The 57,671-nt window shown below is 64.7% G+C and carries 47 protein-coding genes and 1 tRNA gene (2 of these 48 only partly in view); 12 read left to right on the forward strand and 36 right to left on the reverse strand.

The genetic code is table 11. The features are described from left to right. On the forward strand, nucleotides 1-492 hold the 3' end of the coding sequence (katG, locus tag AC1POX_RS15600; RefSeq protein WP_372356365.1) for a catalase/peroxidase HPI. The gene continues 1,755 nt to the left of window position 1, outside the view; 492 of the gene's 2,247 nt are visible here — the last part of the coding sequence; its start codon lies beyond the left edge, outside the window; the stop codon is at nucleotides 490-492. Nucleotides 493-615: 123 nt separating this feature from the next. Here katG and AC1POX_RS15605 read toward each other — a convergent pair whose 3' ends face one another. The 3 genes from AC1POX_RS15605 to AC1POX_RS15615 all read right to left on the reverse strand — a co-directional run bounded on the left by AC1POX_RS15605 (nucleotide 616) and on the right by AC1POX_RS15615 (nucleotide 2,658). Next, nucleotides 616-1,023 carry an RNA-binding S4 domain-containing protein gene (locus AC1POX_RS15605; RefSeq protein WP_127167941.1) on the reverse strand — a complete coding sequence of 136 codons (408 nt, stop codon included), beginning with the start codon at nucleotides 1,021-1,023 and terminating at the stop codon, nucleotides 616-618. Nucleotides 1,024-1,247: 224 nt separating this feature from the next. Next, nucleotides 1,248-1,904, reverse strand: a complete 657-nt coding sequence (locus tag AC1POX_RS15610; protein ID WP_031421634.1) for a glutathione S-transferase family protein — start codon at nucleotides 1,902-1,904, stop codon at nucleotides 1,248-1,250. A 58-nt stretch (nucleotides 1,905-1,962) separates the two neighbouring features. Continuing rightward, a complete protein-coding gene (locus tag AC1POX_RS15615) occupies nucleotides 1,963-2,658 on the reverse strand; it encodes a helix-turn-helix transcriptional regulator (RefSeq protein ID WP_031421633.1) in 696 nt (231 codons plus the stop codon). A 398-nt stretch (nucleotides 2,659-3,056) separates the two neighbouring features. On the opposite strand from AC1POX_RS15615, the gene AC1POX_RS15620 reads away from it, so the two are divergent. Further along, a complete protein-coding gene (locus AC1POX_RS15620) occupies nucleotides 3,057-4,550 on the forward strand; it encodes an MATE family efflux transporter (RefSeq protein ID WP_029818941.1) in 1,494 nt (497 codons plus the stop codon). Between the two features lie 268 nt (nucleotides 4,551-4,818). Here the strand turns inward: AC1POX_RS15620 and rplS are convergent, their stop codons facing one another. From rplS to ffh, 8 genes are all read right to left on the reverse strand, one after another. Next, nucleotides 4,819-5,226, reverse strand: a complete 408-nt coding sequence (rplS, locus tag AC1POX_RS15625; RefSeq protein ID WP_338334557.1) for a 50S ribosomal protein L19 — start codon at nucleotides 5,224-5,226, stop codon at nucleotides 4,819-4,821. A gap of 145 nt (nucleotides 5,227-5,371) precedes the next feature. Next, complete coding sequence (gene trmD / locus AC1POX_RS15630; protein ID WP_136733446.1) at nucleotides 5,372-6,130, reverse strand: tRNA (guanosine(37)-N1)-methyltransferase TrmD; 759 nt, start codon at nucleotides 6,128-6,130, stop codon at nucleotides 5,372-5,374. Between the two features lie 65 nt (nucleotides 6,131-6,195). Further along, the gene (gene rimM / locus AC1POX_RS15635) at nucleotides 6,196-6,708 is read right to left on the reverse strand and encodes a ribosome maturation factor RimM (protein WP_008571121.1); all 513 of its coding nucleotides are present in this window, start codon (nucleotides 6,706-6,708) and stop codon (nucleotides 6,196-6,198) included. Nucleotides 6,709-6,751: 43 nt separating this feature from the next. Beyond that, complete coding sequence (gene rpsP / locus AC1POX_RS15640) at nucleotides 6,752-7,009, reverse strand: 30S ribosomal protein S16 (RefSeq protein ID WP_003484223.1); 258 nt, start codon at nucleotides 7,007-7,009, stop codon at nucleotides 6,752-6,754. A gap of 97 nt (nucleotides 7,010-7,106) precedes the next feature. Next, complete coding sequence (locus AC1POX_RS15645; RefSeq protein WP_277574933.1) at nucleotides 7,107-7,904, reverse strand: aminotransferase class IV family protein; 798 nt, start codon at nucleotides 7,902-7,904, stop codon at nucleotides 7,107-7,109. Next, nucleotides 7,895-8,971, reverse strand: coding sequence for an NAD(P)H-dependent flavin oxidoreductase (locus AC1POX_RS15650; RefSeq protein ID WP_277574932.1), 1,077 nt, complete (start codon nucleotides 8,969-8,971; stop codon nucleotides 7,895-7,897). The genes AC1POX_RS15645 and AC1POX_RS15650 overlap by 10 nt, the downstream gene beginning before the upstream one ends. A gap of 252 nt (nucleotides 8,972-9,223) precedes the next feature. Next, the gene (locus AC1POX_RS15655; RefSeq protein ID WP_218195473.1) at nucleotides 9,224-10,120 is read right to left on the reverse strand and encodes a hypothetical protein; all 897 of its coding nucleotides are present in this window, start codon (nucleotides 10,118-10,120) and stop codon (nucleotides 9,224-9,226) included. 134 nt (nucleotides 10,121-10,254) lie between these two features. Further along, complete coding sequence (gene ffh, locus AC1POX_RS15660) at nucleotides 10,255-11,631, reverse strand: signal recognition particle protein (protein ID WP_136733444.1); 1,377 nt, start codon at nucleotides 11,629-11,631, stop codon at nucleotides 10,255-10,257. Between the two features lie 346 nt (nucleotides 11,632-11,977). On the opposite strand from ffh, the gene AC1POX_RS15665 reads away from it, so the two are divergent. Beyond that, nucleotides 11,978-12,769 (forward strand): cytochrome C assembly family protein, encoded by a 792-nt coding sequence (locus tag AC1POX_RS15665; RefSeq protein ID WP_008571117.1) that lies wholly within the window; start codon nucleotides 11,978-11,980, stop codon nucleotides 12,767-12,769. 264 nt (nucleotides 12,770-13,033) lie between these two features. Here the strand turns inward: AC1POX_RS15665 and AC1POX_RS15670 are convergent, their stop codons facing one another. Further along, nucleotides 13,034-14,083 carry an aldose epimerase family protein gene (locus AC1POX_RS15670; RefSeq protein WP_372356366.1) on the reverse strand — a complete coding sequence of 350 codons (1,050 nt, stop codon included), beginning with the start codon at nucleotides 14,081-14,083 and terminating at the stop codon, nucleotides 13,034-13,036. 237 nt (nucleotides 14,084-14,320) lie between these two features. On the opposite strand from AC1POX_RS15670, the gene AC1POX_RS15675 reads away from it, so the two are divergent. After that, nucleotides 14,321-15,904 carry an alpha-N-arabinofuranosidase gene (locus AC1POX_RS15675; RefSeq protein WP_122272229.1) on the forward strand — a complete coding sequence of 528 codons (1,584 nt, stop codon included), beginning with the start codon at nucleotides 14,321-14,323 and terminating at the stop codon, nucleotides 15,902-15,904. A 227-nt stretch (nucleotides 15,905-16,131) separates the two neighbouring features. On the opposite strand, the gene AC1POX_RS15680 is transcribed toward AC1POX_RS15675, so the two are convergent. After that, on the reverse strand, nucleotides 16,132-16,500 hold the full coding sequence (locus tag AC1POX_RS15680; protein ID WP_007967477.1) for a response regulator: 369 nt from the start codon (nucleotides 16,498-16,500) through the stop codon (nucleotides 16,132-16,134). After that, the gene (locus AC1POX_RS15685; RefSeq protein WP_218489293.1) at nucleotides 16,493-17,656 is read right to left on the reverse strand and encodes a PAS domain-containing sensor histidine kinase; all 1,164 of its coding nucleotides are present in this window, start codon (nucleotides 17,654-17,656) and stop codon (nucleotides 16,493-16,495) included. Before AC1POX_RS15685 ends, AC1POX_RS15680 begins: the two co-directional genes overlap by 8 nt. A 159-nt stretch (nucleotides 17,657-17,815) precedes the next feature. Here AC1POX_RS15685 and AC1POX_RS15690 point away from each other — a divergent pair, with 159 nt between their 5' ends. The 6 genes from AC1POX_RS15690 to trxC all read left to right on the forward strand — a co-directional run bounded on the left by AC1POX_RS15690 (nucleotide 17,816) and on the right by trxC (nucleotide 24,872). Further along, a complete protein-coding gene (locus AC1POX_RS15690) occupies nucleotides 17,816-20,995 on the forward strand; it encodes a response regulator (RefSeq protein ID WP_372356367.1) in 3,180 nt (1,059 codons plus the stop codon). Next, nucleotides 20,968-21,816 carry a CheR family methyltransferase gene (locus AC1POX_RS15695; protein WP_008571108.1) on the forward strand — a complete coding sequence of 283 codons (849 nt, stop codon included), beginning with the start codon at nucleotides 20,968-20,970 and terminating at the stop codon, nucleotides 21,814-21,816. The genes AC1POX_RS15690 and AC1POX_RS15695 overlap by 28 nt, the downstream gene beginning before the upstream one ends. Then, a complete protein-coding gene (locus AC1POX_RS15700) occupies nucleotides 21,813-22,397 on the forward strand; it encodes a chemotaxis protein CheB (RefSeq protein ID WP_011346781.1) in 585 nt (194 codons plus the stop codon). The genes AC1POX_RS15695 and AC1POX_RS15700 overlap by 4 nt, the downstream gene beginning before the upstream one ends. Then, complete coding sequence (locus AC1POX_RS15705) at nucleotides 22,394-23,524, forward strand: hybrid sensor histidine kinase/response regulator (protein WP_008571106.1); 1,131 nt, start codon at nucleotides 22,394-22,396, stop codon at nucleotides 23,522-23,524. Before AC1POX_RS15700 ends, AC1POX_RS15705 begins: the two co-directional genes overlap by 4 nt. Before the next feature lie 362 nt (nucleotides 23,525-23,886). Beyond that, a complete protein-coding gene (locus AC1POX_RS15710; RefSeq protein ID WP_008571105.1) occupies nucleotides 23,887-24,252 on the forward strand; it encodes a DUF1428 domain-containing protein in 366 nt (121 codons plus the stop codon). A 173-nt stretch (nucleotides 24,253-24,425) separates the two neighbouring features. Further along, complete coding sequence (gene trxC / locus AC1POX_RS15715; protein WP_218491040.1) at nucleotides 24,426-24,872, forward strand: thioredoxin TrxC; 447 nt, start codon at nucleotides 24,426-24,428, stop codon at nucleotides 24,870-24,872. Between the two features lie 117 nt (nucleotides 24,873-24,989). Here trxC and AC1POX_RS15720 read toward each other — a convergent pair whose 3' ends face one another. Then, the gene (locus AC1POX_RS15720; RefSeq protein WP_372356368.1) at nucleotides 24,990-27,359 is read right to left on the reverse strand and encodes a TonB-dependent receptor; all 2,370 of its coding nucleotides are present in this window, start codon (nucleotides 27,357-27,359) and stop codon (nucleotides 24,990-24,992) included. Nucleotides 27,360-27,616: 257 nt separating this feature from the next. Here AC1POX_RS15720 and AC1POX_RS15725 point away from each other — a divergent pair, with 257 nt between their 5' ends. Beyond that, complete coding sequence (locus AC1POX_RS15725) at nucleotides 27,617-29,302, forward strand: glycoside hydrolase family 43 protein (RefSeq protein ID WP_372356369.1); 1,686 nt, start codon at nucleotides 27,617-27,619, stop codon at nucleotides 29,300-29,302. Nucleotides 29,303-29,394: 92 nt separating this feature from the next. On the opposite strand, the gene AC1POX_RS15730 is transcribed toward AC1POX_RS15725, so the two are convergent. From AC1POX_RS15730 to AC1POX_RS15770, 9 genes are all read right to left on the reverse strand, one after another. Next, nucleotides 29,395-31,350, reverse strand: a complete 1,956-nt coding sequence (locus AC1POX_RS15730; protein WP_372356370.1) for a response regulator — start codon at nucleotides 31,348-31,350, stop codon at nucleotides 29,395-29,397. Next, a complete protein-coding gene (locus AC1POX_RS15735; RefSeq protein WP_014089646.1) occupies nucleotides 31,340-32,215 on the reverse strand; it encodes a sensor histidine kinase in 876 nt (291 codons plus the stop codon). Before AC1POX_RS15735 ends, AC1POX_RS15730 begins: the two co-directional genes overlap by 11 nt. Continuing rightward, the gene (locus AC1POX_RS15740) at nucleotides 32,212-33,210 is read right to left on the reverse strand and encodes an ATP-binding protein (protein WP_303400998.1); all 999 of its coding nucleotides are present in this window, start codon (nucleotides 33,208-33,210) and stop codon (nucleotides 32,212-32,214) included. Before AC1POX_RS15740 ends, AC1POX_RS15735 begins: the two co-directional genes overlap by 4 nt. Nucleotides 33,211-33,212: 2 nt before the next feature. Next, nucleotides 33,213-33,608 (reverse strand): ATP-binding protein, encoded by a 396-nt coding sequence (locus AC1POX_RS15745; protein WP_008571097.1) that lies wholly within the window; start codon nucleotides 33,606-33,608, stop codon nucleotides 33,213-33,215. Next, complete coding sequence (locus tag AC1POX_RS15750; RefSeq protein ID WP_003484273.1) at nucleotides 33,605-33,967, reverse strand: STAS domain-containing protein; 363 nt, start codon at nucleotides 33,965-33,967, stop codon at nucleotides 33,605-33,607. The genes AC1POX_RS15745 and AC1POX_RS15750 overlap by 4 nt, the downstream gene beginning before the upstream one ends. A 1-nt stretch (nucleotide 33,968) precedes the next feature. Next, nucleotides 33,969-34,811 (reverse strand): STAS domain-containing protein, encoded by an 843-nt coding sequence (locus AC1POX_RS15755; protein ID WP_218491046.1) that lies wholly within the window; start codon nucleotides 34,809-34,811, stop codon nucleotides 33,969-33,971. A 660-nt stretch (nucleotides 34,812-35,471) separates the two neighbouring features. After that, entirely contained in the window at nucleotides 35,472-37,796 is a 2,325-nt protein-coding gene (locus tag AC1POX_RS15760; protein ID WP_277572838.1) for a tetratricopeptide repeat protein, read from the reverse strand. 25 nt (nucleotides 37,797-37,821) lie between these two features. Beyond that, nucleotides 37,822-39,690, reverse strand: a complete 1,869-nt coding sequence (locus AC1POX_RS15765) for an ATP-binding protein (RefSeq protein ID WP_039416608.1) — start codon at nucleotides 39,688-39,690, stop codon at nucleotides 37,822-37,824. Nucleotides 39,691-39,901: 211 nt separating this feature from the next. Then, a complete protein-coding gene (locus AC1POX_RS15770; RefSeq protein ID WP_372356371.1) occupies nucleotides 39,902-41,257 on the reverse strand; it encodes a helix-turn-helix transcriptional regulator in 1,356 nt (451 codons plus the stop codon). A gap of 904 nt (nucleotides 41,258-42,161) precedes the next feature. Between AC1POX_RS15770 and AC1POX_RS15775 the strand changes: the two genes are divergently transcribed. Then, entirely contained in the window at nucleotides 42,162-42,953 is a 792-nt protein-coding gene (locus tag AC1POX_RS15775; RefSeq protein WP_011346768.1) for a response regulator transcription factor, read from the forward strand. Nucleotides 42,954-43,484: 531 nt separating this feature from the next. Here AC1POX_RS15775 and AC1POX_RS15780 read toward each other — a convergent pair. The 12 genes from AC1POX_RS15780 to AC1POX_RS15835 form a co-directional block, all read right to left on the reverse strand. Further along, nucleotides 43,485-43,871, reverse strand: coding sequence for a DUF805 domain-containing protein (locus AC1POX_RS15780; protein WP_008571090.1), 387 nt, complete (start codon nucleotides 43,869-43,871; stop codon nucleotides 43,485-43,487). 410 nt (nucleotides 43,872-44,281) lie between these two features. After that, the gene (gene radA / locus AC1POX_RS15785; RefSeq protein ID WP_008571089.1) at nucleotides 44,282-45,673 is read right to left on the reverse strand and encodes a DNA repair protein RadA; all 1,392 of its coding nucleotides are present in this window, start codon (nucleotides 45,671-45,673) and stop codon (nucleotides 44,282-44,284) included. A 241-nt stretch (nucleotides 45,674-45,914) separates the two neighbouring features. After that, nucleotides 45,915-47,795, reverse strand: a complete 1,881-nt coding sequence (locus tag AC1POX_RS15790; RefSeq protein ID WP_029818923.1) for a M61 family metallopeptidase — start codon at nucleotides 47,793-47,795, stop codon at nucleotides 45,915-45,917. Between the two features lie 168 nt (nucleotides 47,796-47,963). Next, a complete protein-coding gene (gene cyoD, locus AC1POX_RS15795; RefSeq protein WP_005989936.1) occupies nucleotides 47,964-48,299 on the reverse strand; it encodes a cytochrome o ubiquinol oxidase subunit IV in 336 nt (111 codons plus the stop codon). Beyond that, nucleotides 48,299-48,931 carry a cytochrome o ubiquinol oxidase subunit III gene (gene cyoC / locus AC1POX_RS15800; RefSeq protein WP_181112921.1) on the reverse strand — a complete coding sequence of 211 codons (633 nt, stop codon included), beginning with the start codon at nucleotides 48,929-48,931 and terminating at the stop codon, nucleotides 48,299-48,301. The genes cyoD and cyoC overlap by 1 nt, the downstream gene beginning before the upstream one ends. Next, nucleotides 48,928-50,928 carry a cytochrome o ubiquinol oxidase subunit I gene (gene cyoB / locus AC1POX_RS15805; protein ID WP_209260901.1) on the reverse strand — a complete coding sequence of 667 codons (2,001 nt, stop codon included), beginning with the start codon at nucleotides 50,926-50,928 and terminating at the stop codon, nucleotides 48,928-48,930. The genes cyoC and cyoB overlap by 4 nt, the downstream gene beginning before the upstream one ends. Next, a complete protein-coding gene (cyoA, locus tag AC1POX_RS15810) occupies nucleotides 50,928-51,863 on the reverse strand; it encodes a ubiquinol oxidase subunit II (protein WP_011346764.1) in 936 nt (311 codons plus the stop codon). Before cyoA ends, cyoB begins: the two co-directional genes overlap by 1 nt. A gap of 360 nt (nucleotides 51,864-52,223) precedes the next feature. Then, nucleotides 52,224-52,299: transfer RNA gene (locus tag AC1POX_RS15815), tRNA-Thr, on the reverse strand. A gap of 90 nt (nucleotides 52,300-52,389) precedes the next feature. Beyond that, a complete protein-coding gene (gene ispH / locus AC1POX_RS15820) occupies nucleotides 52,390-53,340 on the reverse strand; it encodes a 4-hydroxy-3-methylbut-2-enyl diphosphate reductase (RefSeq protein ID WP_014089639.1) in 951 nt (316 codons plus the stop codon). Between the two features lie 66 nt (nucleotides 53,341-53,406). After that, nucleotides 53,407-53,925, reverse strand: coding sequence for a signal peptidase II (lspA, locus tag AC1POX_RS15825; protein ID WP_008577115.1), 519 nt, complete (start codon nucleotides 53,923-53,925; stop codon nucleotides 53,407-53,409). Nucleotides 53,926-54,241: 316 nt separating this feature from the next. After that, nucleotides 54,242-57,073, reverse strand: a complete 2,832-nt coding sequence (gene ileS / locus AC1POX_RS15830; protein WP_033479258.1) for an isoleucine--tRNA ligase — start codon at nucleotides 57,071-57,073, stop codon at nucleotides 54,242-54,244. A 6-nt stretch (nucleotides 57,074-57,079) separates the two neighbouring features. Continuing rightward, nucleotides 57,080-57,671: the 3' portion of a bifunctional riboflavin kinase/FAD synthetase gene (locus AC1POX_RS15835; RefSeq protein WP_372356372.1), read on the reverse strand. Its footprint extends 461 nt past the window's final position; only the last 592 of its 1,053 coding nucleotides appear in the window; its start codon lies beyond the right edge, outside the window — the gene reads right to left on this strand; it ends in the stop codon at nucleotides 57,080-57,082.

The following is a 57,671-nucleotide window of genomic DNA, read 5'->3' on the forward strand; positions in this document are numbered from 1 at the left end:
ACCGATGTGGAATCCTTCGCCGTGCTCGAACCGGTGGCCGATGGCTTCCGCAACTTCGCCAAGCGTCGCTACGCAGTGCCGGCCGAAGCGCTGTTGATCGACAAGGCCCAGCTGCTTACCCTCACCGCGCCGGAGCTGACCGTGCTGGTCGGCGGCCTGCGCGTGCTGGGCGCCAATGTCGGCGACTCGAAGCATGGTGTGTTCACCAGCCGTCCCGGTGTGTTGAGCAATGACTTCTTCGCCAACCTGCTCGACATGCGCACCGAGTGGAAGGCCACCTCGGAGGCGAAGGACGAGTACGAAGGCCGCGACCGCAGCACCGGCGAACTTCGCTGGACCGGCACGCGCGTGGACCTGGTGTTCGGCTCCAACTCCATCCTGCGTGCGGTGGCCGAGGTCTACGCCAGCGCCGATGCGCAGGAGAAGTTCGTGCACGACTTCGTTGCCGCCTGGACCAAGGTGATGCAGCTGGATCGTTTCGATCTGGCCTAAGCGTGCTCACTCACACGCACCTGCCAACACCCAGGTGCGTGTTCCACCTAATGCAAACGCCCCGAATCGCCGGGGCGTTTGCATTTGCGGGTCGATTGCATGACAGCCTGCGCCGACAGCGCGCTACAACGCGTCGATATCGCCCAATGCCGTGATCAGGCGGCGCGCACGCTTGTCCGGTTTACCCTCGGGCGCACGGTAACCGGTGCGCTCGGCCGCGCGCTGCAGGCGCCATTGCGCGCGGGCCTCGCGCGAACTGTCGGTTTCGATGTAAAGCGCCTGTGCGACCGGGGCCGGGCCGCGCACATCGCTGAGCGCGGCAACGGTGATCTCGAAGATTTCGCCGCCGCGGTCGATACGCAGTTGTTCGCCGCTGCGCAGCGCACGCGACGGCTTGGGACGCTGGCCGGCCACGTCGACCTTGCCGGTCTCCACTGCATTCTTGGCCAGGCTGCGCGTCTTGAAAAAGCGCGCTGCCCACAGCCAGACATCCAGCCTGACCGTCATCGCCTGTTCCAGCTCTAGATTCATTCGTCTCGCGGTCTCGTGTCGTGCGTTGGCTCGCGCAGCACGCCTTGCATGCGTGCAAGCGCTGCGATCTTGCGCAAACGCCGGCTCGCTTGCCGGCGCCTTCGGCGACGATGGCGTGCGCCACACCCGATGTTTGGGCAACGACTGCGGAACTCAAGCGGGCAGAACCAGGTGCGGCCTGGTCCGCACCGCAGGGCAGCACCGCCAGCGGACCGTCGCCGCCGCTAGGTGTTCGTCGTGTCCACGGTGCGCGGCATGTCCGGGTTCGGATGCGCCGCAATCAACGCATCGTCGGCAGCGTTGGCACGCAGTGCCGCAGGTCGGGCGGCATGCCGTTGCGCGAAGGCAGTAAACGCAGGCCGCGGCTCCAGCATGCCGGTACGCGTGTAGAAACCCACCACCGCCGCCATGTACAGGTCGGCCGCGCTGAAGCACGCGCCGGCCAGGTATTCGCGGCCCGCGATGGCCTGTTCCAGGGTCTGCAGAAGGTCCGCTTCGTGGCCGTAGCCGGCGCTGCGTGCCGGTGCCAGCACGCCGCTTTCCTTCGCGGTCAGCAGCGCCTCCACTGGGCCGGCCAGGAAAAACAGCCAGCGGTAATAATCGGCGCGCGCCGGCGATCCCGGCGGCGGCGCCAGATGCCGCTCCGGCACCAGGTCGGCCAGGTAGGCACAGATCGCCGCGTTTTCGGTGACGACCGTCTCGCCATGGCGCAGCGCCGGCACCTTGCCCATCGGGTTGATCGCCAGATAGTCCGGCGCCTTCATCGTGGTGCCGTAGTCGAGGATGACCGTCTGGTACGGCAGGCCGGTCTCCTCCAGCATCCAGCGGGCGACACGGCCGCGTGACAACGGGTGGGTGTAGAGCACGATCTCGGTGGACATGGGCAGACTTTCCTGGTGGACAGCCTGCAGTCTGGTCGTGCCCTGCTGACAGGTGCTGTCAGCAGTCGGCTCCGTAGCCGGTCGCCGCGCGCCAGCGCTTGATCAGCAGATGCCGGCGCGAGGGATAGCGTTCGCCATCGTCGGCCAGGGCCAGCACCCGGTCGGCGCGGAAATGGCGGAAATCGCCGCGCAGTTCGCACCACGCGGCGATCATGCCGTAGCCGCCAAGAAAGGCCATCGCGAACGGCCAGACCCGCCGTTGCGAGGCAGCGCCTTCGGCATCGGCATAGTCCATCCGCAGCACGTGTTCGAGCCGGATGCCGCGACGCAGGATCGGCAGCCACGGTGCGGGCGGTTGCGCGGCATCGGCCGCAGGCACCAGCAGCCCGCTGGTCTCGATCGATGCGCGCAGGTTGCCGGGCAGCGTGGCGGTGATGCGCGCTACCGCACGCTGCGCCGCCTGCGCCAGTTCCGGATCGGCCTGGCGCGCCACCCAGCGCGCGCCCAGGGTCAAGGCCTCCAGTTCGTCCTCGGTGAAATTCAGTGCCGGCAGCAGGAAGCCTGGACGCAACACATAGCCGACGCCGGGATCGCCGAGGATGTCGGCGCCCTGCGCGCGCAAGGTGGCGATATCGCGATACAGCGTACGCAGGCTGACGCCCAGCGCAGTGGCGAGCTGCGCACCGGCCACGGGCCGACGCCGTCCGCGCAGGGCGTCGAGCAGATGCAGCAAACGGGTCGCACGGATCACCATCGCGACAGCATAGTGGGCTTTGCGTCCTCGCTGCCTTGGGCCGCACAGCGATCCTGCATTCGGGTCTTAGACGAACGCGCGCACCAATAGGAATCCAATCGCGATGCAGCGATCGATCGGCGCATCAGCAGGCCAACTGTCGAACACGTCCGACCTGGCTGCGCCCCAGCCGACGCGCACTCCCCCATCCTCGCCAGGCTGCACCTGCCGCGTTGCCTATGCGGGCGCAAGCCTGCGGCAACTTCGCATGCCGCCGCCAGACAAAATGCGCAGCGTGCTCCACGATCAGCGCGCCCCACGCCGCCTCGCCGCCTCGCCGCCTCGCCGCAAGTGCGCTGCATCCGGGCTCACCTAGGCAATGCTAGTGTGCGCACCTTCTGCGCGACGATACGACTGCGATGCCCAAATCCGCTGTCCTGACCGAAGGCCCGATCGGCAAGAACCTGCTGTTGTTCGCGCTGCCGATCATGGCCGGCAACATCGCCCAGTCGCTCAACGGCTCGATCAACGCGATCTGGATCGGCCGCTATCTCGGCGAAGAAGCGCTGACCGCGGCGGCCAATGCCAACAGCATCATGTTCTTCCTGATCGGCTCGGTGTTCGGCATCGGCATGGCCTCGACCATCCTGATCGGCCAGGCGATGGGCGCACGCGATATCGCCCAAGCGCGCAAAGTGATGGGCACCAGCGCAAGCTTCTTCGGCGGGCTGTCGGCCGTGATTGCCGTGCTCGGCTGGTACCTGGCGCCGCATCTGCTGACCGCCATGGGCACGCCCGCCGCCTCGCAAACGCTGGCCGAAGACTATCTGCGGGTGATCTTCCTGGCGATGCCCACGCTGTATCTGTTCGCCTTCCTGTCGGCGGCCTTGCGCGGCACCGGCGATGCGCGCACGCCGTTCCGTTTCCTGTTGCTGTCGGTGCTGCTGGATATCGTGTTCAACCCGCTGCTGTTGTTCGGCATCGGCCCGTTTCCGGCATTGGGCATTGCCGGTGCGGCCTGGGCCACATTGATCGCGCAGGTCGTCGCACTGGCCGGGTTGCTGGTGTATCTGCGCAACAAACGCCATGTCTTGTGGCTGGGCCGGAGCGACTTGCGCCTGTTTCGCATCGACCCAGCCATCCTGCGCGCGTTGATCGTCAAAGGCGTGCCGATGGGCCTGCAGATGGTGATGATCTCGCTGTCGATGATCGCCATGTTGTCGCTGGTCAATGGCTTCGGCACCGAAACCGCTGCGGCATTCGGCGCAGGATTGCAGCTATGGAACTATGTGCAGATGCCGGCCATGGCGGTGGGCGCCGCTTGTTCGTCGATGGCCGCGCAGAATGTGGGCGCCGGCCTGTGGCCACGCGTGGATGCGGTCGCACGTACCGGCATCGCCGCCAATTTCCTGATGACGGGCCTGCTGATCGTGCTGCTGATCCTGTTCGATCGCTGGACCCTGGCCCTGTTCCTGCCCGAAGGCAGCGCCACGCTGGAGGTTGCGCGACACCTCAACCACATCGCGATCTGGTCGTTCCTGCTGTTCGGTGTCAGCTTCGTGGTCTCGGGCGTGGTACGCGCCACCGGTGCGGTGATTCCGCCGTTGTTGATCCTGGCGTTTTCGCTGTGGGGCGTGCGCGTGCCGTTGGCCAACGCGCTGTTGCCGCATCTGGGCGCCGATGCGGTGTGGTGGAGCTTTCCGATCAGTTCGGCCTGTTCGATGCTGCTGTCGCTGGCGTATTACCGCTGGGGCGGCTGGCGCAAGGCGCGCATGCTGACCGCACCCGCGCATCCGTCGGAGCTTGCGGCTGCAGCGGAAGTGCCCGCGCATCCGGCCTCACCGGTCGCCGACCCGGCCCCGCTCACCGACGCACCAGGCGCGCAGCAAGTACCGCGGACACCGCAGCGTTAGTTACGTTGGCGGCAGGCGTGCCGCCGGCTCCGTAGCCATCCCGGGCGCATGCGCTTGGAACCGTCATGGGATCGGGGTAGCCAGCCTCCGTATCTCGACCACCCGCGATCGAGAACACGGGGTTGCTGAAGAATTCCCGCAAGGCGCAGTGTGCATCATGCGTGGATGCCGCAACCGGACAGGCATTCCCAAAAACCATTCCCACAAACGCAAACAGCCGCCCGAAGGCGGCTGTTTGGCAGTGGCGGGACAGGCCCGCCAATGTGGCTCACTCGGACTTGGCAGCAGCCTGGCGAGCGGCCTTGGCCTGCGCAGCGGCGGCCAGATCTTCCTTGATGCGGGCAGCCTTGCCTTCCAGACCACGCAGGTAGTACAGCTTACCGGCGCGCACCTTACCGCGACGCTTCACTTCGACCGAGTCGATGATGGCGCTGTGGGTCTGGAACACGCGCTCGACGCCGAAGCCGTGCGAGATCTTGCGCACGGTGAAGGAGGAGTTCAGGCCGGCATTCTTGGTCCCGATCACCACGCCCTCATAGGCCTGCACGCGCTCGCGGTTGCCTTCCTTCACCTTGACGTTCACCACAACGGTGTCGCCCTGGTTGAATTCCGGCAGCTTGCGCTGGATCTGGGCGGCTTCGAAGTCAGCCAGGATGGTCTTGTTGAGTTTGCTCATGGTGGGCACCGCGTGTCTGGTGATATTGGACCGGCAGTCGCCGCACGGCGATTGCTCGAGGTTCGTAAGAGGGCCAGACGCAAGGCTGGCCAGCAAGCCGCATATTGTACCCCAATCAATCTTGCAAGAGCTAGGGGTGAGCCCTTTATTTCTCGTCGTCCGGGGCGAGTTCGCGGCGAAACTCGTCCAGCAGACGGCGATCGTTCTTCTCCAGCCCCGCCTCGTCGAGCAGGTCCGGGCGGCGCAGCCAGGTCCGGCCCAGCGATTGCTTCCGGCGCCAGCGCGCAATTGCCGCATGGTTGCCCGAACGCAATACATCGGGCACATCGCCCCATGCATGGGTCGCCGGATGGCTGTAATGGGGGCAATCGAGCAGGCCTTGCGGGCCTTCGAAACTGTCCTGGGCGGCAGATTCGGCATCGTTCAATACGCCGTCCTGCAACCGCGCCACCACGTCCACGACAACCGCTGCACCCAATTCACCGCCGGACAATACGTAATCGCCGATGGAGATTTCCATCTCCACCGCCTGCGCCAGAAAGCGCTCGTCCACGCCTTCATAGCGGCCGCACAACAACACCATGCGCGGCAACTGCGCCAACTCGCGTGCGAGCGCCTGCGTGAGCGGACGCCCCTGCGGACTGAGGTAGATCACGGGCGCTGGCCGCGCATCTGCGGCCTGCACCGTATCCAGACAGGCCCGCAACGGCTCGATCAGCATCACCATGCCAGGCCCACCACCGAACGGACGGTCGTCCACGCGGCGATAGTTGCCCTGCGCATGCTCGCGCGGATTCCAGCCCTGCAATTCCAGCAAGCCGCGCTCCTGCGCCCGCCCGACCACGCCGAACGCCGCGCATTGCGCGATGAACTCGGGGAACAGGCTGATGACGTCGATGCGCACTGGAGAATCGGGAGTCGAATTGGGGAATGGGTAGAGTCAAGCGCAGCGCCGAAGCACCGCTTTGATCAGAAATCCGGATCCCAGTCCACCACGATCAGGTTGGCGTCGAAGTCGACCGACTTGACGAAATCCGGGAACACGAACGGAATCATCCGCTCGCGATCGCCACGCACCACCACCACGTCGTTGGAGCCGGTGGAGAACAGGTGCGACACCGTGCCCAGCTTGACGCCTTCGACGGTTTCCACCTGCAACTCTTCCAGGTCCACCCAGTAATATTCGTCGGGCTTGGGCGGCGGCAACGCACTGCGCGCGACGTAGATTTCAGTCCCGTGCATGGCTTCGACCGTGTCACGGTCGGTGACGCCGGGGAACACCGCAATCAGATTCTTGCCCTGATCGCGCCCACGCACGCCGCTGACCACCGACTCCTGTCCGGATGGCGCGCGCACGATCCACGGCTGGTACCGAAAGATGGCGGTTCGTGGCTCGGTCCAGGATTCGAGCTTCAGCTCACCCTTGACACCAAAAGCGCCGACAATCCTGCCTAACAGGATGCGGCGCTCGGTCTGCTTCATCTGCGTCGACTCTGGGCCAGGTGGCGACACCCGGCCCTCAAGATCAGGCCGCAGCGGCCTGAGACTTGGCTTCGCGATACAGGTTACGCACCTTGTCGGTCAGCTGCGCGCCGTTGCCGACCCAATGGTCCACGCGTGCGACGTCCAGCACGATGCGCGGTTCTGCGCCCTGGGCAACCGGGTTGTAGTAACCCAGGCGCTCGATGTTGCGGCCGTCGCGCGCGCTGCGCACGTCGGTCACGATGATGTGGTAGAACGGACGCTTCTTGGCGCCGCCGCGGGTCAGTCGGATCTTGACCATGGTGTTGTTTTCCTGAGTTGCCCAGTCGCCAGAGTGGCGCGGTAAGCCGGCGATTATAGCGGGCTCCGGCGGCGAAGCCAAGTCACCCCTGAACCGCTCAGATCGCTTGCCAGGTCTGGCTTTGTAGGGCCTGCTCCAGAATTGCCAGCTGGGCGGCGGCGTCCGGCCACTGCACAGACCCGACCGCCGCCAACGCCTGTTGCCCACGCGCATTGCAGCTGAAGCCGCCATCGAATCCGTGGAGTTCGTCCAGCGTGACGGGGCGCGTGTCCTGCTCGATGCCAATCGCTTGCAGCCCGGCCTGCAGCAGCCGCTGCCGGGTGCCGGGCAAGGCCGGCCCCCGTGGCCACACGACCCTGCCCTGCTGCCACAGGCCCAGATTCCAGAATGCCCCCTCCACGAGCCGGCCTTGCGGATCGATCAGCAGCGCGTCGTCGAACCCGGCAAGCATTGCCTGACGGCGCAGTTGCAGCAGCGCAAAGGTGCCGACGTGCTTTAACAGCGGCTGCTCGCGCACGTAGCAGGCCGGCTGCGCGCGCACCGCAGTCGCTGGCATCTGCGCGGCGGGCGAGAGCGCGATCAACACATCCAGTGCGACGACGCGCGCTGGATCGCGCAGGTCGAAATCCTGCGAAAACACCGTGATGCGCACGCTCGCATCGGCACTGCCGGCAACCGACAATGCGGCCCGCAACTGCGCGCGAATGGCCTCAATATCGACGGCAGCACCAAACAGGGCTGCGCTGTCGTGCTGCAGACGTTGCAGATGCAGGTCCAGCCCAAGCGCAGCGTTGTTGCGCACCTGCAGCGTGGTGAAGTGGCCGTAATTGTTCAACGCCGCGGCACTGAGCTGCTGCGCGGTGGCGGCCATGCCATTGCAGAAGATCAACGGCACAACAGCGCCTGCGCCTGTTCCCACCACTGCGTCACGACATGCGCAGCCGGCTGTGCAGGCGCCATCCAGGCGGATTGGCCGGCCCAGGCCTGCATCGCATCCAGACGGTTATCGCGCGCGGCCGCCTGGCGCATCGGCGCGGTGAGCCCGCGCTGCACCGGGTACGGCGCGGGTGGCGGTGCGTCTGCAGCGCTTGCTGCACTGACATACGCTGTGGTCAGCGCGCGCCCCAACCGGCCCGAGAATGCACGGGTTGGCTGGGTGTGCTCCGGCTCTGCCTGAGATAACGCGTCGGCCCAGGCGCTCGGCAATGCAGCTTCGGGCGTGCGTAGCAAGCCGGTGCCGATCTGTACCGCGCTTGCGCCCAAGGTCAGCGCTGCCGCGATGCCGCGCGCATCGGCGATGCCGCCGGCCGCGATGACCGGGACATCGAGACGATCGACCAGACGCGGCAACAGCGCCAATAGCCCGGTCATCTGCTGCGCTGCGCGGCCGGCCTCGAACGCACCGCGATGACCACCGGCCTCGGCCCCTTGCGCAACCACTGCATCGGCGCCTGCTGCCTGCGCCGCAAGTGCTTCGTTCAAGGTGGTCGCGCAGGCGAACCAGGCGATCCCGGCATTCTTGAGACGTTCGACCTGATCGGGCCGAAAGACACCCATGATCGATGAGGCAACTGCTGGCCGCGCAGCGAGCAAGGCATCCAATTGCGCATCGAAATCGGCAGGTGTCGCATCGCCCGCTGTCTCCGCCACCGGTGGCCCCCACTGCGCAAGAAACGCGCGCAGCCGCGCCTCGGTGGCCGCATCGCGTGCAGGTGTCGGGTCGGGAATCCACAGATTGATTTGCGCAGGCCCTGCACTGGCCTCACGGAATGCCGCCATCCACGCCACGATGTCGTGCGGCTGCGATAACACCGCACCCAGCGCGCCCATGCCACCGGCGTTGGCAACCGCCGCCGACAACGGCACCGGACAGGCGCCGGCCATGGGACTGAGCAGGATCGGAGTCCGCACCCCGAAACGCTCGCAAAAAGCGGCACCGTGACTTGAGTACGAACGATTCATCGTCACCCTGAAACATTACGACCGAGTCCCAGTATGCCTTGAGACATCAAACCATGCACACCGTCTTCGTCACGCTCAGGTTTCACCCCAATGATTGGTTATTCAACTTACCAAGCAGCGAGACGACGATACGCCCAACAACCCATGCTTGACACACCAATTAAAATTACGCATTGAAAGATCAAGAATGACGCATTGAAAGACGAGACAGACTCACGGGTTGGCCCGCGTGTCACGGGCCAACCTTGCTGACTAGATACCGAAGCGAATCGTTCCACGTAACGGCGCAGTCCCACAATACTGCTCAAACTCAGCATGCAACTTGACTACATTACCCTCGACATCTTTTTCGATAGCACGCACATTCAGCGTGCCACTATTTTCGTTGCATCCTCGTCCATTGCCGGCGAAATCCAAGCCAGCATGAGTACGATCCCCAAAACGATTTGTAGAATAACGACCAGGCACCAACGCCTTCCCCACTGGCGCGACTATGCTTGCAGACCAGTCATCACGCTGGCCTGACGCGTAATATTGAAGGCGCGAAGTTGTTCCGCTAAGCGCGAAGATGCTGGTGTCGTTGTAATACATCTTCCCGATGCCACCACCAATGTAATCACCAACACCACTCGTAAGCTTCAAAGATAATGGCGGAGCATTGTAGCTAATGACACCAGCGAGCGCCGGCGCCTTACTACCATCGCATCGTTGCAAGAACGTCGCCTCTAATTTATCCACATTCCCAGCGGCATCGAACGAAATCTGCCTAATCGTGAATTTCCCCCACACCTCATTGCATCCCCGCCCGGTGCTGGATGCATCAAGGCCAGGCGAACGTCCCGTCTTAAATGCTGACCGCTCTGCGCTCCCATATATTCCCGGAGCCAGAACGCCACCGACCGGAGCACTCATCCGTATAAACCAAGATTCACCCGAAGTGGCATTCACAGTAAATGTAAGCCGGTCTTTTGTACCTCGCAGACCGAAGGCCGCGTTGGCATCCGTCAAAACGGCGGACTTGCCTTGGCCAATGAAATCATTTGCGTTACTGGAATAAGAAAATATGGATGCCGCGTTACAGCTAACCACTAGCCCAATACCAGCAAGACCGATCGCAAACTTGCAAAAAAATCCCTTAAGTCCTTGCATGAATCCTCCGATGATTAGGTTGCTCTTCCGCGAGCAATCGCACCCGTACGTGGGCCGCCGAAGCCTAACATCAAAGTGATTTCAAGAATCGGCGGCTGACGCGGCCTAACGGGCGCGTCAGCACGCAATTGGACTCAGCGGAACGGCATGCCGCCGCGGCTGCCCATGGCGCCCATCATGCCTTTCATGTTGCGCATCAGGCCCTTCATGCCGCCTCCGGCCAGCTTGCCCATCATCTTTTCCATCTGCTGATACTGCTTCATCAGCTTGTTGACGTCGGCCGGCTGCATGCCCGAGCCGCGTGCGATGCGGGCGCGGCGCGAGCCGTTGAGCAGCGCGGGGTTGCGGCGCTCCTTCTTGGTCATCGAATTGATGATGGCGATCATGCGCGGCACTTCCTTGCCGGTGACCTGCTGCTTGACGTTGTCCGGGATCTGGCCCATGCCCGGCAGCTTGTCCATCAGCCCATGGATGCCGCCCATGTTCTGCATCTGCTCGAGCTGTTCCTTCATGTCGTTGAGGTCGAACTTCTTGCCCTTGGCGACCTTGGCGGCCAGTTTGGCGGCCTTTTCCTGATCGACGCTGTGCTCGACCTGCTCCACCAGCGACAGCACGTCGCCCATGTCCAAGATGCGGCTGGCGACGCGATCGGGATGGAACACGTCCAGGCCGTCGGTCTTTTCGCCGGTACCGACGAACTTGATCGGCTTGCCGGTGATGTAGCGCACGCTCAGTGCCGCGCCGCCGCGCGCGTCGCCGTCGGTCTTGGTCAGCACCACGCCGGTCAGCGGCAGCGCCTCACCGAACGCCTTGGCGGTGTTGGCCGCGTCCTGGCCGGTCATCGCATCGACCACGAACAGGGTTTCGGTGGGGTTGACCGCGGCGTGCAGCGCCTTGATCTCGTCCATCATCGCCTGATCGATCGCCAGGCGGCCGGCGGTATCGACCAGCAACACGTCGACGAACGACTTCTTCGCATCGGAGATGGCCGCGCGCACGATGTCCACCGGCTTCTGCGAGGCGTCGGAGGCGAAGAACAGCACGCCCACCTGTTCGGCCAGGGTCTTGAGCTGCTCGATCGCGGCCGGGCGGTAGACGTCGGCCGAGACCACCATGACCTTCTTCTTGCGCTTTTCCTTCAGGTGCTTGGCGAGCTTGCCGACCGTGGTGGTCTTGCCTGCGCCCTGCAGACCGGCCATCAGCACGATCGCCGGCGCCGGCACGTTGAGGTTGAGGTCGGTGGCGGCCGCGCCCATGACGGCGGTGAGCTCGTCGCGCACCACCTTGATCAGCGCCTGGCCCGGGGTCAGCGACTTGAGCACTTCCTGACCGACTGCGCGCACCTTGATGCGCTCGATCAGCGCCTGCACCACCGGCAGCGCCACGTCGGCCTCGAGCAGCGCGATGCGCACTTCGCGGGTGGCTTCGCGGATGTTCTCCTCGGTCAGGCGGCCGCGGCCGCGCAGGCGCTCCATGGTGCCGGAGAGACGTTGGGTAAGGGACTCGAACATGCGCAAAGGACCGCGGAGAGGAAACGGGTGCCGATTATAGCGGCACCGGCTGGCGGCCGGCCCCGGCCGGCCCCAGCCCCGGAAACGTGACCTTTAAGGAACTCTTCGACCGCACTGCGCGGCGGGCAATCCGCCGGGGACCGGGACTGCGACGAGCAGAACGGCAGCAAGGCCGGTAATAGACGCTCTACTGCGTACCCGGCGCACCCCACTTCATGCGAGGTACCGCCCGCCCCTGCCGGCCAGCAAAACCCCAGCGACCCATTGCCAGGCTTCCCCGATTCCCGATTCCCGATTCCCCAATCCCCAATCCCCAATCCCGGCCCCACCATGCGAAACTTCCACGATGACAATCGTTCTCATCGCGTTCGCCCTGTATCTGCTTGCCACGGCACTGCTCACCCGGGCGGTGTTGCGCGATGGCAACCAATCGCCTGCGCACTGGCTGGCGCCCGCATTGGCTGCAGTGGCCTTGCACGCCGGTTACCACGTGCTGGTGGCCGTGCGCACCGCCGGCGGGCCGGACATGCACTTCTTCGCGGCCTTGTCGTTGTGCGGGCTGGGTATGGCTGCGCTGACGGCGGTGTTCGGCGGCCGCGGGCGGATGGCGGCGGTGGGTGTGGTGGTGTTCCCGCTGTCGGCGATCCTGCTGGCCAGCTACCACGCCTACGGCCATGAGCCCAGTTCGGATCTGGGCTGGCGACTCGAATTGCACGCGTGGCTGGCCTTGCTGGCCTACGCCACGCTGGGCATCGCGGCGCTGCTGGCAATCATGCTGTGGCTGCAGGAGCGCGCGTTGCGGCGGCGCGATTTCCATAGCTGGCTGCGCGCACTGCCACCGCTGACCGAGCTGGAAACGCTGCTGTTCCGCACGATCACGGTGGGTTTTGTGCTGTTGAGCCTGACCCTGCTGACCGGCCTGTTGTTCGTGCAGGACTTCCTGGCGCAGCGGCTGTTGCAAAAGACCGTGCTGAGCATCCTGTCGTGGATCGTGTTCGGTGCGCTGCTGATCGGCCGCTGGCGCAATGGCTGGCGCGGCACCAAGGCGGTGCACTGGACGCTGACCGCGATGGCGCTGCTGGTGCTGTCGTTCTTCGGCAGCAAGTTCGTCATCGAGCTGGTGCTGGGGCCGCGTTGAGCGCGGTTGGCCTAGCCCAGCGTCTCTGATGTGAAATCGAACACGGCGAAGTGCGATCGCCTGGATTGCACATCCTGGCCGGTGCGCTGGCCGCGCGCATGGATCGAACTTCTGCGGCCTGCTACGGGCAGGCACACCAGAGCATTGGCAACCCAGGCTTGCGGCAACTGAAGGTCTTGCAACTTCAGAGTGGGCACTGCGATCAGCGGTGCCGGGTCGCGCCCGCACGACGCAGCTCAGCCAACCCCCAAGCGCTGAAATCTCTCACGCATCCAGCGCGGCGCGCACGGCGTCCCAGGGCTGGTCCGGCCCCGCCTTGGCAAAGCGATAGCTGATACTGCGGCGGTAGGTCTCGCCCGGCCGCAGGATGGTCGAAGGGAAGTGGGGGTGGTTGGGAGCGTCCGGATAGTCCTGCGGCTCCAGGCATACGCCACGACCCAGTCCGGGATGATGGGCGTCCAGATGCTGGCCTTCGTACACCTGCACCGCCGGGGCATCGCTGCTGATGCGCAGCGCCACGCCACTGTGCGGGGAGTACAGCTCGGCAACGCAGTCCGCGTCGGCGGCCAGCACCAGACATTGGTCATAGCCCTTGCCGAGGATGATCTGGGGATGCGCCGGCTGAGTGTTGTCGGCCAGCGCAGCAGGCTGGCGGAAATCGAATGGCGTACCGGTCACCGATGCGATCTCGCCCGTGGGGATCGACTCGGCATCCACCGGCAGGTAGCGATCGGCCGGCACGCGCAGCACCTGCGCTGCGGCCCACAGCTGCGGATCGCCGGACAGATTGAAATACGGGTGGTGGGTAAGGTTCAACGCAGTCGCGGCATCGCAGTGCGCTTGGAAGTTCAGCTGCAGGCTCAGCCCGTGAAGCTGCAGGTGCGCGCGCACATGCAGATTGCCGGGGTAGCCCTCTTCGCCATCGGGTGAGTCGTAGCCCAACAGCACCTGGTCCGGCGCCTGCTCCAGCACGCTCCACACCCGTCGCCCGAAACCGCGCAGCCCGCCGTGCAACTGGTTACGCCCCTCATTGGCGGCCAGCACGTGGGTGACGCCCTCCAGGGTGTAACGCGCACCGGCGATGCGGTTGCCGAAGCGGCCCACCAGAATGTTGAGGCTGTCGCCATCGGCAGCATAGGCGGCTAGATCCGGCAGGTTCAGCACTAGCGGCACGACACCCTGTGCGGTGGTCAACTGCAGCGTATGCAGGATGCCGCCGTAGGTGAGCACCTCCGCCTGCAGACCAGCCTGGCTGCGTAGCGTGAGCGCATGGATTTCGACACCGTCTGGCAACTGCCCGAACACTCGCTGCATGGATCGTCCTGCCGATGAGGTAGCCCGCGAGCATAGCCGCATGCGATGGCTGCCGACCATGCCGCCGCGCACATCCTGGCCGGCGAGGCGATTGCAGTGGCGAAGCGACTGCCGCGCTCGCCTGCAGCGGCCGCGCTGCAGCAATACAAAGGGCGGCCACCGGCACTACGCTAGCCGCGCACTTCCCATCGCAGCAGCACCCACCCGACCATCGACCAGCACAGGAGCACCGACCCGATGCAGTGGATTTCCCCCGCGTTGCAGGCATCGCGCAGGCAGCTGTTGAACGCCGTTTTCGTCGCCGCCGCGCTTGCCAGCGTGCCGGCCAGCTTCGCTGCCGAGGTCAAGGTCAGCGGCACCTTGCGCGTGGACCAGCCCGGCGCGCAGGTGTCACGGCAACTGTTCGGCCAATTCGCCGAGCATCTGGGCACCGGCATCTATGGTGGCGTGTGGGTGGGCGAGGAATCGTCGATCCCCAATACGCGCGGCTATCGCAACGACGTGGTCGCCGCGCTGAAAGCCATTGCCGTGCCCAACATCCGCTGGCCTGGAGGTTGCTTCGCCGACGAATACCACTGGCGCGATGGCGTCGGCACGCCGGGCAAGCGCCCGATCCGGGTCAACACGCACTGGGGCGGTGTGGAAGAGTCCAACCGTTTCGGCACGCACGAGTTCATGGACTTCACCGAATTGCTCGGCACCCAGGCCTATGTCGCCGGGAATGTGGGCGATGCTGCGCCGGAGGAGATTGCGCAGTGGACCGAATACATGACCGCGCCGACACGCTCGAGCCTGGCCAACGAGCGCCGCGCCAATGGCCGCGATGCGCCCTGGCAGGTTCCCTACTTCGGTGTGGGCAACGAGCTGTGGGGCTGCGGCGGCAATATGCGCGTGGAGTACGCAGCCGATGTGTTTCGCCGCTACCAGACCTTCGTCAAGTCGCCGGCCAACCAGAAGATTTTCAAGATCGCGCCCGGCCCAAGCGACGACGACTATCACTGGACCGAGGTGATGATGCGCGAGGCCACCAAGTTCATGGATGGGCTGAGCATGCACTACTACACCATTCCCGGTGGCTGGCCGCCGCGCGCGTCTTCGACCACGTTCGACGAAACCGCGTGGATCCAGACGTTGTCACGCACGCTGGTGATGGACGAGCTGATCACCAAGCACAGCGCGATCATGGACAAGTACGACCCGGCAAGGAAAGTGTCCCTGGTCGTGGACGAATGGGGCACCTGGTATGCGCCATTGCCAGGCACCAATCCCGGCTTCCTGCAGCAGCAAAACAGCCTGCGTGACGCGCTGGTGGCGTCGCTCAACTTCGACATCTTCAGCCAGCATGCCGAGCGTGTGCGCATGGCCAACATCGCGCAGATGGTCAATGTGCTGCAGGCGATGATCCTCACCGATGGCGAGAAGATGGTGCTGACGCCGACCTATCACGTGTTTGCGCTTTACAAGCCCTACCAGGACGCCACACACCTGCCGCTGCAATTGCAGACACCTGCGTATCGTCATGGCGACACGCAGGTGCCGGCCGTGCACGGCTCGGCGGTCAAGGCGAAGGACGGCCATGTGTATCTCGCGCTGACCAACCTGGACGCGACTGCGGCGGCGGCTGTGAGCGTGCAGGTGGAAGGGCTGCCGCTGCGTGCGGTGGAGGGACAGATCCTGACCGCACCGGCGATCACCACGTACAACACCTATGCGCAGCCACAGGCCGTTGCGCCGGCGGCATTCAAAGGCGCACGTGTCCAAGGCAAGGCAGTGAACGTGGCGCTGCCGGCGCATTCGATCGTGATGCTCAAGTTGCGATGAGCGATCGGATGCAATGCACAGGGCCTGCCCAGGCGCATGACGTGTCGGGCACCGCCAGCCGTGTGGCGCCGCGTTGCCGCGCGCGGGCGCGCCTTCGAACCGGGCGCGATCGTTGCATCTGGTGTGCCTGGTGGTCACGTCGCCGTGCCGGCGTGACACGTCGGGTTGAAGGCGCCATCGACAAGGCGCACTAGCAGCGCCGTCGATGCCGCACGCCCAGCCAACGTCTACGCGTTGGCGGGAGTGCTCTTGAGCATGTCGATGAGCTGGCGCAGGCGGTAGGGTTTGGGCAGGAAATCGACCTGAGCCGGCAACGGCGGCAACTGCGCCTTGGCAAATCCCGAGGCCAGAATCACGCGTGCCTGCGGCAGCAGTTGCGCCACCTGCTCGCTCAGCTCAATGCCCGACATGCCGTTGGGCATGCGGATATCACTGAACACCACATCGTACGGGCCGCTGTCGCGCACCATGCGCAACGCGCTGTGACCATCATCGGCGGTGTCGACGCTGATGCCGGCATCGCGCAGCGCTTCGCCGATCAGTTCGCGCAGTTCTTCTTGGTCTTCCACCATCAGTAGGCGAAGGGATTCAGTCATGCTCGGCCTCCTCGACGGCCGGGAGAAACACGGTGACGGTGGTGCCGCGTCCGGGTGCGGTCTCAAGCTCGACGAAGCCACCGGACTGGGATGCGAAGCCATAGACCTGGCTCAAGCCCAGGCCGGAGCCCTTGCCGACATCTTTGGTGGTGAAAAAAGGTTCGCTGGCGCGCTGTGCAACGTGCGCGGACATCCCCGGACCATCGTCGCGTAACGCAAGGGCGACGTACGGGCGAAGGACGCCTTGGTGGCCTGAGGGTTCGGGTCGTTGCGCAGCAGAAGTCAGCAACACGATGCTGCCGCCAGCGGGCATCGCATCGCAACTATTGAAGACCAGGTTGAGCAGCGCCGCCTCCAGCTGGCCAGGGTCGACGCGCACATGCGGCAGTGCGTCGGCGAACTGCAACGCCAAGCTCACACCCGGCGGGCAAGCACGCCGTAACAGTTCCAACGAACGGGTCACGATGTCGTTGACGGGGTGGCGTTCGGGGTTCAGCTGTTGCCCGCGCGCGAAAGCAAGCAGTTGCCGCGTCAACAAGGTGCCGCGATCCACCGCAGTTTGCGCCACTTCGATCAACATGCGGGTGCGCGCATCCTCGCCGGCGCGCAGCGCTATCAGGTCCAGGCTGGTCACCATCACCGTGAGCAGGTTGTTGAAATCGTGGGCCATGCCCAGCGTCAACCGGCCCAAGGCTTCGACCTTCTGCGATTGCAGCAACGCCTGCTGCGCCTGTTGCAGCAACTGCTGCGCTTCATGGCGCTCGGTCAGATCGCGGGTGACTTTTGCAAACCCGACCAGCACGCCGAATTCCAGCACCGGTTCGATCACCACGCTGGCCCAGAACCGGCTGCCGTCCTTGCGCAGGCGCCACCCTTCGGCAGCGAAGCGCCCTGCTTGCTTGGCAATTTCCAGATTGCGGCTGGGTTCGTCGCGTTGCGCATCCTCGGGCAGGTAGAACCGCGAGAAATGCGTGCCCAGGACCTCGCTTGCGCTGTAGCCCTTGATGCGCTCGCCGCCGGGGTTCCAGCTGCGAATATGCCCACCGATATCGAGCATATAGATCGCGTAATCGGACACGCTCTGTACCAACAGCTGACACTGCCGGCTGTCGTAAGAAAGCGGCCCTGCGCTGTCGACGGCCGTTTCCGCATCCATCGCGCGATGATTCTCCGGAAAAGCGCGGGACCATATTGATAGCGACGTGAAGGCTGCGTGCAAGCCAACCCGGCAGCAAAAAGCGTCAATTTCCCGGCGATTTGTGCGTGAAAGTTATCGGCTACCATGACCGCCCTTCCAGTTCGGTCCACGCACCTTATGCACACCATCTCGACCACACGCGACCGCTGGGTGTGGGTCATCGCGGGGGCCTTGATGGCTGGAACGCTGGGCATGGAACTGGTGACCCCGCTCGGTTATGCAGTGTGGCTGACCTACTTCGTGGCAGTGGGCGTAACGGTGTTTCAGAACCGCCCGCAGGTGCCACTCATCGTCGGCGTGCTGTCGTGTGTCCTGCTGGCGATCGGTTTTCAGCTCGCGCCACCAAGCACGAATTCGAGCTTTTCCTCGGTCAATCGCAGCATTGGCGGCGTGTCGTTCCTGGCAATGGCGTTGGTGGTGATGCAAGCGATCCGCGCACGCCGCCAGGCCGAATTCGCACTGTGGCTGCAGCAGGCAGAAAACACGGTCGAAGCCAGTTTGCGCGGCGATCAGGCACCGCAGGAGCTGGCCGACGCCGCGGTGCGCGCACTGTGCCAGACACTGGATGCGCAGGTCGGCGCGCTGTATCGCATCGAGGGCGACCGTCTGCGACTCACCGGTGGTGCGGCGTTGCCGCCGGATCTGCCGCAGACGCTGCCCACCGCGGCCGGCCAGCTCGGCGAAGTGCTGCAACATGGCACGGTGCGTCGCATCCGTGGCATGGACGCCGGGCATCTGCAGATTGCCTCCGGACTGGGCCAGAGCAGCTGCCAGGAGCTGCTGCTGGCGCCGATCACCGCCGACGACCGGGTGATCGGCGTCATCGAGCTCGGGCGCGTGACCGACCCACGCACCGCCGGCTCGCGCGAAGAAGAACTGCTGGCACGCTGCGGCGAGAACATCGGCCTGGCACTGCGCACCGCATTGCTGCGCGCGCAGCTGGTGGCGTTGCTGGAAGAAACCCAGCGACAGAGCGAGGAACTGCAGACCCAGCAGGAAGAACTGCGCGTGGCCAACGAGGAACTCGAAGAACAGAGCCGTAGCCTGCAGCAATCGCAAAGCGACCTGGAAGTGCAGCAGGCAGAACTGGAACAGACCAACGTGCAGCTGGAAGAGCGCACGCAGGCGCTTGAGGCGCAAAAGCAGGCCTTGTTGATCGCGCAGAATCAGCTGGTGCGCAATAGCAACGACTTGTCCACTGCATCGCGCTACAAGTCGGAATTCCTGGCCAACATGTCGCACGAGTTGCGCACGCCGCTCAACAGCGCCTTGATCCTGGCCAAGTTGCTGGCCGACAACAAGGACGGCACGCTCAGCGCCGAGCAGGTGAAATATGCGCAGGCGATCCTGTCGTCCAACAACGACCTGCTGGCGCTGATCAACGACATCCTGGACCTGTCCAAGATCGAAGCCGGACACGTGGAGCTGGCGGACGAAACGGTCGTCACCGATTCGGTGCTGCAACGCCTGCGCGAAACCTTCGAACCGCTGGCGCGACAGAAGGGCCTGGCATTGGAGATCGCGGCAGCTGCCGGCGCGCCGGCACAGTTGGTCGTCGACAACCAGCGCCTGCAGCAGATCCTGAAGAACCTGTTGGCCAACGCCATCAAGTTCACCGAACACGGCAAGGTCAGCTTGACGGTCCAGGCGCATGCGCCCGGCCGTGTGCACTTTGCGGTGACCGATACCGGCATCGGCATCGCGCGCGAACAGAGCGAAGTGATCTTCGAAGCGTTCCGTCAGGCCGACGGCAGCACGCGCCGCCGTTATGGCGGTACCGGGTTGGGTCTGTCGATTTCGCGCGACCTGGCCCAACGCATGGGCGGCAGCATCAGTGTGGACAGCGAGCCCGGGCGCGGTAGCTGCTTTACGCTGGAATTGCCGACCGATGGCGCACCTGCGGAGGTGACCGGCCCTGCCGATACAGCTACGAACGCCGCCGCGGTCGCAGGCCCGGCGTCTGCTGCCCATGTGCAACAACGCAACGGCAGCGCGATGGGTGCGCAATCCGGCGCGACTGGTGGTGCGGTGGCCCACACGGTGCCGGTGCCGGTGCCGATCGCATCGCCCAACGCTACACCGATCCAACGGGCCGACGACGATCGCGACCAACGCAGCCGCCCCGGCCGGCTGATCCTGGCGGTGGAAGACGACACCCGCTTTGCGCAAGCACTGGTGGAACTGGCCCACGAACTGGATTTCGATTGCGTGGTGGCCCCCAACGCAGAAGAGGCCCTGCGCCTGGCCGCCGAGATGCGCCCGAGCGGCATCCTGCTGGACATCGGCCTGCCGGATGCGTCCGGTCTGAGCGTGCTCGAACGCCTCAAGCGCGATCCGGCCACTCGCCATGTGCCTGTCCACGTGGTGTCCGCGCTGGAACGCAGCCAGATTGCGCTGGAGCTTGGTGCGGTTGGCTACCTGATCAAGCCGGCCACGCGCGAACTGCTGGCCGGTGCGATCCGCCAGCTGGAAGAAACCAATGCACGCGCAGTGCGTCGTTTGTTGATCGTCGAAGACGACAGCGCATTGCGCGCGAACCTACAATTGCTGCTGGCGCGCGACCAGCTGGACATCGTCGCGGTCGGCAGCATTGCCGAGGCGATGGATCAGCTGGCAGGCTCCACCTTCGATTGCATGGTTACCGATCTGGCCTTGCCCGACGGCAGCGGCTACGACCTGCTCGAACGCATGGCCGGCAACGATGCGGTCGCCTTCCCTCCCGTGATCGTCTACACCGGGCGCGCCCTGACCCGCGACGAAGAACAAGGCCTGCGCCGGTATTCCAAGAGCATCATCATCAAGGGCGTGCGCTCGCCGGAACGCCTGCTCGACGAGGTGACGCTGTTCCTGCACAGCGTGGAAGCCTCGTTGCCCAGCGATCAGCAGCGCCTGCTGCGCGAAGCACGCCGCCGCGACGCGGTGCTGGACGGCGCCACCGTGTTGCTGGCCGAAGACGATGTGCGCAACATCTTTGCGCTCTCCAGCGTGCTCGAACCGCTGGGCGTCACGCTGCAGATCGCACGCAATGGCCGCGAGGCGCTGGAGCACCTGGCCAAGCACGAGGTGGACCTGGTCCTGATGGACATCATGATGCCGGAGATGGATGGCATCACCGCGATGCGGCAGATCCGTGCGAACCGTCAATGGCAGGATCTGCCCATCATCGCGCTGACTGCCAAGGCCATGGCCGACGACCGCGAACGCTGCCTGGAAGCCGGCGCCAACGACTACATCGCCAAGCCCATCGACGTGGACAAGCTGGTCTCGCTGTGCCGCGTGTGGTGCTCGCGGCAATGAACGCGGTAGAGCTGTTCGACCTGGAACTGCGCGTGCTGCTGGAAGCGGTATTCCAGCGCTATCACTACGACTTCCGCGACTATGCGGTGTCGTCGTTGCGACGGCGCATGCGCCACGCGATGGCGCGTTTCGACTGCGCGCGCGTGGCCGATCTGCAGCACCGTCTGCTGCACGAGCCGGACACCTTCGCGCAGGCGATGCAGTTCTTCACCGTGCAGGTCTCGGAGATGTTCCGCGACCCGGCATATTTCCGCGTCCTGCGCGAGCATGCGGTGCCGGTCTTGCGTACCTATCCCTCGATCAAGCTCTGGGTGGCAGGCTGCAGTACCGGTGAAGAAGTCTGGTCCCTGGCCATCCTGCTGCACGAAGAAGGCCTGTTGGAAAAGGCGGTGATCTACGCCACCGACATCAACCCCGAAGCGCTGGGCATGGCCGAAGCCGGCGCCTATGGCATCGATCGTATCGCGCAGTTCAGCCGCAATTATCTGGACGCCGGTGGCCGCACCTCGCTGTCGGACTACTACACCACCGCTTACGACGGTGCGGTGTTCGACCGGCGCCTGAAACGCAATATCGTGTTCGCCGATCACAGCCTGGCCACCGACACGGTGTTTTCCGAAGTCCACCTGGTGTCGTGCCGCAACGTGCTGATCTATTTCAACCGCAGCTTGCAGGATCGCGCAGTGGGGCTGTTCTACGACGCATTGGTGCATCGCGGATTTCTCGGATTGGGCAGCAAGGAGTCGCTGCAGTTCGGCGCGCACGCGCAGGCCTTCGAAGCCTGCGCGCGCGAGCAGCGGCTGTATCGGAAGGCCGCATGAGCCGCGCGTCTGCAGCCCAGTGTTTCGATGCGATCGTGATCGGTGCCTCCGCCGGTGGCGTGATGGCCCTGCAGGCGTTGTTGTCCGGGCTGCCGGCGGATTTGCCGATGCCGGTGTTGGTCGTGCTGCATCTGCCGCGCGACCGCCCCAGCCACATCGCCGAGCTGCTGGATGCGCGCTGCGCGTTGCCGGTGCGCGAGGCCGACGACAAGCAACCGCTGCTGCCCGGCACCGTCACCATCGCCCCGCCCGACTACCACCTGCTGGTGGAAACCCGCCACAGCCTGGCGTTGTCGATGGATGCGCCGGTGTTGTTTTCGCGCCCGGCGATCGACCTGCTGTTCGAATCGGCTGCCGATGTCTTCGGCGAACGCCTGCTGGCGATCCTGCTCACCGGTGCCAGCAGCGACGGCAGCGCCGGGGTGGCCGCGGTGCGTGCGGTGGGCGGTACCGCCTGGATCCAACGCCCCGATGACGCTGCCGCCTCGTTGATGCCCGCCTCCGCTCTCGCCCACGCCGGCGCCGATGCGGTGCTGACCTTGCAAGCCATCTGCACCCGACTGGAAGCTTTTCACGCATGAACCTCACCGCGACCGGCCTGGCTGCAAGCAGCGACGACACCGAATCGACCAAGATCCTGATCGTGGACGATGTGCCGCAGAACCTGGTGGCCATGGAAGCGCTGCTGCAACGCGACGGCATCCGCGTGCTATGCGCCGCCTCCGGTGCGCAGGCGCTGGAACTGCTGCTCGAACACGACGTGGCATTGGCGCTGCTGGACGTGCACATGCCGGAAATGGACGGCTTTTCACTGGCGGAATTGATGCGCGGTTCGCAGCGCACCCGGCATGTGCCGATCATTTTCCTGACCGCCTCGCCAAACGATCCGATGCGCGCTTTCCAGGGTTATGAAACCGGCGCCGTGGATTTTCTGCACAAGCCGATCGAGCCGCACGTGATCTTGAGCAAGGTCAACGTGTTCATCGAGTTGTACCAGCAGCGGCGGCTGCTCAAGGCGAGAAATGCCTCGCTCGAACGCGCGCTCACGCTCAACGAAACCATGATGGCCGTGCTCACCCACGACCTGCGCACGCCGCTGTCGGTGATCCTGCTGTGCGCCGACAAACTCGGCCTGGATGTCGATGCCGACAGTTCGGCGGCGCGCACGCTGGAACACCTGGAAAACAGCGCGCACCGCATGTCGCGCATGGTCGAGCAATTGCTGGATTTTTCGCGCCTGCGCACCGATGGTTTGCCGATGCAGTTCGGCCCATGCAACCTGGGCGAGGTGGTGCACAGCGTGGTAGGCGAAGTGGCGCAGGCCAATCCGCACACTACGATCGACCTGCGCACCGAGGGCGACCTGGATGGCGATGGGGATGGCGACCGGTTGGCGCAGGTCGTGTCCAATCTGGTCGGCAACGCCGTCCTGCATGGCGGACGCCATCCGGTGCAGGTGCATCTGGATGGACGCGAACACGACACCCTGCGCCTGTCGGTGCGCAACGCCGGCAGCATCCCCGACAGCCTGATGCCGCGCCTGTTCGAACCGTTCAAGGCCAGCTTCCATGCCAGCCAAGGACTGGGACTGGGCCTGTTCATCGCCGACCAGTTCGTCAAGGCACACGGCGGCACGCTGCAGGCGCGCAACGAGGACGGCGATGTGGTCTTCGAAGCACGACTGCGCCGCCACAACCTGGCAGCCTGACCGCCGCACGTTCCCGGCGGCGCAGTGCCGATGCGCGCGCAGGTGTGCGACCAGCGCATCTTGGCCGATGCATTGCCGCGGCCTCCAGCAAGAGGGGCCAACAGCGCGCTGCCGTCGATCGACGCACAACAGATCCGCTGCCGCCGTGTCAGCGAGCCCGACAGCCAGGGCCTTGGCAGTGCGCCAGGCAGCCCAGGTGACAGCCAACTCAAGCAGTGCCGTTGCACCCCATGCGCCGTATGCTCGTGCGGCCAGCACGCTGGACGCACGCTCCTGCCCCACTGCTCTCCAGTTCTTGGTCGTACCAACATCCCTTGGTCATCCTCGGGTGCACACCGTGCACCCCGTCTGCGGAGGTGGTTATGTCGTATATCGATGGTTTTGTACTTGCCGTCCCCACGGCCAACAAAGAAGCATTCATCGCGCATGCCCGCATGGGCGATGCGGTCATCATGGAATACGGTGCGCTGCGTGTAGTGGAGTGTTGGGGCGACGATGTCCAGCCGGGGCAATGGACCGATTTCTATCGCGCCGTGGATGCCACCGCCGAAGAGACCGTGGTGTTTTCCTGGATCGAATGGCCGGACAAGGCCACCCGCGATGAGGGCATGCGCAAGATGATGGAAGACCCACGCATGGACCCGTCAGTCAATCCGATGCCATTCGATGGCAAGCGCATGGTCTACGGTGGCTTCGTGCCGATCGTGGCGCTGGGCCAATCGGCGTGAGCGATGTGGCGCGTGGCGGCCCGCAGGAGCTTGGCCAGGCATGCGCAGGCTGGTGCCGCCGCTGGCATTGGGCACGGAGTCGCTGGTGGTGATCGCTACACTGGCCGCATGCAGCATGCGCCGCCAGCGATGGCCGGAGACAGCGCAGGCAGCGCCGCCGACTGGAGACCCACATGACCGATGCACCACTACTGATCGCCTGCCCGAGTTGCGCTGCGATGAACCGCATTGCGCCCACGCGCCTGCGCGATGCGCCCAACTGCGGCAGCTGCCATCAGCCGCTGTTCCTGGGGACGCCGGTGGCCTTGTCGGCTGCAGATTTCGACAAGCATGCGGTGCGCAGTGCACTGCCGCTGGTGGTGGATTTCTGGGCACCTTGGTGCGGGCCATGCCTGAGCATGGCGCCGCAATTTGCCGCAGCCGCTGCAGCATTGGAACCGCAGGTGCGCCTGGCCAAGGTGGATACCGACCTGCATCCGGCGCTGGGCACGCGCTTTGGCATCCGCAGCATTCCCACCCTGCTGGTCATCCAGGGTGGGCAGGAACTGGGCCGTCATTCCGGCGCAGCGAGCAGCGCGCAAATCGTCAACTGGGTGCGCTCTGTCCTGAGCAAGCGGTGAAACGACACGACGGCCAGCTGCGCATACACGCAGTTGGCCCATCCACCTGCAGGAAACATCACTGCGGCGCAGTTGCCGCAGTGACTGCATCAGCCGATCAACCAGGCGATCAACCGGTTACTGCCAGTTGACGTTGACCGACACCCCAACGACACGCGGCTCGTTGTAGACCGCGGCCATGTAGTTTTCGATCACACCCTTGAGGTTCTTTTCGTTGGTGATGTTGCGCGCGAACGCTGCCACTTCCCAGGCACCGTAGCCACCGGTGTAACCCAGCTTGAGGCCACCTTCGAAATTGCCGTCGGAACGGAACTCGGTGGAGTCGTACAGCACGAAGCTGGTCTGGCCCTGCTTGTTCCAGTCGGTGGACACGAAGAACGCGCCGTCGTTGCCCACCGGGATGTCGTAGCGCGCGGCCAGGTTGAGGTTGTACTTGGGCGCGTTGGGCAGCGGGTTGCCGTCGATCTGGGCGAAGGTGTTGGCACCTACGCGGATGGTCGGGTCGTTGACCGTGCACACCACCACGCCATTGAGCGCGCAGGCCTGCGCATAGACGCGTTTGTCGTGGATTTCGCTGTGCAACAGGCTCAGGCCGGCGGTGATCGACAGGTTGGAGATCGGGCGCCAGTCCAGGTCCGCTTCCATGCCGTAGGCCTTGGCCTTGTCGGCATTGAACAGCACGCCATTGCCGTCCGAGTCGTTGCCGTTGAGCTGGATATCGTCGACCGTGTAAGTGAAGCCGCTGACATTCAGGCGCAGACGGTTCTCGAACAGGCTGCTCTTGATGCCGGCTTCCCACGACAAGATGGTTTCCGAATCGGCGGTGGTGAAGTCCGAATTGAACACCGCGCTGCGGCCCTGGATGGTGGGGCCACGGAAACCGCGCGCCACGCGCGCATACACGCTCAGCTGCGGGTCGATCTCATACATCGCGCTCAGATCCCAGCTGGGCTGGGTATCGGACATGCGCACATCGCGCCGGCCGCGGTAGGTCACCACACCGGCTGCGGTATCGGCGGTCTTGAGCAGACGGGTTTCCTTGGTGTCCTTGGTCTGGCGGATGCCGGCGGTGAGCGTCAGCGCGTCGGTCGCCTTGTAGCTGATCTGCCCGAAGCCGGCCCACGAGGTATTGGTATTGCGCAGGCGCACCCAGTTATTCGGGTTGCGCGCGGCGGTCTGCAGGAAATAGGCACGTTGATAGAAATCGGTGGTGTCGCGGCCGTCGAAATAGAACGCGCCCACCTGCCACTGCAGGGCCTCGTCGCCTTCGCTGGCCAGGCGCAATTCCTGCGTGTACTGGTCCAGGTCGCGGATCTGTCCCATCGACTGGCCAAAGCCGTTCGGCACGCCATTGACCGGGTAATTGGCGGCAGCACCGCCATCGGTGTCGCCACGGCTATAGCCGGAAGTGGTTTCGTAGGCGGTGATGGAGGTCAGCGACACGCCACCGAAGTCGTAAATCGCCTTGAGCGAGCCGCCATCGGTTTGATACGCCTGCGGGTTGTCGTGCCCCTCATCATAGGCCACACGGTCGCGCGGCACGTCCACCTTGTCGCTGCCACGCGTGATCGCGTTGCGCAGGAACAAGGTGGAAGTGCCGTCGTAATCGCGCGTGTGCACCGAGCCCAGCAGCGAAAACGCATCGTTGGGCTTGAGCAAGACCTGCAGGCGCGCATTGCGGTCGTTGTAACCGCCCATCGCGTCCTTGCGTGGGGTGCGCGTGCCATCGGCGCTGCTGCCGGCAAAGGTGTTGTCCACCCAATCGTCGCGGTGCTGGTACAACGCGGACACGCGGAACGACAGCACGTCGTTGATGGGGCCACCGAAGCCGCCATCCAGCGAGATGGTGTTGTAGCTGCCGTATCTGGCGTTGACGCGACCGGTGTAGGTGTCGCTGGGCTTGACGGTGTCGAACTTGACGATGCCGGCGGTGGTGTTGCGGCCGAACAGCGTGCCTTGCGGACCGCGCAGCACTTCGACCTGGTCCACGTCATAGACCGGATTGGATTTGAGCACGACATGCTCCAGCACCACATCGTCCTGGATGATGGAGACCGGCTGCGAGGCACCCAGGTAGAAATCGATATTGCCCAGGCCACGGATATAGAAGCGCGGGAAGATGCGCCCGGTGGTGGTTTCGGCATAGAAGCCCGGCACGCGGCCGGACAGCGCCAGCAGCGTGTCATCGCCACCGGCGGTGTACTCGCGCATCGCTGCGCCCTGCACCACGCCGACCGAGACCGGCACGTCCTGCAGGTTCTGCTCGCGGTGCTCGGCGGTGACGGTGACCGTGTCCAGCGCGGTCGGGCTGGCTTCGCCCTGGGTCGCCGGCGCTTGCTGCGCAGACGCGGTTGCCGCCAGCGAGGCTAGCAACAGGCCGGCGCAGGCACGTGCCAGCGGCGTGCGCTGCAAGGCGGTGCGGCGGCGCGCAGCGACCTGTGCAATAGCGGACACCGGCGACGGAAAGACAGGCGAGTACAACGACATGCGGGTTGATCCTAGGTAGTGATGCGAGGTGATGACACAGCGTCCAAGCCGTTTGGCATGGCACGCCTGTTGGCGGCGCCGCGTGGCGCCGCGCGCACGATATGTCAGCAATGTTGCAGCGAAGTGGCAGCGCCCGGTCCACACACCCCGCCACGCGCGCGGAGGCATGCCACCACGCGGGGTTGGCATCGCAAAACGTCATGCCACGCCGCCCTGCGTGCTGTCATGCTGGTGTCGTACTGGCGTTGCGCCAGGGCATGGCACGAGGGGATCTCTTGAAACGACTCGCATGGGTGGCCGGCCTGCTGGCCGCATTGAGCTGTCAGCTGGCGCATGCCGGCACCGCGTTGATCACGCAGATCGATTACCAGGGCGACGACGGCGGCCCCGCGCCAACCGCCGCGCAGTACCGCAACCCGGTCGTGGCCGGTTTTCATCCGGACCCATCGGCGGTGCGCGTCGGCGACGATTTTTATCTGGTGAATTCCAGTTTCGGCTATTTCCCCGGCCTGCCGGTGTTCAAGAGCAGCGACCTGGTGCATTGGAACCAGATCGGCAACGCGATCGACCGTCCAACCCAGATCAACTACGGCAACGACGAACTGACCCGCGGCCTGTTTGCCGCCAGCATCAGCTACCACGCTGGCACCTTCTATATCGCCAATACCTGTTTCTACTGCGATGGCGGCAATTTCCTGATCACCGCCACCGATCCGGCCGGGCCGTGGTCGGGTCCAATCTGGCTGGACGCCAAGGGCATCGACCCCTCGCTGTTTTTCGATGACGATGGCAGCGCCTGGCTGGTCAACAACGACGTGCCGGCCGGCAAGCTGCGCTACGACGGGCACCGCGCCATCTGGCTGCAGCGGCTGGATCTGGCCAGCATGAAGTTGGTCGGCACCCGTCAGGTGATCGTGGATTCGGGCTTCAAGCCGGCCACCAATCCCGAACACATCGAAGGCCCGCACCTGTTCCGCCGCGATGGCTACTACTACCTCACCGCGGCCGAAGGTGGCACCGGCGAGCAGCATGCGCAGATGATCTACCGCAGCCGCCAGATCACCGGGCCATACGAAACCTGGAGCGGCAATCCGGTACTCACCCAACGCGACCTGGACCCATTGCGCAATGCGCCGATCACCTCGGCCGGGCATGCACAGTTCGTCGAACTCAAGGACGGCACATGGTGGGCGGTGTTTCTCGCGACGCGCCCTTACCGCGGCAATCACTACAACCTGGGCCGGGAAACCTTCCTGTTGCCGGTGCAATGGCGCGATGGCTGGCCGGTGGTGCTGCCGCACGGCGCCGCGGTCCCTGTCGTGGCAGCGCGCCCACCCTTGCCGGCGGGCACGCAGCCCCTGCCGACCACCGGGCCGATGCAGTGGAGCGAGCGCTTCGGGGATGCGCGCGTGCCAATGCAATGGATGACCATCCACCCACCCATCAGGCCGTGGTATCAGCCCGGCGCGCAAGGCTTGCGCGTGACGCCGGCAAACATTGCGCTGGGCGATATCGGCCGTGGTCAGCCGGCCTATCTGGGTCATCGCCTGCAGCATCATCACGCCACCTTGGTCGCCAGCGTGGATGGCAGCGCGCTGGCACCAGGCGAACAGGCCGGTCTGGCGATCGTGGCCAAGGAGAGCAACTTCCTGGCAGCAATGCTGGTGCGCGAGGACAGCGGCGCTGCGGTGGTGCTGTATCGCCGCGCCGGACCGCAACAGCCCGGCACCGGCACCGAACTGGCACGCGCGCCACTGCCCGATGCCACGCAACCGGTGAAACTGCGCTTTGCGCTGGACGCCGCACGCGTGCGCGTGGATTACGCCGTCGGCCAGGGGCAGTGGCAGACGCTGCTCGAACAAGGCGATGCAAGTGTGCTCAGTACCGAGTCGGCCGGCGGTTTTCTTGGCGCCACATTCGGGCCGTACGCGTATGCGCGCTAAGCCAAGTGCAGGAACGTGGCTGCACGCCCGGTGCATGCGCAGGCCGTGCCCGCCCCGCAGCGACGCACGCGTGTTTGGAGCCGCTTAACGCCCTACGCCCGCGCCAGGACGCTGCTGTCGAGCATCTGCCCCACCGTGTTGAGCAGATCGTTGAGGCTGAAAGGCTTGGGCAGCAGGGCCATGCCCTCTGCCAGAAATTCTTGCCGCGTGGCCGCGTTTTCGGCATAGCCGGTAATGAACAGGATCGGCAGACCCGGGCGTAGCGTGCGCGCCACATCGGCCATGTCGCGCCCGTTCATGCCGGGCAGGCCGACATCGGAGACCACCAGATCGATGTGCGCCTCGGTGCGCAAGTGTTCCAGCGCGCCGTTGGCATCCTCGGCTTCGATGACCTGGTAGCCGGCATCGCTGAGCACTTCGCTCACCATCATGCGCACCACGTCGGTGTCGTCCACCAGCAGGATGCGCTCGTTGCGCGTGCGCGGCGCGCTGGGCGCCGGTGCCGGCAGCATTTCGTTGGCCGAGAGCCCGCGCGGCAGCAGGAGCGCCACCGTGGTGCCACGACCCACATCGCTGGTGATGCGTGCGGTACCGCCGGATTGACGTGCGAACCCGTAGGTCATCGACAGGCCGAGACCGGTGCCTTCGCCGATGGGTTTGGTGGTGAAAAACGGCTCGAACACCTGGTCGAGAATGGCCGGCTCGATCCCGCTCCCGTTGTCGATCACCTTCACCGCGACATAGTCGCCGTCGTCCAGTTCCGGATCGTTGTGCGCGGTGTAGGCCGCGCTCTGGATGCGGATGGTGCCCTGCCCTTTCAAGGCATCGCGCGCATTGATGACCAGGTTGAGCACCACGTTTTCGAGCTGGTTGGCATCGGCAATGGCCACCAGCGGCGTGGACGCAAGATCCAGCTCCAGCGCGATGTTTTCGCCGATCGAGCGTTGCAGCATGTCTTCCAGCGAACGCACACGGGTGTTGACGTCGAACGGTTGCGCGTCCAGCGATTGCTTGCGTGCGAACGCCAGCATGCGCTGGGTCAGCGCGGCGGCGCGGTGCGCCGAGCCGTTAGCGATCTCGGCCAGGCGCGGCACGCGTTCGATGCGATTGGATTCCACTGCGAGCTGGATCATGTCCAAGCCGGAAATGATGCTGGTCAGCAGGTTGTTGAAGTCGTGCGCGATGCCACCGGTGAGCTTGCCCAGCGCTTCCATCTTCTGCGCCTGCAGCAGCTGGATTTCGGTGTGCTGACGCTGCGCGATCTGATGCGCGAGTTCGCTGGTGGCGGTATCCAGTTCCTGGCGCTGCTCGCGCTCGCGCAGGCGCTGCTCGGTCACGTCTTCCACCAGCAACAGCCCCAGATCCGGCTCGCGGTAGGGCGACACCCGCCATTCGGTTTCGCAGAGCTTGCCATCGCGCAGCAGCGACAAGGTGCCGCTCCAGCGCTCGCGTTGCGCCAACGCAGTGGTCAGTGCGTGCACGGCGGCGGCCTGATCCAACCCGGCGGCATGGATCGCAGCGCCGGGCGTGGCGCTGCCGATCAAGCGTTGGAATGCGGCATTGGCCTCGTGCATGTGCAGGTTGGCATCCACCACCGCAATCGGCGCGCTGATGTGTTCGAAGATTTCGCGGAAACGCGCCTCGCTGACCCGCAACGCCTCCTCGGCGCGGCGTGCGCGCAACAGCGTGCGCAAGGTGGCCAGCAACACGTTGGGGTCGACCGGATGGATCAGGTAGGCGTCGGCGCCGGCATCCAGCCCGGTGATCATGTCGCCGGTGGCGATCGAGGCCGCCGAAACATGCACCACCGGCAGCAACGCGGTGCGCGGCTCGGCACGCAGCGTCCGCACGATATCGAAGCCGCTCATGTCCGGCAGGTTGACGTCCAGCACCACCGCAGAAAACGTCTGCGCGGCAAGTTTGGCAAGACCCTCGGTCCCGGTACCGGCTTCTTCGACCGCGAACTGATGGTGTTCGAGCACGCGCCGCACCGAATAACGCGTCACCGCGTTGTCGTCGACGACCAGGATGTGGTGCTTACTGCCCACGCGTTTCCTCCGCTGCCAGTGTCATCGGCAGCACCACGTAAAATTCAGAACCCTGCCCGACCACGCTGTTGATCCCCACCCGGCCGCCCAGCAATTCGGCGAACCGTTTGCAGATCGACAACCCCAGGCCGGTGCCGGTCAGGCGTTTTTGCAGCGGCGAGTCCACCTGTACGAAATCTTCGAACAAGGCCTCGTGAAGCTCGGCCGGAATGCCGATGCCGGTGTCGTGCACGCCAAAGCGTACATGGCTGTCGCCTTCCAGCTGCGCAAACACGCGCACCTGCCCCTGCGGGGTGAACTTGAGCGCGTTGGAAATGAAATTGCGCAGGATCTGCGCCAGCTTCTTGTCGTCGGTGTACAGCAGCGGCAGCACCGGCGGATCCTCGAAGATCAGCGTGGTCGTGCCCACATCGGTGAGCGGACGGAACATGCCCCGCAGCGCCGCGAACAGGTCCATCAGGTCGAACCAGCCCGGCGAGATGGTGATGCGCCCGGCTTCGATCTTGGCCAGGTCCAGCAGGTCGTCCACCATCTCGGTGAGCTCGCGCGCCGAACCGCTGACAAAGCGCACCTGCTTGAGCTGCTCTGCATTGAGCGGCCCGTCCATGCCATCCTCCAGCAGCCGGGTGATGCTCAGGATCGAGCCTAGCGGGGTGCGGAACTCGTGGCTCATGTACGACAGAAAGCGGCTCTTGAGTTCGGACACCTCGCGCAGCTGTTCGGCCTGTTGGTCGAGCTCGGCATACAAGGCCAGCACGCCCTGGTTGGTTTCTTCCAGTTCTTCGCGCAAGGCCTGGTTCTGCTGGCGCAAGCTTTCCAGTTCAGCCATCGCCTCGGCTGCCGGCATCTCGGTGGTTGAATTCATTGCATGGCTCCCAAGCGCATGACGAACACGCAGCAATCGTCGCGGCCGCGCGCGTAATCGCGCGCCAGCACTGCGGCAACGATGCGTGGATGGCGCGACAGCAGGCCCGGATGATCGCGCAGGGTCCAGCGCGATTGCAGGCCGTCGCTGTGCATGACCAGTAACTTGCCGGCGGCGCGTGGAAAGTCGAACGGTTGCGCCTTGCGGAACTGCACCCCGACGATGCCCGGGTGCGAGGGCATGCCGCGCACGCCGTCGCCATCGCACAACGAGGCGACGATATTGCCCACCCCGGCAAAGCGCACCTGGCCGCTGCCGGGATCGAACTGCATGACCGCCGCCGCGCCGCCGCGCGTGCCGCTCATGCCGGCATGCAGGCGCGCGATGCGTTCGCCGGGTTCGCCACGGGCCGCTGCCGCAGCGCGCGTCCCCGCATCGGCGGCATCGGCCGCGCCCGCTCCGTGGCCAAGGCCGTCGATCATGCTCACGGTCACGCCTTGCGCATCGATCGCCAGATGCCAGCCATCGCCGCAGACCGTTTCGTTCTGGAGCGGCACACGCAGCGCGCCGTAGGGCAGGTCGGGCATGCTGTCGGCGTCGGCGTACACACGCGCCAGGACCACGGCCCCCCGGGCATCGGAATAAGCGTCCAGCAACGCGGCATGTCGCTGCACCGTGCCCAGGCCGTTGCCAGGCGTGCTGCCGGTGGAATACCCGTCCGGCAGACAATCGGCCAGCACGAATCCGCGCCCCTGATCGAGCGTGCACAACTCGATGCCCAGACCATCGCGGCCGGCGACGCTGCACAGCTGCATCTGCCCGCCACCGGCATGGTTGAGCAGGTTGGTGCACAACTCGGTCGCCACCAGGGCCACGCGGCCACAGCCGTCTTCATCGAAACCGCAGGCCTGTGCAAGCGCCACCGCTTCGCGGCGCACCTGCCCGACCTGGGTACCCTCTTCGACGCGGATCACCTGGGTGAGCGCGCCGGTCATGGTTACTTCCATTTGGTGATGGTGATGCGGGTGCCCTTGCCGGCTGCGCTATCGAGCACGAAATCGTCCACCAGCCGCCGGCTGCCGGACAGTCCCAGCCCCAGGCCACTGCCAGAGGTCCAGCCGTCGGTCAGTGCGAGCTCCAGGTCTGCAATGCCCGGGCCCTGGTCGCGGAACGTCAGCTGCACGCCCTTGCGGATGCCGCTTTCGACCAGCGCCCAGTCCATGTCGCCGCCACCGCCGTAGATCACCGTATTGCGCGCCAGTTCGCTGGCCGCGGTGACCAGCTTGGTTTGATCGACCAACCGCAGCCCGCATTGCACCACCAGCTTGCGCACGGTCTGCCGCGCCAGCACCACATCCTGCTCGGTGCGTACCGGTTGCGAGCCGACCGTCATGGAGCCGCATCGGGTTGTTGCAGCAGGCGCATGCCGCGCTCGACATCGAGCGCGGTGCGCACCGACGGCAAGGTCAGCCCCAACTCCACCAGGGTGATCGCCACCGCCGGCTGCATGCCCACCACCACGGTTTGCGCGCCCATGAGCGTCGCCAGCCCGGAAATGGTGCTGATCATGCGCCCGATGAACGAATCGACGATATCCAGCGCGGAAATGTCGATCAACACGCCACGCGCAGAGGTGGCGCTGATCTTCTCGGACAGGTCGTCCTGCAGTTGCAGCGCCAGTTGGTCGTGCATGTCCACCTGGATGGTGACCAGCAACAGATGGCCCATCCGCAGGATCGGAATACGTTCCATGTCAGTCTGCCTTGCTGACGGTCACGCCGGTGCGCTTGAGCGCCAGCGCCAACGCATCGGCCAGGTTGGCCTTGGTCACGATCCCCTGCAGGTCCAGGCCCAGATGCACGATGGTTTGCGCAATCTGCGGGCGCACGCCGCTGATGATGGCGTCGGCCCCCATCAGCCGGATCGCGGTCACGGTCTTGAGCAGATGCTGTGCCACCAGGGTGTCCACGGTGGGCACGCCGGTGATGTCGATGATGGCGATTTCCGAGCCGGTGTCGACAATGCGTTGCAACAGCGACTCCATCACCACCTGGGTGCGCTGCGAATCCAGTGTGCCGATCATCGGCAGCGCCAGCACGCCGTCCCACAGCTTCACCACCGGGGTGGACAGCTCCAGCATCTCTTCCTGCTGACGCACGATGATGTCTTCGCGGGTCTTCTGGAAGACCTTCACGGTGTACAAGCCCAGGCGGTCGAGCAATTCCGACAACGCCCACAACTGCTGGCCCAGTTCTTCCGGGGTACTGGCGTATTCGCGCTGTACCAGCGCAAACAACACGCGCTTGAGCGAAAAGATGAAGTTGGCGGTTTCCTGCGAATCGAAACCACGCGTGGCGCGGTCGCGCGAGAGATGTTCCAGGAAGCGACGCACCTCGCTCCATTCGGCACTGTCCAGGCTGCTACCTTCGTGCTTCAACGATGCCACCAGCAAGCGCAGGAATTCGCCGGCCTGCGCCTCGAATTCCTGCCGCGACAGACGCGCATCGTTGCCCAGGCTGGACTCCAACCATGCGGCCAGCAACGCATGTTCCTGGCCACCAATCGCATCGATCGAGCGCTGCTGCAATGCCACCATGAGATCACCCACCAAAAGAAAAGAGGTTGGGCATGCGGGCTGGACTGCGCCCTGACCGACGCGGCGCCCCCACGCCGATGCGCAGCAGAATAAAGCAATTCAGATTGACCAACCAGCGAGCCAACCTGTAGCAGTCATCCGCCCACGGGCGCAGTGTGACATTGCCGCGCGCACGCCGAACGTGCGCCGGTCCACGCCTGCGGACATGCACTGCACCAGCGCCCGTGCAAGGCAACACGCCAACCGGTCGGCGTGCCATCACCCCGGGCCCTGGCGATGGCCGATCGACGGCGCGTCACTGCGTTTTGAGCCTGCGGCGATGCTCTTCCGATCGGCATTGCCACTGCCATGGCGAGCTCCATCAGGACACTGGAGACCAAACAGGACCAAACGCCGCAGAAACGGCAGTGCGTGGCGCTGCGCCCTGCGCCTGCACGCAGGGCATGCACTTGCGTCATCGCCCTGCCGACGGTGTGGCGGCACGTCCAAAGCGGGAGGGTGTGCCGGCGTGAATGCCGCCGCGTTGCGGAAGGGCAATGAGCGTGTTCTTGATGCCGGATGCAGCGCCGCGCATCCAGCGTGGCGCCCGAACGCACGCCACGATCGCCAATGTCCACCCACCCCGGCGACAAACGCCGTTGGATCAAGCCGATCGCCGCCCTATAGTCCGTAACGCTCCACCGCATCCAGATGCGGCTGCGGATCCTGGCCGCAGGCCTCGGCAAGCCGCAGCCAGCACATCGGATGCGACCAGCGCGAGGTCGTGCATCGCAGGACGCGATGCAGTTCCTGCGGGGCGACGTTTTCCGGAAGGGCCACGGTGAACAACACGCCCGGCAGTCCGGATGTTGCATCCTCCGGGTTGAACGCGTCCGGATGGTCCGGGTCGACCACGCGGTAGTCGTCGCGACTGTGCAGCCACATCTTCCAGCCGCGCATTTCCAGGTCTGCACGCATCGCCTCGATCACCTCGTCGCCAGGATGCACGCCGTCCACCAGCCAGCTATTGGCATAGCCACCCGCTTGCAGCACATGCACCTGCGCGTAGGTCGGCACGAAACGCTCGCGTTCGGCTTCGTCTTCCGGCGGCGGATACAACAGTTCCGCGTCGAACACCACCCAGTCGCCGACATGCTGGCGCCGATGCGCAGGCGCGTTTTCGACGATGCGTGCAGTGACCGGGCCGGTGCGGCGCGCGTAGTACTCGGCCACTTCGCCATCATCCATGCAACGAATGATCACCCAGCCCCAGGTCTCTTCGACTACGCCGCTGGTGCTGCTCAGCTCCATGCCAATGGCCTGCGCAGAGGCACGCACCGCGTCCCAATCCTGCGCCGCACTGGCCGCCGTCATGTGATCCCAATGCGCAGAACGCGGTTCTTCCAGCAGCTCGGTAAGTTGCCGATAGACCGCGGCGGCCTCGGCAAACCGGCCGGTATCGAGATACATGCGCGCCAACAAGCCGCGTGCGCCGTGCGAGCCGGGCGATAGCTCCAACAGTGCCGTGCAGGCCTGCTCCAGCGCCGGCCAGTCGCCCAGCCGCTGCGCCAGCTGCGCCTCGCACCACAATGCCGCCACCGGCGCCTGTGGGCGATACAGCTGTGCCAGCCGGCGCACACCGGCTTCATCGCCGCGGCCCAGCAACAGATTCATCAGCCGGAAGGTGGGGCTGGTTTCGCGATCGGCATGCCGCTGCACGAATGACCACAGCAACGCGATCGCTTCCTCGTCGGCCGCACAGGCACTCAAGGCAGAAGCAGTGGTGTCGACAAGCTCGGCATCGTCCGGACAGTCAGCGACGGCCTGCAGCAACCACTGCGCTTCGCGCTCGGGATTGCGCACCACATCATCGCCCTGCGCGTTCAACCATTCCAGCAACTGCGCGGCAGCGACCGGTGACTCCTCGCCCACCGATACGGCTGCGATGCGCGCAGCCCAACCGTCCAGCGCCAGCGTGGCACCACGGTCCTGTCGCAACTTGGGCAGATGCGCACGTGCAAGCGCCAGATGCCTGCGCGCGGTCCACACCGCGCCGCGTTGCAGCGCCAGTCCGATCGCAAGCTCGGCCGCTTCGATCAGGATGCGATGCGCGCCAACCTGCGCGTAATGGTCGAGCATCTGCTGCACGCGGCTGCCCAGGTCCCAGCTATTGCGCTCGGGCGCGCGCGCCACCAGCACCGCCACCGCACGCAGCCAGTGCAGGCGATAACGCGGCGCAATCTCGCGCCATGGCAGCAACGCTTCCATGGCTTCGTCATCGCGCTGCAACAGCGCCAACGCGCGTGCCTTCTGCAGGCGCCGCGGCTGGCTGCAATTGGCCCACTCGGCACCTTCGCGCGCGGCGTCGCGTTCGCGCTGTTCCACCAGCGCCAGCGCTTCCTGCGCACGCCCAAGCGCAAGCAGGATCGAGATGCGCATGTCCGGCACGCCGTCGTAGATTTCGCCGCCATGGTCCAGGATGGCCTGCGACTGCTGCTCCAGGTACTGCAGCGCCGCGTCACCGCGCCCGTCGTCGAGCAATGCATCGGCTTTTTCGCAGCTCAGGCACTGGTAACACGACCAGCTCGGGTCGATGCGGCCCAGGGTTTCGTCGCACACCTCGATACGTTCTTCCACCCAACCCGGGCCATCGATGTTGGCATAACACGCGGCCAGGTCCTGGGTCACGCAGACCGATTGCGGGCACTCCACTGCGTCGGCGCGATGCGCACGCTCGAACAGCGCCACCGCATCGCCCAGCGCACGCTCGCCTTCGCACAGGTTGCCGACCCGGTTGCGCATTTCCCAATGCCCGACGAACACCTCCAGCCACGGGTTGGCCAGCGTCTTGCCCAGCGCACGTGCCTCCGGCAACAAGGCCTCGGCGCGGTCGATCTGCAGATCGCAGATGTGGTCGGTCAGCCGCGTCAGCAACTGCGCATTTTGCGGCTGCCCGGCTTCGCCCAGATCGTCCTGCAGTTTTTCTACCCAGTTCCAGATTTCCATCGTGCCGCTCCTGCGATGCGGCGCTTCAGCGCGCCAGCAATTGGGTCACGGTCTCGGCGAAATCGCCGAAGGCCTTGTTGAGATCGGAAACACCTGATTCGGTGCTGCCCGGCTGCGGCTGCGTACGCCCCTGCGCCGCGACGATCACCTTGAGCGCACGCAGCAAGCGCGCCGCCACCGCGGCCTGCGGGTTGCCTGCGCGCTGCGCGCCCAGCAAGGCCTGCAGCGCCGGATTATCCAGATTCAGATACAGCCGCTGGGTCTGCCGCGCTTGGATGCGCGCGGTGAATTGCCGCGCCAGGCGCAACGCGGCGGTAGATACACGCTTGTCGTTTTCGTCCTGCTCCAGGCGGCGTTTGAGCTCGGCCTCGCGGTCGGGCACTACCACCAACGGCAGTTCCTGCGGGCTGAAACGCGCCGGCACCAGCGCTTCGCCATCGCCCAGGTGCTGTTCCAGCCAGGCCAGTTCATCGGCCGGCAGCGTGTCCAGCTGGAACAACTGGCGGTTGCCCTGCTCGGTGCCCAGCTCGACCAGACGCACACCCTTGACCTGCGCCCAGCGCCGCAGAAACGGCACCACCGCATACCGGTTGCCGTAGGCCACCGGCACGCCCATCGCACGGAACAGCATTTCTTCGAAACCGCTGTCGCTATCGAGGATCACGTGCACCGCACCGCGCGATGGCAATTGCTGCGCCGGCAGATCGCCTTGCGACGTCGGTACCCGCACGTGTTCCAGCAGCAATTCGAACAGGCGCTCATCGCACAGCGCCGCGCCCAGCAGAGCTTCGTTATGACGCAACAGGATGCGTCGCCATGCCTCCGGTTGCTGGCGTGCCACATCGGCCAGGCCCTGCACCAAGGCCTCGGACAAGGCGTGCTGCACCGCGCTATAGACCGTATCGCGCTGCAGGTCTTCGCGGCTTGCGGTAGGCGTCAACCGATTGGATTCGATCACCCCACCGATGAAGCCCGCCCACGGCGGCAGCAGTTCGCGCGCGTTGTCATCCAGCAACATGCCGCGCAGGAACACCGACAGATTGCGGTTGTCGCTGGTGCCGTAGGTCGCACCGTCCTGCACCCACAACAGGCCGACCGCATCGCTGCCCTCTTCCGCACGCACCGGCATGCAGCACAACGGCTCGAAATTGCGCTCAAAGCGCGCGGCGAACTCGCGTTGCCGGCGCCAGGCCTGCACCGGATGCAACGGTACGGCGTCCTGCACGCGCCACGGCGGCGGCTCGGGATTGATCGGCTGCGTTGCGGCGCCGATCCAGATCGGCTCGCGCAACAGCGCGCAATAGCGCGACAGAATCTCGCGCAGCCGCCCTTCCTGAGCCAACGACAGATAATCGCCGTGTAGTTCCAGCACCACCTCGGTGCCCACCTGCGCACGCGCAGGAATCGGGCTGACCGTGTACTGCTCGGCGTTGCTGGAGATGTAGCAATAGCCCAGCGTGGGAGACTGGTAGGAGGTGGTGCGCACGGTCACCCGCCGCGCCAGCACGAAGGCGGACAAGAAGCCCAGCCCGAACATTCCGATCAGGCCGCTGTCCTCGTGGCCGCCCTGGCGCAGCCCACGCGTATAGCCCACGCCCACGGTGGCCAGGTAGTCGTGGATTTCCTGCTGGGTCAGTCCGGCACCGGTATCGACGATGCGCACGATGCCTTGCGCGGTATCGGCATGCACCTCGATGCGCGATTGGCCGTCCCAATCGGGTTGTTCCAGACGACGACGCAGGATGGAATCGTGTGCGTTCTGCACCAGCTCACGCAGCGCCACCACCGGGGTGGAGTACAGGTGCTTGCCGAGGACCGACATCAGTCCATTGAGATCGACGCCTGCCCGGCGGATCTGCGAGGCGTCGGTCGCCTCGGGAGTGGGATCTTGCATGATCGGTCGTCGTTTCCTTGGCGACGACGCCCATCCTCGGACGCGTCCCCCTGGGTGCCAGTGCCAGCCGGAAAGGATAGCCGGAACCCACATTGCACGCACGTCTCAGTTTGACCCCTGGCCTCCGTTGCGTAAAGCGACGCGCACTGCACCGCACGCCGGGTTGACCCACCACGGATCGGTAGCGCTACCAATCCGTGGGTTGCGGAGATTACCGCTGCAGGGTCTCCATCGGCGCCTCATTGAAGTGCTGGCGATAGCCCTTGGCCAACGCCGAACGGCTGCCGACGCCCCAGCGACTGGCCGCCTGCAACACACTGCCGCAGCCGCCTTCGGCCAGCAGTTCGTCGCGGATGCTTTGCATCCGGTAGCGGCGCAGCACCTGCGTCGGCGATAGCCCGGTAGCCGACTTGAACGCTTGCTGCAGCGCGCGCCCGGTGACCCCGATCTGTGCGGCCACTTCGTTGATCGACAGATCCGAGCGATGCGCATTGGTGATCATGTAGCTGTAGGCGCGCCGATACTTGGCCGGCAACCGGGCGGAGATATCGTCGCTGACGTGCGCCGGGGTGCCGCTTTCCAGCAAGCGCGGTGCCTGCACTTCGCTGCGCAGGCACTGCACCGCGCCCAGCGCGTAGCGGTTGTAGAGCAGCAACGCTTGTTCGGTGCGCCCCATCGCCTGGCTGATCTTGGCCTGGCAGTACTCGAACTCCAGGTTCCAGCGCGGCGCATGATGTCGGCCGGCACCGGCCAGCGCACGCTCGGCCAGATCGGCACGGCCCACCGCCAATGCCGCCAGCGCCAGTTCCACCTGCGCGTCCTGACGCGCACACGGCGGGCAGCCGGTGGCTGCGGCCGGCAATGCGTCGATCTGCGCGTCGAAGCCGAAGGTGTCGCCGCCGGCAATACGCAACAGGCTGCGTACATGCCGCATGCGCTGCGCAAGCACCGGCATGCTCTCTGCCAGATCGGCGATGCAGGCGCGCAGGTCGCTGGGCTCGAAGGCATGCGTGGCATCTTCCTGGCGCAGCGTGGCTTGCCAGAACACATGGTCGCTCATGCGGTCGGAGCGACGGATACGCAGCTGCGCAATCATGTCCAGACGCAGCGCAGTGGCAATCCGCAGCCAGTCCGACGCGCCGCTCTCCAGGTCGGCCAGCACCTCGCGGGCACGCTCCAGGGTCTGTAAGGCCAACGTGCTCTGGCCCAGATGGAAGTGGGTCAGCGATTTGCCCAACAGGCTCTCGCCGCACAGGCTGGGCGGCGTTTCGCGGTCCATTGCCAACTGCGCGAAGCAATTCAACGCCGCGCTCAGGCGCCGCTGGCTCAGCATCAACCAGGCGGTGTTCCGGCACGACAGCAGGCGAAATTGACGCTGATGCCCGCGCATGGCCTTCAAGGCCTGCCGATACGCATCTTCGGCCTCTTCCTGATATTCCAGGATCAGCAACGCATCGCCGCTGGCACCGAACAAGCTGACCTCATCGTCGGCGCCATCCGCTGCGCCCTGTCCGTCGCGTCGCTGTTGGAGATGTTGCAGTCCCTGTGGCCAAGCACCAACCAGCATCCTGCTCGTATAGGTAGGAAGACGTTCTGCGTATGACAACGCAGAGATCGCTGCAAAGTAGGTGGAAAAGATCATGCCGGTCTCTCTCTTTGGGGGGCGGAGCAAAAGACAACAGGCGCCGAACTCGCTGGCGCAAACGATTGTATGCAGCGGATCCAATAGAATTTCCCTCTGAAAGCCATTGAAAAAATCAAAAAAGCTCACTCTGTCAAACAACCATGTGATGCGTTTTCTCCCGACGCAAAGCGCATTTGCACATCGTTGGCATTGTCGTACGCCAGACATTTCGCGCCATCCGGTTGAGTATTGATATCGCCGGTCTACGCCAATCCCCAGGCACAGTCGGACAACGTCTGCGAACGCGCCGCTTCCATGCGCATTGATGGTCATCGGCGATGTTCAACACGATGCACCGTGACTGTACGGACACGTACGCCGAAGCGTTTTTGATCGCGAGAAGCGGGCATGCCACGAAGGAAAATCGCTGCTGACCTATTCCAGCCGCGCGCGATCCCACGACCAATCGCAATAGATTGGTCTAGACCTCGGCAACCGGATGCCTCTGCCCGCGCGCGTCAGTCCATGCTTACTCGCTACTGCATGACGCGCATGGCGCAATTGCATGCGTCCCAGACATGCCCGCTATGTAAGAGCTCTGTTACGTCTAAATGAGCGCGAGTTAAAGCCGATGTCGACAAATCCGAAGACGCGTACGCAAGCGTGAAACTTTTGGTCTCTGCAATGGTACATACCATTCGTCCAGCTCCACTGGACTCTCCCCCGCCAACCGACTGGTCCGACGATGCAGCGATCTTTGAAGATGGATTTTGTCCTGGCATTGGCCGACCCGCACCGGCGCCCGTCCCATGCGTGGCTTGTACGCCGACACGCGAAGGCCGCCTGAATGAACGACCACTCCCCCTCCAATGCCGGATCGGTGTTCCTGTTGACGCAGGACGCGCGCCTGACCTCGCAGGTCAACGCCAGCCTTGCACCGCTCGCACGCAACGTCTCGACGTTTTCCGATGAACTGGAGCTCCTGCGCTCGCTGCGGCATTCGCCGTGCGAGCTGCTGATCTTCGATGCCAGCTGTGTCGCCGCCGATGACAGTTCACTGCTGGCCTGGCAGCGCTGCCATAGCGGCCAGCCCACGCCGCTGATCGTGCTTGGCCGTTTCGATTGCGCCGACAACATTCTGGCCTGGTATCGCGCAGGCGCGCAGGAGGTCCTTGCGCTGCCTTTCAATTCGCATGAGTTGCACGTGCGCGCGGCCCTGGCGATATCGCCGGTGGCGCATGCCTGCCCGGAGACGCAGCACCTGAGCGTGGGTCCCTACAAGCTGATCCGCGATGAAAATACCGTCTATCTGGAAGGCAAGCCGATCGCGTTGACCGCACGCGAGTTCTCGATTGCCTGGCTGCTCTTTTCCAGCCCCGGCGTGTGCTTCCGGCGCTGCCAGCTGGCCAAGGCGGTCTGGGGCAGCCATACCGAATTCACCGACCGCACCATGGAGCAGCACATCTACAAGTTGCGCAAGAAACTGCAGCTGAGCGGTGACAGCAGCGCGGTACGCATCAGAACCGTCTATTCGCACGGCTACAAGCTGGAGCTCGCGTTGCACGATACCGAGGCAACGACAATGAGCAAGGCCGTTAGCCCAAGTCTTGGCCCTGCACATCACGCAGCCGCCTGCTGAGCAAGCGCACCGCTGCAGATGCGACCTGCGACCTGCGACCTGCATTGCGCAGTCTCGCCTGCGTGACAGCGAAGGGTGCTTGATGACAGGACGGGCGTCGGCACGGCATCGACGACGGAGCGGCCTGCACGCGCGCACTCGGCCCGCAAGCTGTGCCGTCATTCAAGTTCTGCAGGTACCGGCCATGCGGCTGGCTGCATCGTTCACTGCACAGCGTGGGGTGCACGCTGATCGGCGTTGAGCGACGTCGCTGCATCCGTGAGCAGGCGTGGCAGCGACGAATGCGGCGCTGCCTACTGCGCCGGGACTGTCCAGCGAAACACGCTTCAAGCATGTCGCTGTGGCTCCGCCGTCCATCTCTGGGGATCGGATGCGGACGCCCACTCTACAGAGCGCAGACTTGGCAACTCTCACGCATGCAGGCCGTGACCTTGCGCCTATGCGCCACGCGCAATGGCACGATTGGCACATTCACACACGACAACGGCGCGGGGAACTCCTGCGCCGTTGTCCGCTTTCATAACGCGCGAGTTACTGCTTGGGATTTTCGCCGTACTGGTTCGGGCCGGGCGTGCCTTCGATGCACATGAAGACCAGCAACACGAAAGCACCGACGTACGGCACCAGGCTGATCAGATAAAACCAGCCGGACTTGTCCTGGTCGTGCAGGCGGCGCACCGTGACTGCAATACCGGGCACGATCAACGCCAGACAAACGATCACCATGACCGCACAGATCAGCCAAGCCAGCGCACCCGGGCCGTTCTCGTTCCCCATCGCCACTGCCGCGACGGCGAACAGGCCGCCAAACACGAACAGCACCAGGAGCTGCATCAGCGCGAACATCCAGTATTCCTTGCGGCGCGAGCGACCGTTGAAGTCGGCGTAACGCTTGAGCGGCAGCAACATCCATTCCATCGTGATTCTCCTGAAAACGCAGTGAGTGGTGTCTGTGGTCCGGTGCACAGTGCAACGGGCCGCGCATGTTGCCATAGCCCCACTCTTTCTGAAAACGCTTTCTCGACAACCAACTACCAAATCCCGGCGTTTGTCCGACAAACGGCTTGCGGGCGTCAGGCCGCCCTGCGACGCATGCCATGCGCGCCTCCGCAGCACGTCTGAAAGGCACGCGATGACCTCTGCACTCAGCGTTTCTTGAGGGTGGCGGCACGGCCGCACCGGTGGTGACCAAGCCGGACGATCATCGATGGTCGCCCGGCAGCCGGCCGAGACGATGGCAGCAGGCTGGCCCCGGACATGGCAAAGACTTCCGACGCATTCGTAGGCCGCCAACCCGGCCTATCGCAACATCCGCGCGGTGCGCGGCTTCAGTCGGCCGCCGCTTCCAATGCCTGGCTCAAGCGCTCCACGGCAATGATTTCCATGCCCTTGATGCTGGTGGTCTTGGGCGCATTGGCGCGGGGCACGATGGCGCGCTTGAAGCCATGCGTCGCCGCTTCCTTCAGGCGGTCCTCGCCATTGGGCACCGGGCGGATTTCGCCGGACAGGCCCACTTCGCCGAACGCGATGGTCTTTTCGGACAGCGGCCGGTCGCGCAGCGACGACAGCACCGCCAGCAGCACCGGCAAATCGGCCGCGGTTTCCTGCACGCGGATGCCGCCCACCACATTGACGAACACGTCCTGATCGCCCACCACGATGCCTCCATGGCGATGCAGTACCGCCAGCAGCATCGCCAGCCGGTTCTGCTCCAGACCCACCGCCACCCGACGCGGGTTGGACAACGGCGAGGCATCCACCAGCGCCTGCACCTCCACCATCAGCGGGCGGGTGCCTTCGCGGGTGACCATCACGCAACTGCCCGGCTGCTGGGTGCTGCCGCCGGACAGGAAGATCGCCGACGGGTTGGAGACTTCCTTGAGGCCCTTCTCGCCCATCGCGAACACGCCCAGTTCGTTGACCGCACCAAAGCGGTTCTTGAACGCGCGCAACAGGCGGAACCGGCTACCGCTCTCGCCTTCGAAATACAGCACTGCATCGACCATGTGCTCGAGCACGCGTGGCCCGGCGATGCCGCCTTCCTTGGTCACATGGCCGACCAGAAACACCGCGGTACCGGTTTCCTTGGCGTAGCGCACCAGCCGCGCTGCGCTCTCGCGCACCTGGCTCACCGAGCCCGGCGCTGCGGTCAACGATTCGGTCCACAAGGTCTGTACCGAATCGGCCACGATCAGCTTCGGTCGCGCCACGCTGGCGTGCTGCAGGATGTTTTCGATGCCGGTTTCGGCCAGGGCGTTCAGGCCTTCCAGCGGCAGGTCCAGGCGCACCGCGCGCCCGGCCACCTGGGCCAGCGATTCCTCGCCGGTCACATACAACACCGGCAACGTGGAGGCCATGCTCGCCAGCGCCTGCAGCAGCAGCGTCGACTTGCCGATCCCGGGATCGCCGCCGATCAGCACCACCGCACCTTCCACCAGCCCGCCACCCAGCACCCGATCGAACTCGCCGATACCGGTGGACACACGCGCCTGCTCGGACTGCTGCACATCCTTGAGCGCGGTGATCTTGGGCGCCTCGGCCTTGCCGGCCCAGCCGCTACGCCGCGATGCCGCTGGCGACGCTTTGCCGCCCGGCGCGGCGCTCTCGAGCACGATTTCGCTCAGCGTGTTCCAGACACCGCATTCGGTGCACTGGCCCTGCCACTTGGTGTACTCGGCACCGCACTCGCCGCAGACATAGGCCGTTTTCGCCTTCGCCATCGTTCTTGCCCATCCTTATTGAAGCAGCAGGATAGTGGCTGACGGTCTCAGTGTGCGCGACGCAGGACTTTGCGGATTCGGGATTCGGGATTCGGGATTCGGAAAAGTCGACGACTGCTGATGCGCAGTGCAAGCGATTGACCAGCTGCACCCACACAACGGCGACATGACCGGTGACGACCGGCCATGCCGCTTGGATTCCACTGATCCCACGTCGGGCAACGACGTGGGCGTGCGCTACTCAGCGCGCCTTGTACAACTCGCTCAGGCGATCCGGCTTGCCGGCGATACGCTCCAGATGCGGATACAGCAGACCGCCGTGGTAGTCGATACGGACGGTTTCGTAGCGGTCGCCGCGCTTGACCAGCAGTTCGATCGGTGCAGTGGTGCCCTTGGCCGCCTTGATCGCATCCTTGATCACATCGGCGCTGAAGGCGCGGCCGTTGACGGCCACCAGGGTATTGCCGTTGATGATGCCGGCATTGAATGCCGGGCTGTCCCACAACACCTCGTTGACTTCGCCCGAGCCCTCCAGCGACAGGCCCAGCGAATAGGTCAGGCTGACGTCGTTTTCGTTGCTCTCGTAGGTCTTGATGGCCAGGTTCGGTTCGTCGTTGTAGACCAGCTTCCAGCCATTGGCTTCGATGCCGCCATTCAACGAACCGTGCCCGTCCATGCGCTCGCGCAACAGGCTGGCCCAGTCGTAGGCGGCCACGCCGTTGAGCGTGCTGACGATGTCGTCGAAGGTATACGGATTGACGTCCCAATCGCCGTTCTTCATGCCGAAGAACGCCTTGGCGAAATCGTCGATGGAACGCTTGTTGTTGGTGAGCGCGCGAAGCTTGCTATCCACTTCCAGCCACATCATCTGGCCGCCGGAGTAGTAGTCCTCGCTCATCTGGTAGCTGCGGTACGCCTTGGGACGCCGCATCGACATGGTCGGGTCGTTGGTGGTGTCCTGCACCGTGCGCCAGGCCATGCCGGGGCGGCCGCGCTCGTAGGTTGCCGCCACGCCGGCCAGCATGTCGCGCGCCTGGTCCTGCGTCCACAGGCCGGAACGTGCGGCCATCACTTCGCCCCAGAACTGGGTCTGGCCCTCGTACAGCCACAGCAGGCTGTCGCCCATCGGCACGTTGAAGTTCGGCGTCGCCAGGTCGGCGCCACGGCGGTACTTGCCGTTCCAGGAGTGGTTGAACTCGTGCGCCAGCAGGTCGCGCATGGTCCAGCTCTTGTCCCACTCGGTGAAGTAATTCGGCGGGCCGCTGTTTTCGCTGGAACGGTGATGCTCCAGGCCGATGCCGCCCAGCTTCTTGGTCAGCGCCAGCAGGAATTCGTAATGGTCGAAGTGACGCGCGCCGTACAGCTTGTCCATCTGCTGCACCAACGCGGCGTGTGCCTTGATCTGCTCGGGCTTGGCCTCCAGCGATTTGGCTTCATCGGCGAACACGTTGAGGTAGACCGGCTGCTTGCCGGTGCTCAGCTCCACGCGCTTGTAGTACTTGCCGGCAAACATCGGCGAATCGACCAGGTCGTCGAAATCGATCGGCTTGAAGCTCACCGTGTCGCCGACGCGGCGATCGGTTTCCAGTGCCGTGGCATAGCTCCAGCCGGCCGGCAGCGTGACGCTGGCCTGCGCCTTGATGTTGCGCGCGAAATAGCCGGCCGGGTACAGCGCCGTGGTGTTCCACTGCAGGTTGAGCATTTCCGGGGTCATCATCACCCGGCCCTGGTTGCCGGCCTGCGGCGAGAGGAACCTGAACTCGGCCGTCAGCTCGGTGGCGCCCTGTGGCACATCCACCTTGAACGCATAGACATCGAATTGGTCGCGTTTCCAGGGCACCACCTTGCCATCGACCTTGATCACCAGACCGGCGAGCTTGTCGATCGGTCCGGTCGGCGAATGGTTGCCGGGAATCCACTGCGGGTACAGCAGCGTCATCGGGCCCGGCTTGGCCGGCATGGTGGTCTTGACCTTGAAGATGCGGTGCGCCAGATCGGTGGCGTCCACGTCGATCTTCAAGGTGCCGTCGAACGGCACGTCCTGCGGCGGTGCGGTTTGCGCAGCCGCCGGCAGCGACAACGCCGCCAACAACGACACGGACAACAGGGTGGGCATTTTCATCGCAACTCCGCAGGTGACCTGGACAGGCAAGCCCACGATGCTAAGCGCCTGCCTGTGCTTGACCGTATGCCATTGGTCATGCTGCGGGCGATTGACGCGTAAAAAAAAGGCCGCCAATCACTTGGCGACCTCTTCTTCAACGTTGCGGCGATTCGGCGTGTCGCCGTCTCAATGCATCATGTTGACATTCATGTTGTGCAGCACCCACAGCGAGCCGACGATCACGATGCCGATGATCAGCAGCGAGAACAGGCCCACCTGCACGTTGGAACGCTGCTCGGGCGTGCGATCCATATGCAGGAAGTACACCATGTGCACCAGCATCTGCACTGCGGCCATGACCGAGATCACGACGATGGTGACGCCCTTGGAGAACGCCCCGCTCATCACCATCGCAAACGGGATGACGGTGAGGATGACGGCCATGACGAAGCCGATCAGATAGGACTTCAAACCGCCGGCATGCGCATCGGCCGCGGTCTCGGTGTGGTGGTGATTGGCCATTACAGCGCTCCCAGCAGATAGACGACGGTGAACACACCGATCCAGATGATGTCCAGGAAGTGCCAGAACAGGCTCAGGCAGGCCAGACGCGTGCTGTTGCGCGCAGTCAGGCCGTTCTTGGAGATCTGGATCACCAGCACCGCCATCCACAACAGGCCCGATGCCACGTGCAAACCGTGGGTACCGACCAGCGTGAAGAAGGCGGACAGGAACGCGCTGCGTCCCGGGCCGGCACCTTCATGGATCAGGTGATTGAACTCCCACACTTCCATGCACAGAAAGCCGATACCCAGCAGCGCGGTCACGCCCAGCCAGCCATACAGGCCGGTCATGCTGCGCTTGTGCGCAGAAATCATCGCAAAGCCAAAGCTCAGGCTGCTGAACAACAGCAGGAAGGTTTCCACCAGCACGAACTTCAGATCGAACAGTTCCTTGGCGGTCGGCCCGTCCACCGTGGCGCCGGAGAGCACCGCATAGGTGGCGAACAGACCGGCAAACAGCAGGCAGTCGCTCATCAGATAGACCCAGAACCCGAAGACGGTGTTGCCACCGCCGTCGTGATGCTCGTGGTCGTGATCGTGGCCGCCCGCGTGGGCGGCGTGGTCAAGCGTGGTCGAGGAAGCCATGGTCATACCACCTTCGCGGCCTGCGCCGCCTGTTGCTGTTCGAGCAGGGCGAAACGTGCGTTTTCGATGCGCTCCACTTCGTCGGCCGGCACCCAGTAATCGATGTCGTCATCGAAGGTGCGCGCGATGAAGCTGCCGATCATGCCCACCAGGCCGATGATGGCCAGCCACCAGATGTGCCAGATCAGACCGAAGCCCAGCAGCACACTGAAGGCACCGATATAGACGCCGGCGCCGGTGTTACGCGGCATGTGGATCGCTTCGTACTTGGACGGACGCACCCAGCCCTTGCCATTCTGCTTGTCGGCCCAGAACTGATCGCGGTCGTCGATGTGCGGCAGCACGGCGAAGTTGTAGAACGGCGGCGGCGAGGAGGTTGCCCATTCCAGCGTACGGCCATCCCACGGGTCGCCCGTGTAGTCCATATGCTCCTTGCGCTTCCACACGCTGTAACCGATCTGCACCAGGTTCAGGAAGATGCCCATGCCGATGATGGCAGCACCCACCGCGGCCACGTACAGCCACGGCGCCCACTCGGGGTGGTTGTAGGTGTTCATGCGACGGGTCATGCCCATGAAGCCGAGCACGTACAGCGGCATGAAGGCCACGAAGAAACCGACGATCCAGCACCAGAACGAGGCCTTGCCGATCTTCTCGTTGAGCTTGAAGCCGAACGCCTTCGGGAACCAGTAGGTCAGGCCCGCCAGGTAACCGAACACCACGCCGCCGATGATCACGTTATGGAAGTGCGCGATCAGGAACAGGCTGTTGTGCAGCACGAAGTCCACGGCAGGAATCGCCAGCATCACGCCGGTCATGCCGCCGATGGTGAAGGTGATGATGAAGCCGATCGTCCACAGCACCGGCGAGGTCATGTGCACGCGACCGCGGAACATGGTGAACAGCCAGTTGAAGATCTTCACGCCGGTCGGGATCGAGATGATCATCGTCGTGATGCCGAAGAAGGCATTGACGTTGGCACCCGAGCCCATGGTGAAGAAGTGGTGCAGCCACACCACGAACGACAGCACGCCGATGCACGAGGTGGCGTACACCATCGAGGTGTAGCCGAACAGGCGCTTGCGGCTGTAGGTGGCAATCAACTCGGAGAAGATGCCGAATGCCGGCAGGATCAGGATGTAGACCTCCGGGTGACCCCAGATCCAGATCAGGTTGACGTACATCATGGCGTTGCCGCCACCGTCGTTGGTGAAGAAGTGCGTGCCCAGGTAACGGTCGGCACCCAGCAGCGCCAGCGCCACGGTCAGGATCGGGAACGCGGCGATGATCAGGATGTTGGTGATCAGCGCAGTCCAGGTGAAGATCGGCATGCGCATCAGGGTCATGCCCGGCGCGCGCATGCGCATGATCGTCACGAAGAAGTTGATGCCGGTCAGCAACGTGCCTAAACCGGACACCTGCAGCGCCCAGATGTAGTAATCGACACCGACCCCCGGGCTGTATTCCAGCCCCGACAACGGCGGGTACGCCAGCCAACCGGTCTGCGCGAATTCACCGACACCCAGCGAGATGTTGATCAGCGCCGCGCCGGCCACGAACAGCCAGAAGCTCAGCGAGTTCAGGAACGGAAAGGCCACGTCGCGCGCGCCGATCTGCAGCGGCACGATCAGGTTCAACAGGCCGGTCATGAACGGCATGGCCATGAAGAAGATCATGATCACGCCGTGCGCGGTAAAGATCTGGTCGTAGTGATGCGGAGGCAGCACGCCTTCGCCACCGCCGCCGGCCAGCGCCTGCTGGGTGCGCATCATCGCCGCGTCGGCGAAGCCGCGCAGCAGCATGACCAGCGCCACGATGATGTACATCACGCCGATGCGCTTGTGATCCACCGAGGTGAACCACTCTTTCCAGAGATAGCCCCACAGCTTGTACTTGGTGATGGCGCCCGCGATGAGCAGGCCGAGCAGGCCGGCACCACCCAGCGCGACCATGATGATCGGCTCGTGGTACGGAACTGCCTCGATGGTGAGTTTGCCTAGCATCACTTGTCTCCAGAAGTGCACATGGCGACCGGCTCCGTAGCCGATGCCTGATGGTCGCCGTGGCCCTTACTGTGGCCCGGACCATTCATGTATTTGTCGACCAGCGAGCGGAACATGCCGTCCTGCACCGACGAGTAGTAGGTGACCGGATACTGTTCCTTGTCGTTGCGATTGGCTGCCAGCACCTGGTACTCGGCAGCGTTCAACGCGGTCGGCGATGCCTTGACCTTGGCCACCCAGGCCTCGAAGCCGGCCTGATCGACGGCGTGCGCCTTGAAGCTCATCTTCGAAAAGCCGTGGCCGCTGTAGTTGGTCGACAGGCCGAAGTATTCGCCCGGCTCGTTGGCCACCAGGTGCAGCTTGGTTTCCATGCCCGCCATGGCGTAGATCATGGTGCCCAGGTGCGGGATGAAGAACGAGTTCATCACCGTGTCGGAGGTGATCTTGAAGTTCAGCGGCGTGTGCACCGGGAACGCGATCTCGTTGACGGTGGCGATGTTCTGGTCGGGGTAGATGAACATCCACTTCCAGTCCAGCGACACCGCTTCGATGTTGATCGGCTTGACGTCCGAATCCAGCGGCCGGTACGGGTCCAGCGCGTGCGACGAGCGCCAGGTCAGCACCGCCAGCACCAGGATGATCACGCACGGGATCGACCACACCACCACTTCGATGGCAGTGGAGTGCGACCAGTCCGGCTCGTAGCGCGCCTTGGTGTTGGATGCGCGATATTTCCACGCGAACGCAATCGTCATCACGATCACCGGGATGACCACGATCAGCATCAGCACCACCGAGGTGATCAGCAGTTGCTTTTCGTCGTGGCCGATCTGGCCTTTCGGATTGAGGATGGCCGAGTTGCAGCCTGCCAGCAGCAGGAAGGGCAACATCAGACCTGGACGAAGTAAACGCCCGAGCTGTTTCAGCGGAATCATCGGTCGATCCAAGTGCGAAGGAACGCCAGCCTCGTTCGTCGTATCGGTCGCGGGGTGTTCCCGACGCAGCTGTCTTCCTGGGGGAGATGAACTGCGCAGACCGAAGACACGGGTTAGCGCGCCAATTTTAGTCTTTGCTGCACCTGCACGAAACCCATTGGCAATGATCTGACGCAATAAAAGCGCGCCAATTTGTGCGACATGTTGTCGCAGCGCAGCGCGAGGCAAGAATTGCGCCGTTGCGGCCGCCGAACGGGAAGCGCCTGCGCGGCTGCAACACGCGCGGGCAATGCGTGAAACGCGGCACTCGACGCCTCAAAACGCAACTGGGCCGGCACAGGCCGACCCAGTCTTGAAGCGTGGTGCCGGAAATAGGAATCGAACCTACGACCTACGCATTACGAATGCGCCGCTCTACCAACTGAGCTATTCCGGCGAGCCGCCAATTGTAGGAGCGCAGCCGCCCCCGGGTCAATCGCTGCAGGCACCGCGTCGCGCCTGCACCGTCATGCAGCAAGCAATCGCGTCAGCTGACCAGACGCAAGCGCAGCTCCTTGGGAAGCGCGAAGACCATCGATTCCGGCTCGCCTTCCAGTTCGGAGACGCCGGCCGCACCCAGTTCGCGCAAGCGCGCCAGCACGCCATCGACCAGCACCTGCGGCGCAGAGGCGCCGGCGGTCAGGCCGATATGCTGCTTGCCAACGATCCAGGCCGGGTCGATCTCGCTGGCGTTGTCGATCAGGTAGGACTCCACCCCGTCGCGCCGGGCCAGTTCGCTCAGCCGGTTGGAATTGGAGCTGTTGGGCGAACCGACCACCAGCACCAGATCACACTGGCGCGCCAGATCGCGAACTGCGTCCTGGCGGTTCTGGGTGGCGTAGCAGATGTCGTCGTGGCGCGGCCCCTGCATGGCCGGATACCGGGCCCGCAGGGCTTCGATGATGCCCATGGTGTCGTCCACCGACAGCGTGGTCTGGGTGGTGTAGGCAAGGTTATCGGGTTGGCGGACATCGAGCGTGGCGACCTGTTCGATGTCTTCCACCAGGTAGATCGTGCCCGCTCCGCGCTCGCGGCTCCACTGCCCCATCGTGCCTTCCACTTCCGGGTGCCCGGCGTGGCCGATCAGCACCACGTCGCGGCCGGCCCGGCAGTGCCGCGCCACCTCGAAATGCACCTTGGTCACCAGCGGGCAGGTGGCGTCGAACACCTTCAGCCCACGCCGCTCGGCCTCCTGACGCACCGCCTGCGAGACGCCGTGCGCGCTGAAGATCACGGTGGCGTCGTCGGGCACCTCGTCGAGTTCTTCGACGAAGATCGCGCCGCGCTGCTTGAGGTCATCGACCACGAAGCGGTTGTGCACGACCTCGTGCCGCACATAGATCGGCGCGCCCAGCGTCTCGATCGCACGCTTGACGATCTCGATCGCACGGTCGACACCGGCACAAAAACCACGGGGATTGGCGAGCAGGACATCCATGGCGGGCATTCTACGGGAATGAGGGATGCGGGGTCGGACCGGGCGGCATGCGCCTGCAGGCAGGCTTCAGCGCAGATTCCCGGTTCCCGGCTCCTGCTTGCCGGATTTGTCGAACAAGCCGAACACGGCAATTCCGATCGCGCCGCCCACGATCGCCGAGTCGGCGATATTGAACGACGGCCAGGTATGGCTGCCGATGTACCACTGGATGAAATCCACCACGTGGCCGTGCATCAGCCGGTCGATCACATTGCCGATCGCCCCGCCGATCACCAGCGCATACGGCAGCGCGCTGCGCCACTGCCCGCGCGCGGTGCGCGAGAGCCAGAACGCCAGCAGGCCGCTGATGCCCACCGCCAATGCAGTGAAGAACCATAGCTGCCAGCCGCCGGCATCGCTCAGAAAGCTGAAGGCCGCGCCGGTGTTGTAGGTGCGGTACCAGTTCCAGAAGCCGTCGATCACCGGCACCGGGGTGTACTCGGGCAGGCTGGACAGCACCCAGGCCTTGCTCCACTGGTCCAGGCCGACCACCAGCACAGAGAGCAGCAGCCAGATCAGGGCGGAGGGATTGGGGCGTTGACTCATGTCGAAGGATCGCAGTTGGTGGCCGCTGCTCCGATGCCGGAGAAGACGCCTGGGTGGGAGACAGTGACGGCAGCGGCAGAAAACGACAGATGCACGATTGCAGGCGGACAAGCATGGCACGGGCAGCTCGACCAGCCGCGCCGCCCTGACCGCGTGCATGCCCCAAGCTTCAGCAAGCCAGGCGCACGGCGGAATGGCCGCCTCGCCGCAGGGCGACCAGGGCTACCCCGGCAGCTGACGCGAGCTGCGCCAGCGCCAGAGGCCGGCAGTGTGCGTGGCGAGATCCCCGCCACGCGCCGCCGCCGGCGAGGCCGCGTCAGAACCAGCGACGCTGCTCGCCCGGACCTTCGATATTGCTGACGCAACGGCTGCACAGTTCCGGGTGACGCGGGTCGCTGCCCACGCTGGCCTGGTGGTGCCAGCAGCGCACGCACTTGGCCTTGGTGGTGGGCTGCGCACTGACGAAGATGTCGTCGGTGCTGGCTGCGGTCACGGTGACATCGCCACTGATGAACAAAAAGCGCAGTTCCTCGGCCAGCGGCTGCCAGCGCGCAGCGGTCTGCGCATCGGCGGCCACGGTGATCTCCGCTTCCAGCGCCGCACCGATCGCGCCATTGGCACGCATCGGCTCCAGCACCTTGGCCACCTGCTCGCGCAGGACCAGCAACTTGTCGAAATCCGCACCGGTCAATGCAGCATCGGCCGGCAACGGCGCAAGGCCGTCGTACCAGGTGGCGAACAGCACGTTGTCGACATGCTGGCCCGGCAGGTAGCCCCACAGTTCCTCGGCGGTGAAGCTCAACACCGGCGCGATCCAGCGCACGAACGCCTCGGCCACGTGGTACATCGCGCTCTGCGCCGAACGGCGGCCGCGTGCGTCTTCGGCCATCGTGTACAGGCGGTCCTTGGTGACGTCCAGGTACAGCGAGCCCAGGTCCACGCTGCAGAAATTCAGCAGCGCCTGCACGATCTCGGCGAAGTCGTAGCGCGCGTAGGCGGCCACGATCTTTTCCTGCAGCTCGTGGGCACGATGCACGATCCAGCGGTCCAGCAGCACCATCTGGTCCAGCGCCACCAGGTGCTGCAGCGGATCGAAACCATGCAGGTTGCCGAGCAGGAAGCGCGCGGTGTTGCGCAGCCGGCGGTAGGCATCGGCGTTGCGCTTGAGGATCTCCTGCGACAGCGACATTTCGTTGCTGTAGTCGGCAGAAGCGATCCACAGGCGCAGGATGTCCGCGCCCAGCGTCTTCATGATGTCCTGCGGTTCGATGCCGTTGCCCAGCGATTTGGACATCTTGCGGCCGTGCTCGTCCACGGTGAAGCCGTGGGTGAGGCACTGTTTGTACGGCGCGGCCTTGTCCATCGCCACGCCGCTCAGCAGCGAGGACTGGAACCAACCGCGGTGCTGGTCGGAGCCCTCCAGATACAGGTCGGCCGGCTTGGGCAGGCCACGATCCGGAAGCACCGCTTCGTGCGTCACGCCGGAGTCGAACCACACATCCAGGATGTCGGTGATCTTCTCGTAGTCGGCCGCCTCGCTACCCAGCAGCTCGGACGCGTCCAGCGTGTACCAGACATCCACACCGCCCTGCTCCACGCGGTCGGCCACCTGGCGCAGCAACTCGGTGCTGCGCGGATGCGGTTCGCCGGTTTCGCGATGCACGAACAAGGCGATCGGCACGCCCCAGGTGCGCTGCCGCGAAATGGTCCAGTCCGGGCGCCCGTCGACCATGCCGGCGATGCGCGCCTGGCCCCAGGACGGATACCAATGCACGTTTTCGATGGCTTTCAGCGCATCGGCGCGCAGATTGGCCTGCTCCATCGAGATGAACCACTGCGGCGTGGCGCGAAACGCAATCGGCGTCTTGTGCCGCCAGCAATGCGGATAGCTGTGCTCCATCTTGCTGGCCGCCAGCAGCACACCGGTGCCGCGCAGCGCGTCGATAATGACGTCGTTGGCCTTCCAGATATGTAGGCCGGCCAGCGCGGTATCGCCCAGCGGCGGCGTCGACGGCAGATACACGCCGCGCCCGTCCACCGGATTGATCTGCGCGGCGCCATAGCGCTCCAGCAGACCGTAGTGCTTGGAGACCTGATAGTCCTCCTGGCCGTGACCCGGTGCGGTATGCACGGCGCCGGTACCGTCCTCGGCCGACACGTGATCGCCCAGCAGCAGCGGGATCTCGCGTTCGGCATAGAACGGGTGGTTCAGCAGCATCTGCTCCAGCGCGGCGCCCTTGGCATGGCCGTGCACCACGACAGCATCCACGCCGTAGCGCGCCAGCGCCTTGGCAGCCAACGCTTCGGCGATCACCAGCCAGCGCGGCTGGCCGCGATCGGCCGGGCCTTCCACCAGCACATAGTCCAGCTCCGCGCCCAGGCTCACCGCCAGCGACGCCGGTAGCGTCCACGGCGTGGTGGTCCAGATCGGCACCGCCACACCCACGCCACTCGGTAGCGTCGCGCCGAATGCGGCAGCCACTGCACCTGGATCGCGCGCCGGATAGGCGATATCCACCGTCGGCGACACCTTGTCGGCGTATTCGATCTCGGCCTCGGCCAGCGCCGAACCGCAATCGAAGCACCAGTGCACCGGCTTGACGCCGCGGGTGAGATGGCCGTTGTCGACCACCTTGGCCAGCGCGCGGATTTCGTTGGCTTCGAAGCGAAAATCCAGCGTCTTGTACGGGTTGTCCCAATCGCCGATCACGCCCAGGCGCTTGAAATCGCGCCGCTGCAGATCGATCTGCTCGGTGGCGTACTCGCGGCATTTCTGCCGGAATTGGGCCGCATCGAGCTTGACGCCGACCTTGCCGTATTTCTTTTCGATCGCGATCTCGATCGGCAGGCCGTGGCAATCCCAGCCCGGGATGTACGGCGCGTCGAAGCCGGCCAGATACTTCGACTTGACGATGATGTCCTTGAGGATCTTGTTGACCGCATGGCCCAGATGGATCTGGCCATTGGCATACGGCGGGCCGTCGTGCAGCACGAACAACGGGCGGCCGGCGGCATTGGCACGCAGCTGCGCGTAGAAGCCCTCGCGCTCCCAGCGCTCCAGCATCGCCGGCTCGCGCTTGGGCAGGTCGCCGCGCATCGGAAATTCCGTCGCAGGCAGATGAAGAGTGGCTTTGTAGTCTTGGGTCACAGGAATCTACCGTTGCGCTGGATTGCTTGAGAAGTCCGCACATGGATGTGCGGGCTCTTGCGAGGGACTCGCAGTATCTACAGGCTCTTGCGAGAGACTGGCCGTAGTCGAGGGTTGTTGCTCAGCACGCATCTGCGCCGCCAGCACCTCACGTGCCTGCTCGGCATCGCGGTGCATCTGCACGGTCAGCGCCTCCAGGCCATCGAATTTTTCTTCGTCGCGCAGCTTGGCGACGAATTCCACGGCAATGTGCCGACCATACAGATCGCATTGGAAATCGAACAAGTGCGCTTCCAGCAGCGGCTCCACGCCCGCTACCGTGGGGCGCGTGCCGAAGCTCGACACCGACGGCCACGGCCGTTCGGCCACGCCGTGCACCCAGGTCGCATAGATCCCCGACAACGCCGGCGTGCGCGGAAAGCGCAGGTTGGCGGTGGGATAGCCCAAGGTCCGGCCAAGCTGCTTGCCGCGCACGACCCGGCCACCGATGGCGTACGGGCGACCGAGCAAGTCGCCAGCGTGGGCAAATTCGCCGGCGCCGAGCAGTTCGCGAATCCGCGTCGCCGAAATCCGCTCCCCATGCAGATGCACCGGCGCA

It is taken from the genome of Xanthomonas sp. NCPPB 3442 (assembly GCF_056725145.1).

Excerpts from the sequence above, each read along its gene's own strand:
- AC1POX_RS15650 (WP_277574932.1), bottom strand. The coding sequence starts at position 8,971 with ATGAATCGTTCGTACTCAAGTCACGGTGCCGCTTTTTGCGAGCGTTTC.
- AC1POX_RS15740 (WP_303400998.1), bottom strand. The coding sequence starts at position 33,210 with ATGACCGGCGCGCTCACCCAGGTGATCCGCGTCGAAGAGGGTACCCAG.
- AC1POX_RS15790 (WP_029818923.1), bottom strand. The coding sequence starts at position 47,795 with ATGAAAATGCCCACCCTGTTGTCCGTGTCGTTGTTGGCGGCGTTGTCG.
- AC1POX_RS15610 (WP_031421634.1), bottom strand. The coding sequence starts at position 1,904 with ATGTCCACCGAGATCGTGCTCTACACCCACCCGTTGTCACGCGGCCGT.
- AC1POX_RS15620 (WP_029818941.1), top strand. The coding sequence starts at position 3,057 with ATGCCCAAATCCGCTGTCCTGACCGAAGGCCCGATCGGCAAGAACCTG.
- AC1POX_RS15705 (WP_008571106.1), top strand. The coding sequence starts at position 22,394 with ATGAACCTCACCGCGACCGGCCTGGCTGCAAGCAGCGACGACACCGAA.
- AC1POX_RS15685 (WP_218489293.1), bottom strand. The coding sequence starts at position 17,656 with ATGGATGCGGAAACGGCCGTCGACAGCGCAGGGCCGCTTTCTTACGAC.
- AC1POX_RS15745 (WP_008571097.1), bottom strand. The coding sequence starts at position 33,608 with ATGACGGTCGGCTCGCAACCGGTACGCACCGAGCAGGATGTGGTGCTG.
- AC1POX_RS15765 (WP_039416608.1), bottom strand. The coding sequence starts at position 39,690 with ATGCAAGATCCCACTCCCGAGGCGACCGACGCCTCGCAGATCCGCCGG.
- rpsP (WP_003484223.1), bottom strand. The coding sequence starts at position 7,009 with ATGGTCAAGATCCGACTGACCCGCGGCGGCGCCAAGAAGCGTCCGTTC.
- lspA (WP_008577115.1), bottom strand. The coding sequence starts at position 53,925 with ATGAGTCAACGCCCCAATCCCTCCGCCCTGATCTGGCTGCTGCTCTCT.
- AC1POX_RS15710 (WP_008571105.1), top strand. The coding sequence starts at position 23,887 with ATGTCGTATATCGATGGTTTTGTACTTGCCGTCCCCACGGCCAACAAA.
- ispH (WP_014089639.1), bottom strand. The coding sequence starts at position 53,340 with ATGGATGTCCTGCTCGCCAATCCCCGTGGTTTTTGTGCCGGTGTCGAC.
- AC1POX_RS15700 (WP_011346781.1), top strand. The coding sequence starts at position 21,813 with ATGAGCCGCGCGTCTGCAGCCCAGTGTTTCGATGCGATCGTGATCGGT.
- AC1POX_RS15675 (WP_122272229.1), top strand. The coding sequence starts at position 14,321 with ATGCAGTGGATTTCCCCCGCGTTGCAGGCATCGCGCAGGCAGCTGTTG.
- AC1POX_RS15690 (WP_372356367.1), top strand. The coding sequence starts at position 17,816 with ATGCACACCATCTCGACCACACGCGACCGCTGGGTGTGGGTCATCGCG.
- cyoB (WP_209260901.1), bottom strand. The coding sequence starts at position 50,928 with ATGCTAGGCAAACTCACCATCGAGGCAGTTCCGTACCACGAGCCGATC.
- radA (WP_008571089.1), bottom strand. The coding sequence starts at position 45,673 with ATGGCGAAGGCGAAAACGGCCTATGTCTGCGGCGAGTGCGGTGCCGAG.
- AC1POX_RS15755 (WP_218491046.1), bottom strand. The coding sequence starts at position 34,811 with ATGGTGGCATTGCAGCAGCGCTCGATCGATGCGATTGGTGGCCAGGAA.
- AC1POX_RS15775 (WP_011346768.1), top strand. The coding sequence starts at position 42,162 with ATGAACGACCACTCCCCCTCCAATGCCGGATCGGTGTTCCTGTTGACG.
- AC1POX_RS15615 (WP_031421633.1), bottom strand. The coding sequence starts at position 2,658 with ATGGTGATCCGTGCGACCCGTTTGCTGCATCTGCTCGACGCCCTGCGC.
- ffh (WP_136733444.1), bottom strand. The coding sequence starts at position 11,631 with ATGTTCGAGTCCCTTACCCAACGTCTCTCCGGCACCATGGAGCGCCTG.
- AC1POX_RS15655 (WP_218195473.1), bottom strand. The coding sequence starts at position 10,120 with ATGCAAGGACTTAAGGGATTTTTTTGCAAGTTTGCGATCGGTCTTGCT.
- AC1POX_RS15780 (WP_008571090.1), bottom strand. The coding sequence starts at position 43,871 with ATGGAATGGATGTTGCTGCCGCTCAAGCGTTACGCCGACTTCAACGGT.
- rplS (WP_338334557.1), bottom strand. The coding sequence starts at position 5,226 with ATGAGCAAACTCAACAAGACCATCCTGGCTGACTTCGAAGCCGCCCAG.
- cyoD (WP_005989936.1), bottom strand. The coding sequence starts at position 48,299 with ATGGCCAATCACCACCACACCGAGACCGCGGCCGATGCGCATGCCGGC.
- cyoC (WP_181112921.1), bottom strand. The coding sequence starts at position 48,931 with ATGACCATGGCTTCCTCGACCACGCTTGACCACGCCGCCCACGCGGGC.
- AC1POX_RS15720 (WP_372356368.1), bottom strand. The coding sequence starts at position 27,359 with ATGTCGTTGTACTCGCCTGTCTTTCCGTCGCCGGTGTCCGCTATTGCA.
- AC1POX_RS15750 (WP_003484273.1), bottom strand. The coding sequence starts at position 33,967 with ATGGAACGTATTCCGATCCTGCGGATGGGCCATCTGTTGCTGGTCACC.
- cyoA (WP_011346764.1), bottom strand. The coding sequence starts at position 51,863 with ATGATTCCGCTGAAACAGCTCGGGCGTTTACTTCGTCCAGGTCTGATG.
- AC1POX_RS15770 (WP_372356371.1), bottom strand. The coding sequence starts at position 41,257 with ATGCTGGTTGGTGCTTGGCCACAGGGACTGCAACATCTCCAACAGCGA.
- AC1POX_RS15725 (WP_372356369.1), top strand. The coding sequence starts at position 27,617 with ATGGCACGAGGGGATCTCTTGAAACGACTCGCATGGGTGGCCGGCCTG.
- rimM (WP_008571121.1), bottom strand. The coding sequence starts at position 6,708 with ATGAAGCAGACCGAGCGCCGCATCCTGTTAGGCAGGATTGTCGGCGCT.
- AC1POX_RS15665 (WP_008571117.1), top strand. The coding sequence starts at position 11,978 with ATGACAATCGTTCTCATCGCGTTCGCCCTGTATCTGCTTGCCACGGCA.
- AC1POX_RS15760 (WP_277572838.1), bottom strand. The coding sequence starts at position 37,796 with ATGGAAATCTGGAACTGGGTAGAAAAACTGCAGGACGATCTGGGCGAA.
- AC1POX_RS15605 (WP_127167941.1), bottom strand. The coding sequence starts at position 1,023 with ATGAATCTAGAGCTGGAACAGGCGATGACGGTCAGGCTGGATGTCTGG.
- AC1POX_RS15735 (WP_014089646.1), bottom strand. The coding sequence starts at position 32,215 with ATGAATTCAACCACCGAGATGCCGGCAGCCGAGGCGATGGCTGAACTG.
- AC1POX_RS15670 (WP_372356366.1), bottom strand. The coding sequence starts at position 14,083 with ATGCAGCGAGTGTTCGGGCAGTTGCCAGACGGTGTCGAAATCCATGCG.
- AC1POX_RS15680 (WP_007967477.1), bottom strand. The coding sequence starts at position 16,500 with ATGACTGAATCCCTTCGCCTACTGATGGTGGAAGACCAAGAAGAACTG.
- trxC (WP_218491040.1), top strand. The coding sequence starts at position 24,426 with ATGACCGATGCACCACTACTGATCGCCTGCCCGAGTTGCGCTGCGATG.